The organism is Synechococcus sp. PCC 7335 (assembly GCF_000155595.1).
Classification (GTDB): domain Bacteria; phylum Cyanobacteriota; class Cyanobacteriia; order Phormidesmidales; family Phormidesmidaceae; genus Phormidesmis.
The window spans coordinates 2,101,243-2,158,913 of sequence record NZ_DS989904.1 but is presented as its reverse complement, the minus strand read 5'-3'; the positions used below and the strand labels follow the sequence as shown (position 1 = coordinate 2,158,913).

Here is a 57,671-nt window from a genome sequence, read left to right as displayed (position 1 = left end):
TATCACTATGTATGTCAGTGAGACGCCATTAATAAGCTGACAAAAGCAAATAGCTAAGGCCGTGAAGTCAGCTCTGATGACGTAGATTTTCAGTGCAAGATTACAGCCTCAGTGTTAATAGTTTTTGACTGTATTGCACAGCCAGAAACACTAACGCCTTGTCTCGAGCGAGAACATAACGATGGTACCTCTATTCAACTGAAAGTGAAGGGAGTATGAATATTGAAATCTTTAAGCCTGTGAAGATTAAAGATTAGTATAAGTTATCAGGAACAATATTTACCGAATATTTCACCAATTCACTCTGTTTCTGATCACAAAAGATGCACTTTTATGGTAAAGGAAGAAATATGAGAATTCAAGGCTATTTATCCTCGACAGAGCACATATCTAGCGATGAAATAGCGATGAAGTCCTGTCAATCAACGCTCACAAGCCTTATCTTCCAAACTTAACTTTCTTTGCGGGGCTTTAATATCGCAAAGAAAATCAATCTGACTATAACTTAACTTGATTCTGTTCTAAGTAATAAAGAGAAGATTTTAGCTTCATATAAAATTTATACTTTTCTATACGCGTGGTGACAATCTGTTGTTGTGGGTATTATATGAGGCTTTAAAAGTATGATAGCTTTATATTCTCGCATCCGAATATTAAACATACGAGAAGCTGGGTTATCTGAAGCTGAGTAATTTAGCGTGCGTCAGACTAATTTAGTAGGTATTCATTCTTACTAAGGAAAAGTATTAAGCAGCAAGCAAGCGGTACTTGTTCGGTTCAGTATCTGGCAAGAGTCGATACCTGGTGGAAGGTGGAATATTTTATAAAACACCTTTGTAAGTATAATTACTCTGTCGAACGCGCTGCCTGCGTTCGTTCGCTAGCTTTAGAACGACATTAAATGAAAAGGCTAGTAAGTTTGAGCTGAGCAAGAAACATAGAAATAGCAAGAAACATAGAAATACTGTTGGCCATGGTCAAGAATACTTCTACTAGTGCTCCTAGTTTTGAGGAGGTTACAGTTTTTTTTAGTCACCTACCACCAGCGACTAATTGAGGTGATCTCCTAAGCCCTCACTAAGAGCGCAGGTGGTATATCAGGTGCCTAGGTATGGCAGTCAGTTATCAAATCGCTACGTACAGGATGAATGAATAACTATCTAACCTGAGTTCGGGATAAGGAATTGCTTCAGTTGATTGACTTCAGGGGCTTCTAGCAAAAGGCTACAACCAGTGAGGTATCAATAAACCCAAATAATTGAGAATTCTCTCGTTTTCTGAAGCTTATTGAGAACTCGCAACACTGAAGATTGAAAGCAATCACCTGAAACTCCTGTCAAATAGTAGTTTCAGGTGATTGCTTATCCCGAACTGACGTTATCTAGGAGTCTTGGCAAAATCAACCGCAAATACCTAGGGTTCAAAGATAGTTGGTGTCGGTACCATTAGCTAAGTAGCGATCACATAGTCTAGCTCGAAGACTCGAAAAATCGTTGTCGGCGCTTATAGTACGGCGCTAGTTTAGATTGCTCTGGAAAGGCAATCGACAATTCGGTTGGGTTAACCGTTCTGATATGAAACGCCGCTATAATAAACCCGTGAGCAAGCGGTGATGTATACCAACGAACACTCCCTCAATAGCTCCTGGGCTCCTATCTAGGAAAAACATTATTAATCTGTTCAACATTCAATGCTTCTCTATATCAAACACATCCTAGGCATCACCTGGCTTGCTAAGACTACTGACCTAGTACTGATAGTCTAGAACAATCTGAGCTGAAAAGAGGAAAGTGTAAAAAGTGGTCGAAGCCGTAATACTGACCCTTGAGTAAGTTGTAGGAATCGGCTAACTAAAAGAATTGATACCTAACGGCGCTCATCAGTTCTGAAGGTTTACCGAAACTGATGACTACGGCAGAAAATAGGGTTGCTTCTAGCTGACTAGCTTCAGCGTAAGAACCTTAATGTAGCTTAAAGCATGAGGCTCACTACCTTTGCTCAGAGAGATACAATTTTCTTCCATGCTTTTGTTGTAACTTAGAATGATTTCTTGTTACTAAATTCAGTGCTGATAACGTAGCTAGCGACTAGAAGCCTCCTTGAGTTCCAGGGAACATATCAAACTCAATGGCGGTGATATTAAAATCAGAGTTGTTCTCTCCATAATACTGTTGGGTAGGAGCGCCCTTACCATGACCAAAGCCTGTTGCTTCGATCACAATCTCGGCAAAAGGTGAAGGTGCATTGATTTCGATAGGGTATTGGCCGTAAGTGTCAGGAACTTTTATGCCTGCTCCCAAACTACTTTTATCGGGTCCGATTAAGCCTGTTTTAACCTTTTTGCCGTCCGCATCTAGCGCGGTCCATCTACCTGTCTCATCAAATCCACTATTGTCTTCATTGACGCCTACCATCCCAACGGTCAGCACTACGTTACCAATAAGGGTGTCAAAGGCTAGATTCAGCTTTTCGCTACCTTTTTCTTGGTAGAAATCTATCTGTTTACCACGGTCCTTAGGGCTAACCACTCCAAATCCTTTGTCTCTTTTTAGATCGTAGTAGGAGACTTTAGCTCTGCGACCATCGAAGCCACTAGCTGATAGTCGTACCTCACTGCCCCACTTTTGGGTTGAGGTTGTTCCATCTAGGTAGGTCTCTAGCGCTTTTAAGTGAACTCTCCTAGGCTCTGTTTGGAAAGTGGTTGACTTTCGCGGATTGACCTTAACCTCAACTTCTGCTGTACTAGTGTCTCCATCAGCGTCTGTAACTGTATAACGGAAGCGATCAGTCCCAGTAAATTTTGGGTTTGGAAGATAGGTGAGAAGGTCATCAGTAGGATTCTTGGGTGTGCCGTTGTTGTCTACCTTGGCTGTACCATGAGCGGCCTTACCGACTAGAATCGCACCAAGAGAAGGACCGTCTCCTCCGAAATCTGGCGATATCTCAATATCTACACCCTTTCCGACATAAGTCTGAGCGAAAGTGCCTAAAGCTTTTGGCAGATCATTGGTAGGCTTTACTTTCACACTGACGCTAGCGCTACTGGTCTTGCCATTCGCATCGGTAATGCTGTACCTAAAACGATCCTGACCAAAGAAATCTGCCGCAGGTTTATAGCGATACTTACCGTTTTTTTGTTGAACAATCGAGCCGCCTTTAGCGCTCCGTGAATTGATTTTGGTGAGGGTTGTGGGGACATCACCTAAATAATCGTTATTCAAAAGCGAGTCAGCTGTGAACACCAAAGAAGTATCTTCGTGAACAGTTATGTTGTCACCTTTCGCCACTGGTTTATTATTCGTAGTTACACCTTCTTCGCTAGTCTTGACCCGGGAATAGGTCATACTCTCTAGTCTAAAGTCGGAGTTATTACCCTTGTACTGTGTGCCACTACCATTGCCGTAGGCAGTAGCTTCTATAGTCAATCTTGCAATGTTTTTCTGGGTAGCAATTGCAAATTGATAACGTCCATCACCTAGACGTTTAGCGGCAGTAGGATCAAGCTTTCCTACAGCGATTCGCCTGCCATCAATGCCATAGGCCCGCCATAAGCCAGTTTCTGGCAAACCTTTTCCATCATCTATCTCCATGCTAGTAAGCACAACGCTGAGTTGGCGAACAGCCCCACCAAAATCAAGATTCAATCCTTCGCTTTTGCCTAATTGTGCGTCGAAGTCAATTTGATTGCTGGTACGCCCCCCTCGAACAGATAGCCCACCCGATTTCTTTTTGAGAAGGCTATCGGTGCCGTCAGCGTTGTAGCCTGTAATCTCTACATTGTCGGTCCAGGCTAAACGGCTTCCCTTATCTTTGATCACAGCATGCTTGACCAGTAGAGTTTCAGCAACGGCTGGGTTACAAATCGCTTTATTCATAGTCTGAACCACTCGGTTATAAACAACATTTTCTAGGCTGAAGTTGGCGGTGCTGATAGGGTGGGAATTGGTCCGATCGATAGTGGCGGCAAGTGTGAGGCGCTCGAAGGGTCTATCTGTTGCAACCTGAAACTGATAGCTATGAGATCCTTTTGATTTCGCCTTCGAAACGTCGAGCTTTCCACTGGCAACTAAGCTGCCCTCTGTACAGAAAGCTTTCCAAATGCCGATCGAGTGAGCTGCTAACTGCTCTATACGACCTAATGTCAGGTAAACTTGTTGAACATTGCTATTGAAATCAATCTCGAACTGCTCGCTGGCTCCTTGCGCAGGATCGTAGTCCACTTGATTGTTGTACTTAGAACCAACAATACCCAATCCTCCTTCTCGGCGATAGCTGATTGCTGCATTAGAACCATCAGCCGAAGAGGCTTTGATGGTGACATCGTCATCCCACTGTTGAATGCCATTGCTCCTGTTTGCAACATTAGGAGAAGCTTTCAACATTGTTGGAATTTGAGTAGGCATAAAGTCCTTACGAAAGGTTGTCAATCAGGAGAAAAAGTGTTTTGATGTATGTAACAGCACTTGATAGAGCTGATTCTAGTTTTGTAATTAGTGAGTACAACTGACAGATTCTAAAAGTGCTAAAGAAGTGCTAGATTCACTATCTCTGCGTGTATCTTGCATAGCACCATTATGGAGATTGAATTTCCATTAGGAAAGTAGGGGCATTGAGAAATGGATCAAAGCCGCTGCTACAAAAGTGATTTAGTTAGAATTTAAGAGAGATAGGATTAACGAAGTTCTTTCGCTAATAAAGATAGTTCGACCTAAACACATTCATTAAGAACAAAGATAGTGACCTTGGATTTAGCAATTATCAGTTTCTTTATAGTGCTTTCTACTAAGGTACGAGCTGACTTGTTCTTTGGCATATGGGATTCTTCTAAGTGTATTTATTGAAAAACTTAGAGGAACCTTTTGATGGCAAATAGAATGTAGATATCTACAAAGCTACATCTACTAAGTTAAGTGAGTCGTCTTGGGTTGGCTGTTACAGTTAGGTGATTACAGATGTAAAGCAGCTAATGAATGCAGATTTCAGTGCAAGACTACAGCCTTGAGATAAATAGACTTTAGCCGCATAACGCAGCTATCGACTCCGAGCGCTTATCTCTAAACTCGAATATAACGATATTACTCTGTTCGATTGAAAATGCAATAAGTGTAAGTATCGAAATTTTCAAACTAAAAAAGCTCAAATCTTTAACGAACCTTTCAGGAATAACTCGCAAAAATGTTCTGCTAGATTCGCTGGCATATAAGAACAATCGGTTTTCTAGCAAGATTGATTGTTGAAGGAAGAAAGCACTTAAGGGTGAGTGCTCGAAAGCTTTTACTGAAGCCTTGACTCTAGGAGCTACAGCTTTCGTAAAGTTGCTTAGGGTATGTCATCGGGTAGAACCCTTACAGCTCAATAGCTAACTCTACCAGCAAAGTAAGGATACATCCCTACTTTGCTGTACCAACTGCGTCAGCATTTATAGCAAGCGTCGGTTTGCCTGCTGCACGTAAAGGTTCTAGCGGTTGCTAATGTCGTAAGTGAAGTGAGCAAGGCTATAGTATTGAGAGAACGTCTTTGACGAGGGGAAAACACCAGTACATAGCATTCATTGTTGAGTCAAACGAATATTCAGCCACTGATATTCACTTAGTATTTGATAGAAAATCGAGATCAACTGTAGTTGTTGACCAAAGGAAATTACCTACAGAACTGAATAGATAGAAAGTTCGACTACTCCATATGCTGAAGCTTAAGAAGGATGCTGAAGCCTAAGAAGGCGATTGAACAACTCTGTTTATTTCATTAATAAATTGGCGAGCGATCGCGGTTGTGTTGTATTGAGCCAAAACAGTTTGTCTTCCTGTTGCAGCTGTTTGCTCCCGCAAGGAGTCATCGAGAATAAGTAGGCTTAATTGTTCTGCTAGGGCTTCTGAATTTCCTTCTTCGAACACCAGTCCACCTCCAGTTGCCCTAATTAGATTGGGAATTTCGCCTGAGTTAGAGCCAACCACTGGCGTCAGGCAGGCCATGGCTTCAATAATTACCCTGCCGAACTGCTCTTTCCAGTTCGCGCGCGTTTCTGAAGGGATAACGAGTAAATCAAAGATACTTAAGTAGATGGGCGCTTCAGGATGAGGAACATAGCCAAGGTAGTTGACGCGATCGCCTAGTCCAAGGCTATTCATTTGACTAGAAAACTCATCTTGATAGTCTCCAGTCCCTACTACGATCAGTCGCCAAGGCAACGCCCTTATTATATTCAGGGCACATGCGAGCGTTGCAAATCCTTTTTCCTCAACGATTCGCCCCATGTAGCCAATGAGGATTTCATCCTCACTATCTTTTAATTTGACCTTAAGATCAGCAGACTCGGGGCGAGGAAAGTATATTTCTGGATCAATTGCTCCTGGCAGCAGCGTGCAGGGCCCATCATAGCCCTTTTCTCTTAATATTTCCTTAGCACTTTGAGATCCTGGAAAGGCAAAGTGACTGCGTTCAAACACGAATTGCTGTAGCTGCTGAAATGGAAAAGGATACTGCTTGAAGATATTCTGCCAAGTGAAAAAACCAATTGGTCTATTAATACTTAAAATATTGGCCAGATAGATCTGAGCGGTGGCAAGACCATATGGCTCATGATTGACATAGATAGCGTCTGGGCTGATTTCTTTCAGCAGTTGGGTAAAAGTAGAGCGATAGAGATGGAGTGGAATATTACCAGACATCCATGTCGGGATCGTCAACAGCTCTCCTGTATACTCTGGCCATCGTTCTAGTGCGATCGCCTTGCCGCCATACTCACTCTTCCAGTTAGACGGAACAACAATCGTTATCTCCCAGTCCGTCTGCTTTTCAATCTCAGCATAGAACTGCTGGTTAATAGGCGTAACGCAAGGATGACTAATTACGAGGATTTTCACTAGGAGCCATCCCTCCGTAAAGATGATTAAGTTAACTGAGTAAGATTAATTTGGAAGCGAGCGGAACGGTTATCCTCTTAAATAGTTGGTGAGGGGGGGATTGTACAGCCGTTGTTCGCGATAGTACTTCTTAGCAGCGATCCCCATCCCTAGCATTAACCAAAGCATAAAGCCAGAGCTATCTATCATCAGACTTCCAAACGGCAACTGAATCAGCGTGCTGATTACAACTGCCCTTGCTGCAGCTACGAATTTATCATGCTTGCTATCGTGTCCCTCGAATAATCTAACAATAAGTACAATTAGACCACCAACGTAGAAGATTGTTCCAATCCAACCTAGATTGAACAAAAAGGTAAATATACCCCACTCATAGTGGCGATCACCGATCCCGTATCCGACCAAGTTTGTTAGTGCAGGACCGACTAACAGACCAAAGGTTGCAAGGCGAGTATTGGCACTGCCGTCGTTTTCCAAGTTAGAGAACGATCCGAGGCGATCCCCAATGGCTGAGAACGAGTCTATACTTGCTAGCGAAAAGAGAGCAATCCCAAAGACCAAGATTGTGATAATTAGCTGCATTTGATGCTTAGATTTCAACGACGTCATTAGCACCATTACTCCAACAAGCCAGCCCCCCCAAGCAGAGCGAACCATCGACAGCAAAAATGCTAAGTAACCAGAAATCAAGCTAGGAATAAGTAGCTTGCTACGAACACTAAACATGACTAGCAGACAGGCTCTCATGATATTACCGAAAGGACCAGGAGAGTTTAGCGTGCTCCAAACTCTAAATCCTCTAGGTGCAGCTCTGCCCGCGCTGGTAAATCCAGATTTGGTCAGCCAAAACATATCCCACTCTGGCGCGATCAAATACTGATATATTCCATAGCAACCCATGAGCAGAACAGCCCAAACGAAGGTTTTCTGAATGACGTTGCGGTAGGCAGGATAGTCTCGCCAGTGAGCAAATAGGTGAAATGCCATTAGAGGTGGTGCAGCCCATCCTAGAAAGGAGGTAACAATAGAAACCAGCCCAAAGCCCTGCGCCATCCCAATGAGTAGCGCATAGAATAATCCAACGAAGACAGTTGCAAAGGGAAGCCCACCTCTTCGAAGCATCTTGGGCAAATATTTTCCGAGTGCTAAGCTGCTGATGAAAGTGACTAGAAAAGGGGCTAATAGGAAAGGACTCGGCTCAGTATAGCCCCCTCGAAAGTCAGAAACTCGACGAATGAACGGCACGATAAACCACAGCCAACAGGTGAAGCTAACGTACATTATCGGACAACGTAGATAGAGAAGTAACCCAACACCAAAGGCGCCCGCCGAGAATGCTATCGACAGAATTCGACCCAGTCCAAGTGCGATTCCAAGCAGCGTTAGTGCAGAAAACACACCGATGGCAAGCCAGCCCAATGCTGAATCCGGATCAGTCTTGAGCACCTCGATATACGAATTTGTTGACGATACTTGCTGTCCTTGATTCACGCCTTCCCTCTTATTTCGCTAATAGGCAGCAGCACTACGCAATAGTCTCCTGCGCGCACATGCGCTTCTCTCATTCCACGTTCATGCCAATCCGCTAGTAGCCGTAGACTGAGCGATTCATGGCAGTCAAAACCTCGGAGGTTACCCGCAGATAGCCAGGTAGCTTGGTTTTCCACTTTTCATCTAGCACAATGCCTTTCCCTTCATAGCGCATTGGATTACCCGCAATAGTATGCTGGCTACCCTGACGAAAATTATTAACGGCTTCCGCTTCAAACTCGCAACCAATCATCGAACAGATTTTTTCGAAAGTGCCCGTTGGATCAGAAGCGAGTTCTTCATAGTTGACTAGCTTGTAGTCACCTGAATCAAGGTGACTCTGAGCGATTTTTGTAATTAGATAATTCTCAATAGACCACTTCAACGATTGTCTAGCGGTTTCATATAGGCGTCTATGGACAACGTTGGCATACTCTTTAGGCAGTCTCTTCACCATAGAATAGGCAAACGATGGCGGTTTCTTAACCACATGCAGAACTTTGATGTTGAAACGCTGCGATCGCACTAACCACAGCAATCGATAAGGATCTTTAGACGCATCAATCACCCAGTTCAGCTCAGGGCTGTACTTTTCTCGCATAATATCTAGAAAAGTACTAAACACCCGGTAGTTGTTTTGTCCATAGACTTCAACCTGTTTTGCGATTTCTGGAGACAGTGGCCCCTTCCCAAAGTCACCTAAGCGATCTAGGCGCACGGTATGACCAGCATCCCACTGTTCTCGGAATAGATGCATTTGCGGCTCAGGCTGACTCAGCGGATCAACACGCCTACGCATCTCGCTCCAGACAGGACAGTCCAGTACTGATTCTCCACAGATACAAGGTTTGACACCCCCTTGTAAAATTTCATGAGGCCACATGTGGATCTCACCGCTGGTTGTCATTTTAGAATGAGCACCCAGCATGGACTCTAGTAGCGTAGAACCGCTATGTCCAATACTGCCAATATAAATTAAGTTGATTTTAGGCTGTTCCATAGTCTTTTGTTTAGATTCCTGTATTGAACGGTCTAGAAAGGGAAGCCGGTCTAAAAAGACTAAGCTGGCACGAGCTGAGCAGACTTACCTAGCGCTTCTAATAGATCAATGTACTTTTGCGCTTTACTCACCCAACTATGGTCTTCTACAATTGCTCGGCCCGCTTTACCCATCTGATGACGCTGCTCAGGATTGTCTGCTAGAGTAGCTAGTGCCTTCGATAGCGCTTCTACATCCTCTGACTCTGGCAATACAATACCTGCTGCTGGCGTGATCACCTCAGATGCACCAGTAGTCGCACAAGTAATTACCGGTAGACCCGTCGCCATTGCCTCAGTCACAACCATTCCGAAGGGTTCATACCGAGATGGAAACACGAAGAAGTCAACTGCTTTCATAATCTCAGCAACATCAAGCCGATAGCCTAAGAAGTGAACGCGATCGCCAATCCCAAGGGTTTTAGCACGTTCAATATAAGGACTTCCCTCGGTTGATCCCACGACTGTCAAGTGCAAGTTAGGTACAGTGACCATCGCGTTGAGTACCGTTTCTAAGTTCTTTCGATTCGATCGAATATCGCCGACGAACAGCGCCATCGGTACCCCTTCTGGTAAACCCCAATCAGACCGCTCCCGCTCACCGGGAACAAATTCTTGCACATCAACACCATTGAAGATAACGCGAACCCTATCTTCATCTACTCCGACACTTAGTAATTCCTGCTCTACCCGCTTAGAAACTGCAATCACCACTTTAGCTTGGCTCAAAGCGCGCTTCTCCCAATGTGCATTCAAAGAGGTGTAAAGCCATTGATACTTACCTAGAATGTCCTTACGCTGACGAGCGGTGTGAACAGGCGATCGCAGCCAGCCGTTATGCAGAAACTGCACCGTATTAACATCCCCAGGAAAAGCCGTTACGCAACCATAGACTTGAACGGCGTCCAATGTTTTCCTGTTTTGCTTCAGCCATTGTGTACTTTGCCAAGAAAAAACCAGATCTCGTAGCAGAATCGATGGCAAATGTTTAACCGAAATATTTACCCAGCTCACCTGGTCACTCTCTAGTAGATCGTCTGCAACTTTGCTAGCAATCAGCGTAAAATGATGACCCCGGCGGATAGCCTCTTTCACAATCTCGTAGTTGGCTCTGCCTTGTCCATCACCTTTTACAACATTCTGTGAGACGATACAAAATCTCATTGATAAATCCTTTCTAAGCGTTTCGCTAACAATCCGGAAATCAACAGCTCTTCCACTACTCTCTACGCTCCTAAAGCAAGTCAACACCCCTTATCCTATGGCCTTGCGTGAACCCTTCCGCCAAGTTTGCACACCTTCCCACTGACCTCTCAGGGAAGCTTGAGTTTTGCGAATAGACAGTAACCCTTCTTTAGGCAAAAATCTCAGACACTGCACCAGTCCACGATTCCCTCTAGTGCCAATTAGCGCACCCCAGGTAAGAAAAACAACTCTTCGCAGTGGCGAAAAGTGTTCTAGCAAGTTCAGCGTTCCGTTGTGAACCTGATTGATGTGAGCTGCTGAGGCAAACTGTCTTCGCTGATCTTCGTCGTGGCGCTGCGCTGGATAGTGGTCGACTAAAATTCGAGGATCATAGATGATCTTCCATCCCTGGCGCTTTAGTGATAAGCAACAGGCATCTTCAAAAAAGACTTGTGCTCCAGTTCCTCTCATACGCTCATCAAAACGAACCTTTTCTAGTGCTACCCGTCGGAAGCCCATGTTGACACCCTTGAGCAAATCAACTTCTCTAGCCTCTCCTATCCCGAAGCTATGATTGCCGATAATTCGACCGCACCACTGGACCTGACCAACTGTCTCAGTTTCGATAAACTTGATATGGGTAATACCATGCAAGATATCTCGTCCACCTACCGCCCCAATCTTTTCATCAGATGCAAAGTGGGCTTCCATTTGTTTAATCCAATCTGGCAGAGGTGCAGCATCGTCGTCAGTATAAACAACAATATCGCTGCTAGCAGCATCTAGACCGGCGTTCATAGCCGCTACCACCCCAGGAATTGAGACACTAACTGTTTTTAATGGCAACGCTTCGGGGTCAAACAATTCTAGAAATGTCCACGTTTCAGTATCTGTATCTCTAGCTACAACAATAACTTCATCAGCGGGATGGTTTTGCCGCTTGAAGGCAGTAAGGCAACGCTCTAGATCCTTTGGGCGGCGGTAGGTAGGGATAACAGCAGTAACCGTCAACATGATTTAAGTTTTAAACACTAAAGATATAAGAACAATGCTCCCGTCATTTTAACCAGATAGAAAGATCGCGATTGAGTAGATCTTGAAGCTTCAAAACGTCTTCACGATAGGTCTCTACCAATTGCTGACGAACTTCTACAGGAAATGTCGGCTTATCGCCCGTGTTTTTACGATGAACATCACGAGAAATGCGTTTGCGCATCTGTTTGGGCAGCAGCGGCTTAACTGCTGTCTTTAAGGGGTTATCCTTCATAAAAAGATTTTGCAGCCAGCGACGTTTTGGAATACCCGATACGTTGGAGCGCGTTAGATCAGGCACAAAACTATCATCGACACCCAAGAAACGATAAATATCTTGTGCGACCGTCTGAGCACTTTTTACCAAATCTTCGTACAGATATACCTGTATCTGCTCACTATCAAACCGATCGAAATACCGCTTTAGCTGTTCATAGTAAAATCCCCTATGCTGATAGAACCATAGAGGCTGCCAGTTTTCTTCTCGGCGACGCGGTTCTGCTTGAAGTCCCTCGGCGAAGCTCAGCGTCTCAAACCCGTCACGGACCAAATGAACATAGCTTGAGAAGGCACGGTCAGCCGGATTTCGCAAAACGGCAATCAGCCTAACGTTAGGAATGTGATGTTGAATACGTTCACTTGCTTTTTCGCTGTAAAGGTAGATGGTTGATGCTTCGCCGATAGCCGCTTCGTCACTGACTCCCTTAAATAGCTTCTGATAGTCCTCTAGCGTACTAATAGAACCTCGGTTGATACCCTGAGTGATGCCGCCATAGTTAGGCTCTTCACCTTCTAGTGCAAAGAATCGAGGCTCTTTTTGCGCACTCATATAGACTTGTGGATGCTGAGCTAGGTATGAGTAGAGCGAAGTAGTTCCGGCCTTTGCCGCACCAATTATCAAAAAGTTAGGCATATGCATGGTAGGACTAGCCTAGGCACTAGCCTAGGCAATAAAAATTCAGCAAAAGCGGCTGTCCGATCAATACGTCTAGCATAGGTTCTCTGGGCTAGGAGCCTACGAGGCTGGTGCCGTTAGAGAAATGGCATCAATGTTCACCTTATCTAGTCCAAAACTAGATCCGTCGAAGAGTAACCCCGTATCAAAGCTACCAGTAGTAGTTGATCCAACTGAGGATGCAGTGAAACCGAATACATCATCATCAGCTCCTGACAGTCCTGGTACATCGAAATTGCCAGCCGCAGAGAAAAGCAGCTTGTCAGCAGCATCCGTTGCTATTCCGTCTATAAATTCTTGGCTATCGTCTCCTAGCCCAACATCGCTACCATCAAAGTATACAGACCAACTGCCACTGGTGTTCTCGCCTAAAGACGTCGGTCTAAATAGTAGAAGGTCTTCGTTATTCGCACTAGCACCGGGGACATTAGATGGCCCTTGAGTAGAGATCAACAAACTACCATCAGACAGCCCAGTTAAGCCATCGATATCTTCTTCCCCCTTTGTAAGGCCGACATCGCTTCCATCTAGATATAGCTCAAAGGTTCCAGCTGTCACTTCACCTAGTGAAGTCGCAGTGAATTTGACTACGTCGGAATCATCTATCTCTCCGGCCCCCTCTAGGGTCATGGCCTTATCAAAGGATATTAAGAGTTCGCTATCACTAATAACCGTGAAGGCATCGACGTTCATACCTTTGCCACCAAGACCAACATCCGAACCATCGAAGAAAAGACTAAAGCTGGTGCCATCGTACCGAACGATATCTTCAGACCGGGTGGCAATTCCATCCAAGTAAATTCCATTTCTGAGACTGAAGAGTAAATCAGCATCATCAGTTGGATTACCGGTATTCCCATCCGATCCACCACCACCTTGATCGTTCTGGTCGTTGGAGAAATACTTTTCCTGTAAGTAAGTCTCTACCTGCTGTCGTTCATTAGTAGAAAGCGACCGGTCATATATTAATAGAGTGGCAACATCCATATTGACATTAGGGGTGCTGTCGATCTCAGCTCCAATAACTAAGCCTTCACCATTAACAACATCTGTATTGTAGGTATGGTTTCTACTATCGATTAAGTTACCGTCTCGGTACTGGCTGACTGTAGTTCCGTCATGAACAATTCCTTGCAAAAGCCATCCTGTGCCAGTGCCAAGCTCTCCGCTACTGAAGTCATTTCTTCCTCCCCAGCCTTGAGCCATCAGGTTTCCGTTAGGATCGACAACAGCGCCAAAAGTCTGGTTCTTGGAACTGTCGCCGTAGGCAGCACCGCCATAACCTGTTCCATCATATTTAGCGACTAGGAATACCGTACGCTCTGCATTCCCCCCAGGTAGACCGTTCAACTCCAAGGTCCGACTTAGTTTATCTCCAACCCCATCGAATTCGATAACGTTGCGACCGTTGAGCGCATCAACTAATAGGCTAGGATCTCCAGCGCTGATTAGATCATTTCCAAATTCAGACTGATCCGCCCAGCCACTGACAACCCCATTAGTATCGACAGATACCCCTGCATCTGCGTTTAAATTCAAGACCAATCCATCAGTAAGCAGTCCATCGCTGCTTGGCTGTGGTGTAACTGTGACCGTGACGGTAGCGCTGCTAGTTTCCCCATCATCATCAGTAATGGTGTAGCTAAAGCTATCTGTTCCAACAAAATCTGTGGCTGGTGTGTAAGTGTAAGTGCTATCTGAATTACCTGTAATAGCACCCCCCTTAGCGCTAACAGTATCTACTGCAGTGATAGTTGTCGGAATATCACCTAGATTGTCATTACTAAGCAGCGTTGTCTCACCGAAAATGACTGCGGTGTCCTCGACAGTTGTGACGGTGTCATCAGCAGCAACTGGAGTGCTACCGCCCCCACCGCCCGTAATTTGTTCAGTAATCGTGATGACTTGGTTGACGTTGACGTTCTCTAGTACCTGCACCACACCGCTCGGCCAGCGTACCTCTATCCGCTCTACCTGCTCGTTCTGCGCTAGTCCAAAGTGCAGCCGCTGGAAGTCTTGCGAATGCTTATGCACCCCGCCGTTCTGGTCGCGCCGCTGCGTCACTCCCCCCGCCGTTACATACACCTGCGCACCAATCCCATCCCGGTTCGTCCCGACCCGAACGTTCCCCTCACTATCGGTCAGACTCACTGCCCCAGCCAGGTCTATCTGTAGCCAGTTGTTCTCGTTCCCCCGGTTGCGGAACAGCTGCTGCGGTCCGCGAAGCGCCGTCTTCGCACCGTTGGTCACGAACAGGTCCATGAAGCCATCGCCGTCGTAGTCCGCTACCGTCGCGTTGTCACCGACTCCTGTCGTTGCCGATACCGCACCGCCCTGGTTGGCAACAGCAACAAACGTACCATCGCCCTGGTTGTCGAACAGGATGTTCGGGAGGTTACTACCGTTCGCACTTTCTCGTACTACGTAGATATCGACATCCATATCGTTGTCGAAGTCAGCAGCGACTACACCCGCCGCTTTGCTGGTATCGACTGCATCGATGCCGGCACTATCGCTAACGCCAACTAAACCACCGTCAGCGGTGTTGTAGAACAATCGGTCTGCCTGCGCTCTCGCTAGGTAGGCATCTATCAGTCCATCGTTGTTGAAGTCGGCGAAGGCGAAATCCCTAGCACCTTTGAGCCGCTTTGAACCGCCGATAGTCTCATCGACGATGTTCGTGAACGGTGTCGTCGTGACATCGAACAGGTCGGCGATCGCACCCGGTAGGACTAGGTCGTAGAGGTCCTGGTCCGATAGGTAGCCCAAACCACCGAAGCGAACGGTCTTGTTGACCAGTTCGGTGGGCAGAACCGTATCACCAACATCGTCGAAGCGGCCGTTGGCGTTCTGACGAAAGACAGTTGTGGGGTTGAGGCCATCGGCGCGTTGGGTAGAGCCGTGGAACAGGTCGAGTCTGCCGTCGTTGTCGTAGTCTAGCCAGGTAGGGGTCTGGGCTTTGGCGCTGTTATAAGACAGTCCTAACTCAGGTGCTCGGTCTCGTAGCACGCCGTTCTCGTTGACGTACAAACGGTTGGGTTCGCTGCGATCACCCGTGTTCTCTTGGCCAAGTGTGCTAGTGTTACCTTCGCCACCAACCAGCTGCAGTAAGTCCTGGTCGCCATCGTTGTCGAAGTCAGCCCAGGCAACGCCATGGAAGTCACCGCGAATTTCGCTCTCGAGAAAGACATCAGAGTTGCCAGCTTCGACTTGGTTGACGATGTCGGTAAACGTCCCATCGCCATTGTTGACGAACAGGTTGCGGCCACTACCGAAGTGGTTGTTCACCCATAGGTCAGGTAGGCCGTCGCCGTTGAAGTCGCCCCAAGCGCCCGCACCATAGCTACGGCCGGAGATGAAGTCGCCGGCGCTTTCGGTCACATCCTCGAAGCTAATCTGACTCGTCTGGTTTTGCTCAACCTCGATAGTGCGAGTCCCTTGAGCATCACTACTTTCATCACTACCTCCATCACTTATGACGATAGTGACCTGGTCATCCTCTTGCTGCAGACTCTGCAACTGCTCTGCCGATAGCGCTTCCCCCTGAACTAGCGCGGAGAAGATTGCCCCTTCGTCCCCCTGACTATCGACGGCGCCGTTCAAAACCGTATCGATATGGTGGCCTAGTTCTTCGGCGACGATAGCGCTCAGCCTAGCAATATCGTTCTGGTAGAGCTCGAACGCTTCGGCCGATAGATAGATGGTCTCTGTTTGTGCTGCGTAGGCACCGTTCGCACTGCCGAGCTCGGCGGCGGAAAGGAACTCGATGGTAGGTAGTACCTCGAAGTCTCCCGCTTGCCATGCTTCCAATAGAGTGGTTGCGGCTTCAGCGCTGAAGCTATCCCCGAAGGCGAGTCTCATGTTCTCTAGCGTCTCGACTTCGCTATTGGCAAAACTAGTAAGCCGGGTCTGCAGTTCCTCGACGACGAGCGACAGCGTTTGGGTGAGTGCTGCTTCGTTTGCTTGTGCCGTCTCAGCGGCGGGTGCGATCGCCTGACTGTCGGCGCCGAGCATCATCTCCAAAGCCGGCTGTAGTAGCTGGGCAGCCTCAGTTTGTAGGCTTGTTTGGGAGGGGTCTGCGCTAACAAGAGCTGAGTAGGCATCGCAGTAATTGCACATATCTTATCTATGTCTGATTTTAAGAAACTAATAGCTGACGGAGAACCCTAAAACAGCCCGACTGGAGCGTTGCAGCACTTCCCTAGTAACTACTATTACTATCCGGTAAGAGTGCCAACTGCTATAGAAGGATTGATTCCAAAGAACTCAGTGTTCGATCATTAAGCAACATATCACTCCACTTCTATTGAACGGGGAACTTACCGATATAGTTCACGGAGCCTACAAAGACCAACGCAGCTATGTAAAAGTGAGATAAATGGAGATGACAAAGTAGCTCTAGCGCAAAACGATGCTAGAGAGGGTGTTTTAGAGGCTTTGTTGTGATTAGAGTTCGTTAGCTTGACTAATAGTCAGTCGCTGGTCGGCATCGACATCTTGAACTTCTTGGGATGATCCATCTGGCCAATACACTCGCACTAGATCAATAGACTGCTGCTTGCCTACTCCGAAGTACAAGCGATAGTGTCCCTGCGAAAACTGAGATCCTTCAAATTGTCCGACAGTTTGAAGCTGAGTACCTTCAGCAGTGATCAATTCAACGAGCGCCCCAATTGCCTGTCTGTTTTTAGCTGATCCTGTCAAATCAAGCTGCAACCAATGGTTTTGAGTATCTGCACTTGTTCCTCCGACGCCTGAATACAGTGTCACAGCCGAGCTTTCAGTTGTGAACTCGCCTCCAAGTATCTTCTGACTTATCCGTTGATAAAGTGATTGCAGCTTGGATGGTCGGTAGGATGAGGCCCATAGTAGATCTAATCGGCCATCGTTGTTTGCATCAAACCAAGTGGCGAAAGCTTTTTGGAGCAAAGTTGCTTCTTCCCCTAGCAGCTGAACCGGTTCAAACGTTTTAGCGGTCGTTTGCCGATACAGACCGTCAGGCGCTACGTGCAAATCAGCTCGCCCGTCGTTGTCATAGTCGACCCAATTAGCAGTGTAGGATCGAGTAGGAAGCTGTAAAGATTCCAAATCCAACACAACGTAGTTTCCTTGATCGTTCGACAGTAGTGCATTTCCCCCTGGAGAGGCGAAGAACACGTCTAGATCACCGTCGTTATCGTAGTCTGCGACTGTTAACTTACTACTGTCACTAAAGGTCTCAACTACTGTCCCTGGATTGTCACCAATTCTTCGCGGTTCAAATTTCCCATCTTGATTGAGATATAGCCAGAAAGCCTCTTCGCCCACCCATATCAGGTCAACTGCTCGATCTCGATTTGCATCTAGCCATACAAACGAGCCGTCATCGGTGATATCTAAACCAACATCCGATGCTACATCTCTAAAGCGTCCATGGGGAAGCTGCTGGTAGAGCTGATTAGCATAAGAACGTGTTGCAGTCGGTGGGGTGAAACAGACAGTATAGATATCTAATAGTCCATCCGCATTAAAATCTACCCAGGCTGTCTGCAAGGCAGGGCAGGCCTTTTTTTCAATACCGACATCATCGACGATATTGGTGTATGTAGTTTCTTCTGAATTGGCTACCCTTGAGTCTACTAGTAATTCATCTGTATATCGCTCAGGCAGCGTTTCCATTCTGGCCCTTAGCCCACCACGAACAATAAAGACATCTAGAAACCCCTGTCCGTCGTAGTCAGCCCATGCCATTCCATGACGATCTCGTAGGTACATAGTAAAGTCGTAGGCAGCAGGATTAACCTTGTCAACGCCCACGTATATCTGGTTGAGACTAAGTTCGGTGTTTAGCTCAAGAGAGACGGGTAGACTTTGGTTGTATGAGCCTAAAACAGTCTTAGCCTCTTCGGTATCAATACTAAATTGAGTGGTAGAGATAATGGCTCCCGAAGCGAGTTCTTCTTCTTGAATGTCAATGTCAAAGCCGTTGCTGTCGATGACATTCATCGGCGAAGATACTTGAATGGTGCCAGAACCAAAATTTTCACTCCCAGCTGATGGGCCTAGTAAAGACGCTAGATCTTTGCACTCGATTACAATCCGTCGCCTGTCCCAGTAAATATAGACCCCGGGTTCATCCATTACTGGCGCAGCTGCAGGCTCTAGTCCAGGAAAGTCTGGGTCTTGGTTTAACGACAGCGAGGAAATAGGACGTTCATCAAACGTACCATCGGTCTGTCCAAATAGTAGAAATTGCTTCTCACTGTGATTAGAAGTGTATACATCTAGATCACCATCTTGGTTGATATCTGTAACACCAATATCAAATAGCGCAGGCACATCAGATAGCAGCTCTTGAGACTCAAACCACTGCTGACCTCGAGTTGATAAAGCAAGTCTTTCAGCGCCCTGTTGACTATAAATAGCGTGAGCCATCAAGGCGATCGCAAACGCTATGAGCGTCAGAACAACCCCTTTTAAAATCGAATGCTTTTTAAGAGACTTAATCATTGTTCAAGACCTTAGAATGCCCCTTATCAACTGAGTAGTGACCTTTTAGTAGCCTGCTAGAGATAGCCATATTGTGTGAGTTCTTCGTAGGCGACTTCCTCAGCTAGCTTCAGTTCTTCGGGATCTCGACGTTTGTGAATATTAACCGAACTTTGCCTGGCTGTCTTAAACTTCGCTCGCAGCTGATCTGTCATATCACATCTAAAGTGATTGACTATCTGCTCACCGTGTTCCAAAGGCGATCGCACGAGATCCTCATACTTAACAGTCATGATTCGTCCGCTAGCTACAACATCTGGACGCGATATAAACTCGTGACAGCGGCGGACCATCTCCTTCCACATCCAAATCGATCGTATGTAAGGGGTGTAGCTCATGAACGCTTCTTCCTTACCTACTTCAACCCACCACGGAACATATCGATGGTCGTATTGTCGACCTAATGGCATCTCCGCCGTTTTAAACGTCATTAGCTTTTCATCTGTCAGCACTTTGTACTTACGTGCTAGCGAGTCAGCACAGTCCCGGCCATCTCGATAGATATGAATGATTCGACACTCTGGCAAGGCGTTGTATACAAGCTCTGGAGAGAATGCTAGAAACGGCTCTTTGTACACGAACCGTTCAATAGTTCTTTGGGCTTTGAGCGACTGGAGTAGCTCTTGCGTACTCATCGACTTCAGTAGCCATTTATGTATAGAGGTCACACGATTGCCATAAACAGCTTCAAGGTAATCTTGAATAGAAAATTCAAAGCTATTTGCAATACACTGGTAGATCTCAGGCGATAGGTTTTGATTAACTAAGTGTGCTAGCGCTAGCGGGAATAGATGCCCAGAAGAACATTCAGAATTGGGTAGGGCATTTAGCGCTTCAAACAGGAAAGTTGTTCCTGAACGAGGACATCCAAAGATAACGTTGTACTCGAGTGGTATGGGATATTCAAACGCTTTTGAACCAGCTTGATTTGAGTCAACCTGCGTATGGATACTCTCTTTACTTTGCATGATACTAAGACTAAATGACACAACCTTACTCTCTTTGGACAAGCTAGAAAGGCATATAGTTGGCGGTGATATCTATTCGGTTCAATAATTAGTCAGCGTAGTCAAGATAGCCAATGAGAAAGGTCTTTTTGAATAAGATCTTGTAGCTTTAGAATATCTTCTCGGTAGTTGGCAACCAGCTTTTGCCGAATCTCTGAGGACAAAGCTGGTTTCTTCTTCAGGTTCTGGCTTCTAATTGACTTACGTAAGCTACTAGGAATAAGTGGCTTTACAACCGTCTTTAGCGGATTGTCTTTGATTAGTAAGTTTTGTAGTGCCATATTCTTAGGAATTGCTGAAACATTACGGCGAGTCAAATCAGGCGTAAAAGTATCCTCAACTCCTAAAAAGCGACAGGCATCTTGAACAACAGCTTTACTGTCAGCTTGCAGGTCTTTGTAAAGGTATATCTTCATCTGCTCTCTATCGAAGAGATCGAAGTAGCGTTTTACCTGTTCGTAGTAAAATCCAACTCGCTGGTAGTGCCAACCGGGCCAACGTTTTTTTTCGAGCCTACGACTCTCTTCTTGGGTAAGTGCTTCCTCAAAACTTAGGTGCTCGCAGCCATCACGGACCTGATAGCAAAATGCTGAGTAGGCTCTCTCAGCTGGATCTCGCAAGACTGAGATCAGTTTGACATCTGGAAGTTGTTCTTTAATCCGCTTAGGTGTCTTAGGTACATACAAATACTCTGTTGATGCTTCTCCAATAGCAACTTCGTTTGATACACCTTCAAATAGGGCAAGATACTCTTCTAGACTCATAGGAGTGCTTCGATGCTCTTTCGCTCCGCTCCTATAGGGGTCTTTCAGATAGTCTGTGTAGAGCTCTGGTGCAAAGAATCTAGGTTCTTTGACCGGGCTCATATAAATTTGAGGATGCTCATTTAGGTAATGATATAGAGAACTTGTACCCGCTTTGGCAGCTCCTATAATCAGAAAGTTAGGTTGTACCATAAGTCATCGTCGAACCAAGTTTATTCTTTATAAAGCAGTCATCGAGAGGCCTTGGCCATTGGGTAATCTTTACGCTTGCTAACAAAACCTTTTTCCTTACGGCTAAAAAAGTGCTGATAGGCTGAGATAGTCGCTTTAATACCCTTGTGTATAGCCTTTGGGTCCTTCTGCTTAATTAAGCCAGCCGTCATTTTCAAAGGGGCAACCAATGTATAGGTCAGCGCTTTGGGAATTGACTTTTCGTAGAAAAAGTAGGCTTTTGCGGTTGTATATAGTTGGGATGCGAGCACTCGATCCCAATTGCTAGCTCTATCAACTAAAGACTGATAGTGGTTAACCCACAGATTATCCCTATGGACAATCTCGTAACCAAGTGCAACTGCATGACGAGCAATATCTAGCTCTTCATAACCATAGCGTAGGCACTCGTCAAACAACGCTTCTTTAAACAAACTAGTTGGGAAAATAGTCGAGTTCATCACCACTGAACAACAGTCTGAATCACTCACAGGGATTTTCATCGTTCCCCAGAAATCTGCATTATGCGGCAGAATCTTCTTGACGGTGCCTTCTCCTTCCCAGCTTCTATGCTTCATTTCATAGCCAGTAATGACTGCCTCTGGCGTTTGTGCAATGAGCTCGTACGCAATCTCAAAGCAATCTGGTGGTACGCACACATCGTCGTCGATAAACATGAGATGGGTACTCTGCGCTCGTCGAATACAAGCATTGCGATTCGGCCCTAAACCCAACCTAGGGCCAGTTTGGTAAATCACAGCAGGATATTTGGCGATGACTGCTAGGGTAGGTTCTGGATTGGGGCTATCGTCGCTGACAATTACCTCATCTGGCTTGATTTTGCTTTGAAAGACACTTTCTAGACATTTTTCAAGATCTTCTGGTCTGTTCATTGTGCAAATACACAAGCTAATCGAGCGATCGCTCTGTTTTGTCTTTTCTTTGGTTGCGCACATAGTTCGTACGAATAGATGGACAGGATTTAACCGAGGCTTGTGTATGGCTTGATTGGCTTTAACAGCTAGCTATCAAGGTTGTTTGAACCTGTGATTTGACTATCAGCTTTCGCTAGGTATGTTTACTAAAGTTCTAGACCCTTCAGTGCTCTCTCCGTTGGAGTATTAGATCCAAATTGCATGTTGTGATACTCCCAAAGCTGACCTTTCCGATTAAGGAGTTCTTGGTAAGTGCCCTGTTCAACAATTTTGCCTTTTTCTAGAACAACAACTTTATCGGCCTTAACAATAGTGGATAGCCGGTGCGCTATAACTACCACGGTCCTGCCGACAGAAAGCTTTTCAATAGAGTCTTGAATGAGTTGTTCTGAGACAGAATCTAGGGCGCTAGTGGCTTCATCTAAGATAAGAATTTCTGGATGCCGCAAAAGTGATCGCGCGATCGCAATCCTTTGACGCTGCCCCCCTGAGAGCCTTACTCCTCTATCTCCAAGTACCGTATTAAAGCCTTCAGGTAGCTTTTGAATGAATTCTAAAGAATTTGAAAGCCTTGTTGCTTGCAGGAGATCTTCCTCCTTAACATCATCCAACGCATAGGCAATATTGTTTCGAATTGTATCATTAAAGATGAACGTATCTTGACTAACTACTGAAAGTTTTCGACGGTAGGAATTGATATTAAACTTGCGTAAATCAGTTCCATCAATTAATACTTGGCCATTAGTTGGATCATAAAATCGAGGAATCAAATCTGCTAGCGTAGACTTGCCTGCTCCAGAAGAGCCAACTAACGCGGTTGTTTTACCTTTCTCTATTGTCAAGTTGATGTTGCGTAGCACCAGTGAGGAGGGTTCGTAGCCAAAGTCAACCGAGTTGAACACAATAGCTTGCTCAAGCCCCGGAAACTCCAGATAGCCGTTTTGTATATAAGGTTTATCGTCTACCCTCAAAACCTGAGATATCTTTTCGAATGACCCATGGAAGTTTCGGATGCCCGCAGCTGAAGCATTCAGAATTTTTACTAGAGGCATCACACGAAAGAGAACAAACAGGAACGTTAACAAAGAGGCTAGCTGTAACTGACCAGCTGGTACCAGTACTAGCACCGCTAAGACTATCATTACGATAATGACTGTACTAGCAACTCCCTCAACTAGAGGACCCGCTAAAGACATCAAAGAGACTGTCTTAGTTGAAGCCTCAAACAGGTCCTGATTGCTTTTGTCGAATCTCTTTCGTTCAAATCGATGAGCAGCGAATGCATGAACTGTTCGAACACCGTTGATGAACTCCAAGGAGATAGAAACATATCGACTACTCGCTGTAGAACGCTCTGAACTTGCCTGTCTTACATTTCTTAGCAGGTAGGCGACTCCATAAGATAGCAGTCCAAACAGCACTATCGAGAGGAGAGATAGTTGCCAAGACATCAGAAACATTGAACAGAGGTAAACCAGTAGAAGAGAACCCTGAATCAACATTACGTTGAACAAGTTGAACGCCTGCATGATCTGCTGGATCTCGTTCGTCATGCTATTGAGCAATCCGCCCGAACGAACCTTTGAGAAGTAGCCTAGAGGCAGTCGCTGAAGCTGTTCGAAAATTCGCAGGCGCAGCTGGTAGCCTAGCTTTAGCTTACCAATACCAACATACACAAAGGCAAAGTAAGTAAAGACAGCCCTGATAGCCGTCATCAAAATCAGCAGTGCCGAGACCCTAAATAGTCGAGTCTGAGCCGATGAATTTGCTGCTAATACCCAAATGTCAAACCACTTAACTCCCGTTCTCAAAGGAGGGGCGTCGGCATCGATTAGGCTAGTCAAAATGGTGAGAATAGCACCAATTCCAGCGCCTTCAAAAACAGCTGCAAGCAGGGTAAATAATACTGCTAGAAAGATTATTTTAGGAAAATACTTGAATTCACGCAGGATCAGAGCGTTGCTTTTCCAAAAACCAGTTGCTTTAATCAGCTGTCGTAGAAACAAAGGAATCTTTTTCTTTCTTACTTGATTTTTCATAGGTTTTTGGAGAAGTATGTTGGCTGAACTAGCCTTCTACGTTTATCCTCAGTTAATTTAGTCTTAAACCCACTGAATCTCATAGGAATAGGAATCTGAAAAGTAGCACTGACCGACGGTTATCTAGCTGAGTGATAGCTCGGTCGCTTGCGAGTTTAGCTTGCCCGGATAGGTAGTATCAGTGTTAACACTGTTTGCAGCTGGGTAAGGCACATCACTAGCTACTATTCCCGCTAGGTTGTTTAGTTGACTCAACGCGGCCAGTGAGGCTTGCAGTTCCTCTTCAGTGGTTTGGTTTAATGGAGCTACCAATACCAGATCACCACAGCAGGCCGCAATCTCTAAAACATCTGCAGATCCTAAAACAGGTGGAGAGTCAAGAATAACCAGGTCGTACCGGTTTTCCAAAGCTTCAATCAGGACGCGGAAGCGCGGCGAAGACAATATCTTTATAGAATCATGCGCTTCAAGCGTTGCTGGTAATACATCGATTGAAGTTCCAAGTAACGTAGTGGAAACAGGAATTAGCCTGGTAGCGGGCTGATCTAATAGTGCGTTAAGCCCTCGTCCCTCCGGGAAGTTGAATCTTTCTTGAAGCGTAGAAGAGCGTAAGTTTGCATCCACAATAATCACGCGCTGACCAATACGAGCCGCGCTTAATGCCAAGCCTACTGCTAGTGTGGACGAACTCTCAGCAGAGCGTGTCGAAGTAATAGCCAAGGACTTTGCAACGTCGGTTTGATAGAGTTGGACACTCTTGTAGATGAGATCTAGAGAATCTCGTAGAGAAAGCCAGTAACCAGCTTCTAAGCGTTCACCGTTGTGTTGATAAACCGGAACCGAGTGTGGTGTTCTCACAGCGTCTGATGGCTTTTTGTCAGATAGAACGCCCAGCAACGGAACCGGAGCTAATCGCTGTATATCTTTTGGAGTTCGAATCACATCGTCTAGGGCTTCGCGAATAAAGGCGACTGTTCCTCCTAAGACCAATCCAGCTACAGCGCCTAACAGCATATTCTTCCGATGGTCTGGCCCTATCTTCACGCCTAAAGAGGGGTTAGCTACAACCTGCCAGTTAAACCCACCTCTTGCCAACTGTGAACTGAGTAATTCTCGCTGTCTTAGCAGCTGTTCTAAGACAGTTTGCTGAGTCTGAACCTCGGGCTCTAGGCGGTTGTAGCTATCAATTAGCTCCGGGAATTGGTCTAGTTCTGCTCTAGCTTCCTGCTCCGCTTGCACTAAGCTCTGTCGGCGAGCGGTTAAACCTTCAAGCGTACTTTCTACTTCAGCGAGATTTTGAACTAGGTTCAAGTCCAAGGCACTGAGTTGCCCAAAGTCCTGAAGGCTTTCAGCTGAGGTAATTCCAGCAGCATCGCTGCCAAGAACCCTCTGTGCTTCTTGTCTTAGAAGCTCTAGCTGGTTTTGGCGCTGGGCGACTAGACCTTGTACACCTGGATCGGCATCTGAATAAATAACCCGGCGCTCTGCTAGCGCCAGTTCTGTTTCCTGCAGTGCATTCAGTAATGATTGAAATCGAGCAGACTGACTGAGTCTTGCTGCTGCGATCGCGCTATCCTCTGACAGCGAAATCTGTTCACGTAAGGTGTTATACCTAGCGAGAGCTTCTTGATATTCGGTTTCTAAAGAGCGCTGCTCAGATAGGATCCTATTGAGGGAGTCAGTAACTACTGTTGCCTGCCGCTCTGGATCGATGATGTCTTGATTTTGTCGAAATTCTTTAAGTCTCGACTGTGACGAAGATAGACTCCGCCTAGCCTCGTCAAACTGATTATCAATAGCACCTAATCCTTGATTGAGACGCTGCTCTTGACGCTCAAGCGCATAGCTTAAGTAGACAGCCTGGAGAGCTTCTAGAATACGCTCGGCTCTAACGGGATCAGTATCGGTATAAACAATACCGACAATACGTGTTTCATCGCCCCCTTCTTGAACGCGCGACAAGCTTAGAGAACTTCTTACTGTTTGAGCCGTCAGTTCAGGATAAGCATCTTGTAGTGAGTCGACTGCCCTTTGGAGCAGCTCCCGACTACGCATTAGATTGAGCTGAGTAGCGAGGTTTTCTTCCCTTTGACGTTGTGAGGGGGTTCTATCTAACTCTGCTGGATCTAGCTCCTCTTCAAAATTAGGCTCGATGATCATCTGCATTGAGCTTTGGTAGATTGGATCTCGAGTAAGTGTGAATAGAAGAGCCGTGACCAAAGCAAGACTAATCGTACCAACTACCCACCAGCCTCTTCGTAATAAGACATTAAGAAGCTGGACGTATCCGAACTCCTGCTCTACAGGCTGAACCATATTTCCCCTTTGATAAACCTGACCCACTTCCATCTGCAAGATGCCTAACTTCTGGTCCATTGATAAAATGCCTGACTAATAGCCCATCGATGCATAAGACTCCGCAGACGTATTGATCTGCCCTGTTTCTGCTTCTGCTAGAAACGTGTCCAAGTTGGTGATCATTCGATCTACTTTTCTAAAAAAAGCTTCTCGCGTGAATTTTTCTTTAGCATGACGTTGAATAGCAGCGTAGTCCCATTTCACAGACTGAGCTTCTATCAACGCTGAACATAAAGATGCCGCAGTTTGCTCTTGAAAAAGGATACCCGTTTTACCCGATACCTGAGTGTCTAAAGCGCCACCTGCGCCAAAAGCGATAACAGGAGTCCCACTGAAGTTCGCTTCGACAGGAACTAAACCATAGTCTTCTAAGGCTGCAACAATGACCGATTTAGCCGTTGAAAACAGCTGCCTTCGGGTATCATCGCTGACATGACCTAGAAACTGTATGTTACTTGCAGCCTTAGCTTCTAATCTTTGCTGCTCCGGACCGATACCAATAATTCGTAAAGGCCAGCCTAGCTGATTAAAAGCTTCTACAATAACGTCTACACGCTTGTAGCTTAGCAATCTCGAAGAAACAAGATAGAAGTCCTCTTTTTGATCACTAAACGTAAAGCAGTCGTCGTTAATTGGATAGTTGATTGTCAGCACCTTCTTTCTATATATGCTACGAATGCGTTTTGCGACTGTCGTCGAATTTGCAACATAGATATCTGGCTCTCCGGCATAGGTGATATCTTGCCTTTTCATGTAGCTAAAAACAAGCTTCAAGAAGGGTTCAAACGCTTCAAACTCCTGATACCCACCTAAATATGTCTTGGTATCCCAAAGGAACCTAGAGACGTTATGACAAAAACAAATGTGGCGGGCATCAGGGCGCTTCTTGACAGCTTTGGCAAAGCTAGAGGAGCTACTGATAATGAGATCATAAGCCTCAAGATCGAGCGCTCGAAAGGCCGGGAAATACAGTGGAGCAAACAGACGAAAATAGCGCTTTGCACCTGGAACGTTCTGTAAGAAAGTTGTTTTGACTAGGCGATTTCGCAGCTCAATAGTACTTTTAGGATCATACACAGAGGTGTAAACATCAGCATCAGGGAAATGATTGCAGAACATTTCAAAGACCCTTTCTGCCCCTCCTCGCTGATTAAGATAATCATGTACTAAAGCGATTTTCATACTTTCTTGTCCAATTCCTGTTTATGCACCTGAATCAAATGTATACGCCGTAACTTGATAGAAATTAACACGTAACCTCGCACACATAGGTTATGACATGCCACGAGTCAATGGTACTAGCATCGTTGAAATCTATGTATGGCTTTGCTCGGCAATATGAAGACACAGTAATTTACCGGATGCCTCCACCACGAATGCAAGGCTAAGCACTACTCGCGTGGCAGCTAAGATGACTGTCATGTAGAAATCCTTCGCATTTAGACTAAAGGAACAAGCGCTTACATCCGTCAGGTGCTATGAAAGACATCTAAACGCCTTGCACGCTAGACTTGTGAAACAAGAAGGTATTGACAGAACTGGTTGAGTCTTGACAGTTTACAACAAGCAGCAACATGAAGCTGCCTCTGTACCTACAACATTGATCTCCTGACAGCGATCTTCTGGCAGTGGTATCTCTATGTTTGGGTGACCTAAAAAAAGCACCTTTGACAACCAGACCCAATATCTCTATTGACTATTAGGATAGTAATTGCAGGAATGGCATCTACTAACGTATAGAAAGATAGCTTATGTACAACTTTTAGCATGCATCCGCACACTTGCTATATCTGGCTTAGAGGCGTTGTATATTAACCTCCACGGCTTGTGTTCATAACAAAAGCCCTAGTCAATAATGAGAGGATGCGGGGCCATGTTCAGCGCACAAGCAGTAAGCTTTGAACAATGCTTACTATCTCTTCGCAGCTATAGTCGCCTTAACAGGTGTGGTATTTGATACTGCACAAAACCACTGAATAATTCGACAGATTGTCGATTATTTAGCTGAAGATATCACAGTGCTAGGACAGTTCCCGTTTTACAGGTGCCAGTCAAGTCTGCACCAACAATAATTGCACCTTCTAGGTATGCACACAGAAGATTCGCTCTTGCTAATGATGCGCCTTTGAAGTTGGTTTCTTGGAGATTGGCTTCTTCTAAATTGGCTTCAGTAAGCACAGCCCCTTGCAAGTCTGCTCTAGAAAGGTCTGCGCCTTTCATATTACTGTCGCTGATATTAGCTCCACGGAGATCGGCCCCTCGCATATCAGCGCTTTTAAGATTGCAGCCTGTTAGCGTCGCTCCACTTAAAAAGGCACCGGTCAAGCTTGCGCCGGTTAGATTTGCTCCCATCAGGTTTGCACCTCGTAGGTTAGCACCACGCAGATCAGCGCCAGTCAAGTTGCACTGCATCAAGTTTGCACCCCACAGGTTTGCACGCAAATCCGCACCTGAGAGATCGGCGCCGACTAGGTTACTACCTTCTAAATAGGCCCGATTCAGATTAGCTCGGCTCAAGTTGCTACCAGATAAGGTAGCTCCAGAAAGTCGCACGCCCGAAAGATCACAACCAGAAAGTTCGGTGTCGTCTATCCTAGCACCGTTCAAATGCTTTAACTTACCTATACGAATAGCGTCGATGTCGATGGCTTGACTCATGAGGGTTGATTCTAGACTTTAACGCTGCATTTGATTATTTGGAAGTGGGAGTTTCTACGGGTTGGTAGGTAGGCCAAGAGTCGACAACGTCCGGATCGATAATACCTGCGCCCAATGTCATCTTGAGCGGAATCGACGGCAGGCTTAGGCCTTGTTGCAATCCACTGACAAGAAAGCTTAGAATCTCTAGCAACTTAGGATCCCAGCGTTCACCTGATTGAGCTTTACAGTCTGCAAAGGCATCTGCGACGTACTGCCATTCATCCTGCGCTAAGGGTGAAGATTGCTGAGTATCCTTATGACGGCGGTAGGCAACAGCATGCTGAAAGGCAGCAACAAGTCCTAGAATCCTCGCTTCGACAGGGATACTATCGCCTGAAAGCCCAGCTGGCTGCCCGGTTCCATCCCACCACTCATGCTGATGAGCGATAATTTGCGCGATCGCCCGCAGTCTCGGTAGCACTCTCAACGTCTGGGCACCAGGATTAAGCGGGCAACTATCTCCTTCTGTCTCCATCGCTCCAGACTCTAGCTGAGCAGGTGCGATGCGGTGTAATAGGCTAGCTAGACGTAACCTCTGCATCTGCCAGACAGGTAAGTCCAAAAACTGGCCCATCATCTCACATAAGGAGGCAACCTCTGCGGCTGCCAATGGGTTCGTGATATCCGCGAGATCGGCTAGTTGTGCCATTCGCAAATAAGCTTGAAGCTCGTTGGATACTAAATTTTGGCTAAGCGCCCCTGCGAACTTAAAGGTTTCTGTTTCCTCAACTTGGCGATCGCCCCCTTTCAGGTAGTCGACAACTCGCATGACAACGTTACCTACTTCGCCTGTCTTAGAGGCTGCCTGCGCATCTATACTAGCCAACCGTTCCTCTAGTTCCGCCTTCAGCTGAGGGTTGTAGCGATCAATATGAGCAGCGGTGATTGCAATCGTTTCTTTTACCAGAGCTGGGTCAAATGTCCAAAAACCATAGAATTTTCGCTCTAAGTCGTTCTCAGGTTTACCCTCTGGCCCATACTCATCTTCTGTCAGCTCCTGACACAGTACCATTGCACTATATCTAGAACTCATAATCATCAGGTGCCACTCTTCAGAGACCGGATCATCTGGGCTTAGATCTACTAGCTCCACATTATCGCGATCGCCCGTCGGATGCTCTCTAAAACCTCCACCAGGCGCAGCTAGAATTACAATCCTATCAGCGGTATCAGCTAGATCTGCATATCGATCTGCTTCCTGCAAGTACCACTTTCCTTTCTGGAATGCAGTCACTATCAGAGGAGATGTTTTGGTTGCTAAGACTGCGTCTTCTAGGGCGTGGCACAGGGCTACTAGTGTGTTTTTGTAGTACACGCCAAAATTGAGCGGCGTACGACCAGAAGTCTGTGCTTGTTGGGCCTCTGCTACTTTCGAAATGTTTTCACCTGCTTTTGCTGGCGCATGATGAGCTGAATCCTCAGCCTCACGTCGCTCACGCATCAACTTTTGAAGAATAGAACCCGCCAACATGCCTTTACACAGACCTTACTAAAACCTTGTATTAAACTCACCCAATTAAATCCAGCTAGAAACTGATTAGCCTAGCCGTTCATCCCCTAGCTATCTAGCGACAGGTCCCTACTAAGATGATACCTTAGCTAAGGCACGGCTTTCTGTCTTCATAGGGGCACTCAGCGCTTCTGCTAGCGGCGCTCGCCCTAGCTGCCTTTCTAGGATATTCATCACACCTCGACCAAAATCATTGGGGGTTTCCCTCATTGCAGCTAGGCAGACATCGCCAAAGTAGGCACCTAGCTTACCAGGATTCCACAGCAGCTTCAGTGCAACCCAGGGTAGGTAAATTGCCAACGGATTATAGCCTCGTTTCAAAATATTGTTCCTGAAGGCGTATTCTTCTAGGTGCGTATGAGGCTGCAAGCCAATGAAAAAGATTGCAGGCTCTACTTTATCCGCTCCAAAGATCTCTTCTAACTCACGGTGGTAAGCGATTGTCTGTCTAATCGTCTCGTTTCGCTCATCAATTACATTGAACGAGTAGTTGACTGAAACAAAATCATTGAATCCAGCAGCCTTTAGGTCTCGGCAGTTTTGCAAGACAGTTTTTAAGTTGTAGCCCATTCGCATCTTCCGAACTAGCTCTTGAGACCCGCTAGTAATCCCAATTTCAAAGTAGTTCATTCCAGTTGCTACCATCAGCTCACAGAGCCGAGGCGTCAGGTTATCTGCTCTGATATAGGCGGCCCAATTAATATCGGTCATACCTGAGGCCTGGATCTTTTCTAGCAGCTCAATGGCATCTTCCATATAGCGCCTAGCAGGAATAAACTGAGCGTCTGTGAACCAGAACTTGCGAATGCCTCGATCGTAAAGCTGACGCATTTCCTTAACGACTTCATCAGCTGGATTGATGCGCACCTGCTTACCTTCAACAACGGTATAGACGCAATAGCAGCAGTTGTGAGGGCAACCTCGCTTAGTCTGTACGCCAATATAGAAGTCCTGCTCTTGCAAATAGTATTCAAACTCCGGCCACATCGCTTCGATGTAGTCATAATCGCAAGCCGTTTTTTCGATGGGTATAGGTTGCTCGTGAATGAGTCGTTCTCGCGGTTCTTCCCCAACGATGTAGCAACGCTCTTGCGAAAAGTCTTCACCCCGCAAGATCTTCTCTAGTAAGGTTTCGCCCTCTCCAACCGAGACGATTGTCCCCTGTGGCAGCATCTGTGGCATCTGCTCATAGAACACACTAACTGCCCCACCGCCGACGACTACTTTGGCGTTAGGTTGATGCTTTTGGGCTCGCTTTAGACCCCGTTTAACTAATTTCTCGTTTCGCCGCAGTTCAGCTAGATAAGTGGCAGTCATACGGGCACCACCAATAGCCCCACGTAGTCTGACTAACGGATTGGTAGCATAGGCAAATTCAAAAGCGTTTTGTAGTGGGTTGCCACCTCTACCACCGACAGGAGCATATATCTGGATGTCTCGCCATGAGAAGACAAGAAGCGTAGGTTGAAAGCTATCAATGCGTCTGTCTAGAGTCCGAGTAAAGTCAAGTGGCGGAACTGTACCCATATCAAAGATCTGCTGCTCTACTTCTGGAAAGCACTTGTGTACATGATCTGCTAGGTAGACGACGCCAATAGGAAAGATAGGGTTACAAGGAAGTCGAACGTAAAGAATACGGTCTTTCATAGTAGGCAAAGGAAGATGATTAGCGATCAACGCTAGGTAATTCAGTTCTCAGACTTTTCACATATCTTTACGATAACACTGACTTCAAGCTACGATCACCCTTCCAAAGTCCAATTTTGCATGGATCTTATTGACTAAACCGTATGAATACTAGGTCTCATATACGCGTCTCGAGGACGAAGAGAGGGTCAGGGCCACATTGGAGGATTACCCTTTGTGGTGCTATGTAGTAATTAGCCTTTATTGAGGGGAAATTATAGATAATCGTGGTTTGTACAGTAGAGATATCTGTAACAAGAGGTTAAGCCTTTGTAGTCAAAAATATTGTTATGAAGCTTTTGTGATTTTTCTTATAAAAAGTTTGTCAACTATTTTTGATAGCCATTTTTCAAGTAAGACAGCAAGATAGCTTTAATAGGGTGTGCAGACATTAGGAAATATCCGTCTTTATGCAGTTGCTTCTAGCTGCTTTTCAATATAGTTTAGGGCGTTAGAAAGCAGGTCAATAATTTATGTAGTTCTTGCTACCTGCTAGATGTGGAAAACCCTAATATCAGGCGATCCCAACAAATACCTCCGCTTGGTAGTCGTTATTACAGTCATCTTATTTTTCAGGTGTTAGCCTCGCTATAGTGTGAAGTGTTTCAGACAGTTTCTTCTCGTTCTAAACCATGGCTCAAATTATCGATCCTCTTCCGTCTGACGACGCTGCTGTTATTCTTTGCTGTTACGTAAATGTCACCAGCAAAATTCAGGTTGCACGTATTACAAATGTGCCTAATTGGTACTTTGAACGCGTTGTGTTCCCTGGACAGCGACTTTTATTCGAGGCGGTTCCGGTTGCAAAGCTAGAGATTCATACTGGCATGATGGCGAGTGCTATCTTATCCGACACAATTGACTGCCAGAGCTTAGCCATTCAGGCCGATAGCGATGAGGCGGCACCTTCTCCTCTATACACTTCTGAGAGCAAATCAGAAACTAAAGATCTAGAAACCTCTTTAAGTACATAGAAAGTACATAGATTTTGAGAGCACGGTTTTAGGTATATAGATTAAGTATGTAGATTCTTTGAAATAAGTTTTGTAGACTAAGCCTTCGAGCTGGACTGCAGTGGTTGCTTTTGGAATCGAGATATACACTCAAGAGCCATGACAGAGCAGCGCAATTTTCAGTAAAGTTTTGCTTGAAAAGGTGCTATGCCTTTCAAGTGAGTTACTAGAAAAAGGATAGGGCTATGGATCTTCCTTCGTTTATCTGGCTTTGGAGAATAGCCGCTTGGTCAATGGGGTTTTCGATAGCAGCCTACCTGCTGCTAGCAGTTAGCGGAGCTGGCTTGTTTTATACTCGCCCAGACCAGCGGCGCCTAGACCAACAGTCACGTCGTCCTAGCTGGCTGCGCTTAGCACATCTTACAACGGGAATCACGATGGTGATGCTAGTGCTGCTACTGCTGTCAATCGGTGTGATTGGTACGCTAGGAGAATTCGGTAGTCTAGGACATTCCCTACACTTGCCAGCTGGATTGTTTGTGGTGATAGTGACGTTAGTATCGGCATGGAGTGCGACCCAAATTACCCCTGAGCGGCCCTGGGCTAGAACGTTGCATCTCAGCTTAAATACTGTTTTGCTACTTGCCTTTATTGCGGTTACTGCTTCTGGCTGGAGCGTTGTCCAGAAGTATCTTTAGTGGGTTGATGTCTTGCTTGAGTATGGTTAAGAGTCAACCGAAAACTTTTGATGTCCTTCAGACATAGTCATCTTTATGACCCATCTATAGATAATGGCAGCATCGGTTCGGCTCGCTTTAGTTTTTTAATCCTGGTTTATGGTCCCTAATTCTCTGCCCAGTCAGGACAGATTCAAAATCTCTCCTTTAATTCAGCTCACTTTGACCGCTTTCTATATCGCATTGGTCATTCCTTTGCCATTTCTAGCAATAGCGACAAATGCACCGATTTCCCCTAGCTTGCTTTGGACCGCTTTTGCGATTGGTGCGATCGCCCTATGGAGTGGTTTGAGTGAACAAGTACTTGTTGATGAAGAAGGAATCGCTGTAACCTACCCAACTTGGATCAAAGCGTTAGGTCGAAAGGGTTGGGCACTCAAATGGGATGAGATTGTAGCCCTAAAGCCGCGTTCGACTGGGCAAGGTGGCATTGTGTACTACTTTCTTAATCAAGCGCAGGACCAAGCCTATCTACTGCCAATGCGAGTAGTTGGATTTGCTCGCCTAGTACGGCATGTGGAGGCAAAAACCGGTATTGACACCCGCGATGTCAAACCGCTTTCTCAGCCCTGGATGTACGCTATCTTGTTAGGCCTAACCGTAGGCTTGCTGCTAGTTGATATATGGACAATTACAGCGGCTAGCAGTTTTACACCCACGGTTTAAGCGGAAAGGATCAATAGTCGTGAGTGTTTTGACGTTTGATCGCGTGACGATGAGAGCCACAGCCGGCATTGTCGAGATTCTCAAAGAGGTCACTTTCGCGCTGGAAACAGGCGATTTTGTCGCCTTAGTAGGTCCGTCTGGGTCGGGGAAAACTAGTTTGCTGCGGTTGATGAATCGCCTAGCTGAGGCGAGTAGTGGGCAAATTCGGTTTGAGGATAAAGATATCCAACAGATCCCGGTGGTTTCCTTGCGACGTCAGGTTGCTTTAGTCACTCAGGAAAGTCGTTTGCTAGGGATGAGCGTGGAAGCCGCGCTGAGCTATCCACTGCAGCTGAGAAATCAGTCCGCTGCAAAAATTAAACAAAGCGTGAGTTTGTGGTCGGAGCGACTCAAAATTCCAGTAGATTGGCTAGATCGAACGGCGGTACACTTGTCACTAGGTCAGCGGCAGCGGGTGGCGATCGCGCGTGCCTTGATTACTCAGCCCAAAGTCCTTTTACTAGACGAGCCTACTTCAGCCCAAGATGTTGGCTACAGCGAATTTCTACTCACTCGCCTAGCTGAACTCACCCATCAGAATAAACTGGCTATTGTGATGGCTAACCATCAAATAGAGCTAGTGGCTAGATATGCCAATCGCCTGTGGCAAATAGACAATGGCCGATTGACTAGAGATGTGCCTGCTATTGATGTTGACTGGCTCAAACTACATCAACAGCTAGTCAGAAAAGAACAAGAGGAACAAGCCAACTGGACCTGAACGTCAACCTACGCTGGCTTTCCGTGCGCGATCGCTATCATCTCTAAGGGTGATGGACTAATCTGCCCTACGCAGATTTGATAGCCTACATTACGAACCGTTTGGATCAAATCAGGATGGCGTGGATCGACCTCGATCTTCTTACGAAGAGACAGCACATGCGTATCTACCGTACGCGGATTGTCAATGGCATCCGGCCAAGCACGACGCAATAGATCGATTCGGCTCAGCGGTTCTCCTTCTGCCTGAGTTAGCACATACAGCAGGCTAAACTCCTGTGGCGTAAGATCAATAAAATCACCTTTGTATCGCACCCGTCTTTGCACCAAATCGATATGCAAATCTCCGTAGTCTACGGCCAAAGGTGTAGTCGTGTGACGACTGCGCCGCGTCAGCGACTCTACTCGAGCTAAGAACTCCTTCATCCCAAAAGGCTTCTTTAGATAGTCGTCTGCGCCAGCCCCAAGTCCAGTGACCACATCAGCCTCAGTAATACGAGCCGACAGCATGAGAATCAACGGATAGCTTTGATTCCTTAGCCAATGGCAGAGCTGGATTCCTTGCCCACCGCTAAATTCAGCTTCTAGTACAACTAGGTTAGGCTGCTGGGCCTGAAAGTTGTCTCTAGCAGAGACCATATCGGTGCATTGCTGCACGTGATATCCTGCTTGCTGTAGATTCCAACTGAGCAAAGAACGCAAATTAGGATTGCTTTCGATAACTTGAATACTCGTTTTAACAGGGTGCTTAACGATATCGTTCACAGCAAGGATAGCGAACTCAATGCCGCTGGCTACGGGTTTCTTATACTAAGAACACTATCAGAGCCATTTTTTGAGTTCTGTAATCGAAGTTACGAGAACAAGATCCCTCCCTAGGAGTAACATATCTGTTGTTTCTGCTCGATTCAAGCTAATTTGACCTGATAAAATATAAAAAATAGTCCCCCTTAAGCGTAATCAAGATCTTTTGTAACGGTTAAGCATCTTTTGTTTTAGCACTTCTATCAAGTACTTAAGGATGGTAAAAACTAATGCTTCAGGACGCTCGAACAATTCGTTACTACCAACGGATTACTGACACATTCGTTGACTATTGGCATAAAGGATATCGCTCTGATGAACTCAGACTTTATCTAGAAGGCTATATTACGTCTTTGCGTCACTCTGGTGCGATTGAATCATACCTGATTAATCAGCTAGAACAAGAAAGCCTTCGCTTTTTATATGACAGCTCAAACTTCGCTATTGCCCAGCCAGAGGTTGAGACAGACTACTATTAATGGATATCAGTTTAGACGAATAGTTGATATAAACCGCCACTAAAAACGATTACTAAAAGGCTTTGCAAAGTAGCGTCCCCTCAAAGAATGAAGCGAGACTCTCCTGTACTTTAGACTTCACTCTACGCTATCTCTATTAAGGCTTTGTCTCAGCTAGATAGCCTTCTATTGCATCTGCCTTTTATTGCATCTGATAGGTTCTATTGCATCTCGCAAGTTAGCTGGGTCAAATTAGCTGCCCATAGAATCCCTTTAAGTTCGTGATGGACAATAACTAACCCAACGGGCAAAGGAAAAATACATATCCTTACCTTGCTATAGTTTCATCGCATAAAAAAAAGCGCATCCGCTAGGACTTTCGTCTCATAGCGGATACGCTTTAATTAAGGAAGTGACTAGGAGCAATCACTTTTTTATGAACCCAATCTACACTCAGGCTTTGAATTACTCTTGATCTAAGAAGCTAAAGCGACTTCTACCGTTTCTTGGAGGTTGCCTTCTTCATACATTTTGATCAAGATATCTGAACCGCCGATAAACTCTCCGTTGATGTAAACCTGGGGAATAGTCGGCCAGTTTGAATATTCTTTGATGCCCTGACGAATTTCTGGATCGGCTAGGACATCTATGGTCTCGTAGGGCGCCCCAAGCATGTTGAGAAGCTGAACAACATTATTGGAAAAGCCGCACTGAGGCATCAGCTTGGTGCCTTTCATAAACACCATAATTTTGTTTTCTTCGACTAGGGTGTCGATTCTAGCTTTAGTTTCTGGAGACATCGCTACCTTTATTTTTTGAGTTTACTGTGCTTTTAGACCAATCCTTCGATCCTTAGTATTCAAGCATTGTAGTAGCTGGCTTGACTAATCGCCGCAATTCTATACCAGCACTTCATACAGCTACTTTACAAGGCTACATCATGCCGCTACTTCACTAGGCGTCTTGGTATCTAGAGAGAGCGCATGTATCGCTTCTGATGTCATCGCCGTATTCACCGCCTGGTAAACAAGCTGGTGCCGTTTGACAAGACTAAGCCCTTCAAACGCATCAGATACGACAGCAACCTGATAGTGGTCACCACCACCAGTTAGATCTTGTACAGCAACGTTAGCATCTGGCAGACCGGCCTTAATCATCGCTTCTACTTGGTCAGGGCTGATCATCTGCGTCTCCTATAGGTCTTGAAGGTCAACCCACCTATTATGCCGCAATCTTTATATCTCTAAAATCTGGATCCTGGAGCTATGCTTAAATTTAAGCAAGTCTTTCACGTATCTAGGTTCGCACGATTGGGTTCGCACGATCGGATGCTCTAAGCAGGTTAATCGAACTTTAAATTAAGTATCAACCTTGTGAAGGTCCCTTAGCTAGGCGTGTTGTAAGCAACGCCTACAAACCCTAGTTCATAGAGCTGCTGATAGGCCTGTTGACCAAGGTCACGGGTAGGCTGCTGGCTTTTGACGACTTCTACTAGTAAAGGAACAGCAAGATCAGGTCGATCTTGGGCGCGGTAGACAACTGCGAGCTGGTAGCTAGCCTGGTCGCGAACCTGGGCTGACTCAAGGGCAAGTGCTCGCAGGTCTTGATTCACACGACTATCTAGTCCGACAAAGACGCTAGAGAGACTTTGATAATGAGCAGAAACGTCATTAAGAGCCTGGCGCGCTTCAACTAGTTTGGTAGCTGCTAACGTATAGTCCTGAGCACTGATAGCGACTTCAGCCTCGCTCATGAGCGCCTGACCAGCGGCAATCCCAATCGGGCTAGTAGCTTGCTCTACAGCGCGAGTTACGGTAGGCATAGCAGTAGTAGGCTGTGTGTCGGCATCCGGATTGACTGCATCCGACATCTGCGCCCAAGCTGACAAGGGAAGTGCTGCAGGAAGCGCGATCGCACTGATAGCTGATAGGGCAGCAATCGAAGTAGTCGCTTTGGAAGAAACGCCAGAAAGAAAAGCTTTAGAGTTGAAAACCATGGTGTTAAGGAAGCGGCATAAGCATCCAGCTTACTGTGATTGATTTAACCTAGATTAAGTCATCCTGTTCTCTGTTGTCGTCTTTTGATGTGACTCTTGCCTAAGTGGATTGCCCACCTAGGTAGATTAACTAAGCTATTGAATAAGACGTAGATGTAGTTTCTCATCACCGGTTACCTACTGCAGCTTACTTTAAGCTGTCGAAACGAAAAGCTGTCGAAACGAATCAGTCAGGTAATTGTGAAAGCAATGGCTCGGTGCTACCAGAGAAAGGATATGCTCTACTTTCTTAGCAGGTAATGCTAACGAACAGCTTGCATCTATGGACTAATAATACTTTCCAAGGTTGTCTTAGCAGTTGATCTAGCTTTGATCTGGCGTCGTTTTTGTTTGAACCAATCTTGTAACTGCTGTTTACAAACGGTCTCTAGAACCCCGCCGATAACTACCAGTTTATGATTAGAGCTAGGCCCATCTGGAAGATTTAAAACAGATCTAATAGCGCCTGTTTTTGGATCGCTAGTGCCATAGACCAGCAGACCCAAACGTGCATGAATAATCGCACCAGCGCACATCGGACAAGGCTCTAAAGTCACATATAAGGTGCATTGATTCAGATGCCAGTCACCCAGATGCTTAGCTGCTGCGCGGATAGCTAATACTTCTGCGTGGGCAGTCGGATCTTGGTCGCGCTCTTTTCGATTGGCAGCAGAGGCAACTAGCTGATTGTCTGGGCCGACGATGATAGCTGCTACAGGGACTTCTCCAGCGGTGCCTGCCTCTTGGGCTAGGTGGTGCGATCGCCACATCCATGCCTCATGCCGCCTGAGCATCTCCTCAGATTCTCGACTATTTACGGATTTCAATCCGTTGGGATTTATATCAAGTGCCATACTATGTAGAGCGAATTGCCTCTTTCCACCCGCCTCCTCTCAATAGTATGGTCACCACCGTAGATTTTCTCAATCAGCTCAACCCAGCTCAGCGTCAGTCTGTAGAGCACTTTTGTGGGCCGTTACTCGTCGTTGCCGGAGCAGGATCAGGCAAAACCCGCGCCCTGACCTATCGCATCGCGAACCTCATCCTCAACCACCGGGTCGATCCTGAGAATATCCTAGCGGTCACCTTTACTAATAAAGCCGCTCGCGAGATGAAAGAGCGCATTGAAAAGCTGTTTGCCGAACAAGAATCCCTCGCTCGCCATGGTAAACCTTTTCACATGCTGCCAGAGCGTGAGCAAATTCAGCTTCGCTCCTATATCTACAAAACTTTTATCAAAGGTCTTTGGGTAGGGACTTTCCATGCTCTCTGTGCTCGTATTCTTCGCTACGACATTGAAAAATACCAAAGCGCTGACGGTCAACGCTGGACTAAAAGCTTCTCTATCTTCGACGAGTCCGATGCCCAGAGCCTAGTTAAAAGCATTGTCATTAGCGGATTAAACCTAGACGATCGTAAGTTCAACCCGCGCTCTGTTCGCTTTGCTATCAGTAATGCCAAAAACCAAGGGTTTACCCCCGATCAATACGAACAAGAGAATCCTCATTTCAAAGGCCGCACAATTGCCGAGGTCTACCGTCTCTATCAAAAAGGGCTATCTGCAAACAATGCATTAGACTTCGATGATCTAATCCGAATGCCAGTTCAGCTCTTTCGTCAAAATGAGCAGGTTCTAGACTACTGGCACCGTCGCTTTCGCCACATCTTAGTAGATGAATACCAAGATACCAATCGAACCCAGTACGACTTGATTCAGCTCCTGGCTACTAACGGCAAAGGCAAGGGGTTCGACGACTGGAACAACCGCTCCGTTTTTGTGGTTGGCGATGCCGATCAGAGCATTTATTCCTTCCGCGCAGCTGACTTTACCATTCTGATGGGTTTTCAGACAGAATTTGGTGACGGCCTAACCGACGATGAAACCCAAACCCTCGTCAAGCTAGAAGAAAACTACCGCTCCACTTCTAATATTCTTGATGTTGCCAATCACCTGATTGAAAACAACACAGAGCGAATTGACAAAATCCTTCGTGCCACCAGAGGAGAAGGTGACTCTATCCTCTGCCACCGAGCTGATAATGAAGCGATGGAAGCTGAATATGTTGTCGGTCAGATTCGCAATCTAGAGCTGAAGAATCCTGAGCTCCAGTGGCAAGACTTCGCTATCCTCTATCGCACTAACGCTCAATCGCGGGCTATGGAAGAAGTCCTCACTCGCTTTGGCATTCCCTACCGGGTTGTGGGAGGCTTGCGATTCTACGACCGCCGCGAAATTAAAGATATGCTTGCCTACATGCGTCTAGCTGTAAACCCAGCGGACAGCGTCAGTCTAAAGCGCATCATCAATACCCCCAGACGCGGTATCGGCAAGACAACACTCGATAACCTAGATAAGGCAGCTAGTGAACTTGGCGTTTCCCTATGGGAGATCATTCAAGATGAAACGTCTGTTAAAACGTTAGCAGGCAGAGCCGGAAAGAAAGTCACAGGCTTTGCTGAAATGATTAAAGGTTGGCAGGAGCGAGTTGATTCTGTGGGACCTGCTGAGCTAGTTCAAGATGTGCTAGAGCAAACTGGCTATATTGACTCTTTGAAGTCAAAAGGTACCGAAGAAGATGAAACTCGAATTGAGAACATCCAGGAACTCTATAATGCGGTCGTTCAATTTGAAGAAGAGAACGAAGATGCAACGCTCTTAACTTTTCTAGCAAATGCCTCGCTTAGCACCGACAGAGACGACAGCGATGAAGGCAATCAGGTGACTCTGATGACGCTTCACGCCTCCAAAGGCTTAGAGTTTCCAGTTGTCTTTTTAGTAGGACTAGAACAAGGACTTTTCCCCAGCTTCCGCTCCCTAGAAGATGCCGCGGCCATCGAAGAAGAACGTCGCCTGTGTTATGTCGGTATCACTCGCGCTCAAGACCGTCTCTTCATCTCCCACGCCCGCGAACGACGCACCTATGGCCACATGCGCGAAGTCTCCACTCCGTCCATCTTCTTGAGTGAACTTCCCCGCGACTATATTCTCACCACTGTCCCTAGTGCCCTTCCTGAGCGTTGGACAACCACCACTCGCCAGGCCAAGCTTAAGAATCCTCAGCCCAACCTCAACAAACCTGGCACTCACGAGAATGACTGGAACGTTGGTGCATCCGTCAATCACAAAGCTTTTGGTAAAGGTAAAGTCACCCACATCTTTGGTGCAGGCAATAAAATCTGTTTAGCCATTCATTTTCCGGGTATCGGTAAAAAGATCATCGATCCTAGAACGACGACGATAGAACGACTTGGATAGTTGGCGTAGCTGACGTAAATACTTCCTATAGCTTTCGAAGAGTTGCGCGGGCAGCTCTTCTCACAAAGTAAGAATGCACCATTACTTTGCTATATGGAGAATTAAGCAGAGAGCGATGCCTACTGTGCTATCAAAGAGCGCCTAGCTCGCTCTATCATCTGGCGGCTATGATATCAGCGAGTCGTCTGATCACAATTAGCGTTAGCTCTAAGTCATTGTCTCGATCAATGATGAACTCTTTCGACTGCTCATAGACAGGTTCATTACTTGCCGAGCGATCTAGCTTGAGAAAGATAAAGTTTCTGCCGTTAGTGACCATACCGTAGAGGATCTTCTGAGCTGTTGGTGCTGCTAGCATGTACGCCAGAACTTGGGGAATCCCGACAATGAGCGAAAATCCAGCTCTTTTTGACTCAATGGTAAGTACCCAGAGCGAGTCTTTGATGATGACAATGTCTAATCGGCCTCTAAGAGTGAGTTCGTCGTCTTCTGCAATGATCTCAACCGATCTCTCCGTTTCTACATAGAAAGGGGGTAAGAAAAGCGCCGCCGTATCTAACAAAGGAGAAACCACCGTCAGACTGACCGTATTCTCTAGGGCTGAGCGCTCTTCAAAGTTCTCGTAGATAGCCTTGATATGTGCTACGCGAGTCTTTTCAAAATCGGTTAGCTCCGGCAGTGAGGTTTGCCATTCAAAGAAGAATTGGTGGTTGCCTGAGCGCTTCAAACCAAGCTGCTGCTTCAGAGTAAGCATTGTCAATTTTTCGATGGCAACGGCTCGACTCATCTGCTTTCCTCAGGAACGGTTAAATATTTTTAAAGTTGCATGACGAAGATTCGCACCACCCATGACTGAAGAAATTTACTTAGGCAGTCTGTGTTGCTGCCTGGGGGGCTACTGTAACAGCTTTCTCTTTGAAAGTTTCCTGATCAAATAGATCATCAGGTTCGTAGAGGTACTCGAACCAGTTACCGAAGGGGTCGCGACCATAGAAGGAAGCAGTACCGTCTCGGTGGTCGTGGATTTTGCTAACCTTAACGCCATCGGCTTTGAGCTTTTCGTAAGCAGTGTCGATATCAGCTCTGTCATCAAACACAAACCCAAAGTGAGGCCCTGCTTGATCGTAATCAGGACTCATCAAGGCAAGACCGTCGTTTCCAGCTTTGAGGTAGGCCCAATCGCTATCTTGCCAGACGACCTTCATTCCTAAGTTTTGATAGAACTCTACGGCCTTGGGGACATCTTCTACACAGACAGCAACGTGGCCTAAGCGCTTCATTTGCATAAATTTGGGTTCCTGTAGTTCTATACCGCATGGGGCAACTTTCATTTTAAAGCAGCTACACGCTATCTGCGGCTGTTCGGACGGTATTTACGAAATTCCAACTGCAGTCTTCGCCAGTCGATAGCCGCTAGAATAAAGGAGTCGAGTACGGGACTCATCTCAAACTTGAGCTTGGCTGTTCGTCTCGAAAGTAGAGAGAAAGGATTTGTAGAAAGAAAGGATTTATGGATATGGATAGCACTTTTGATTCTGACAAGCGGAAACTTTTTTCTATTGCTTCCCATGGGTCTATCTTCTTGAGTCAGCTGGTACTCTCAGCAGGGATTCCTTTCGGCCTACTGTTCTTGTCTGAAGATCCTGTAGTAAAGGAAAATGCCAAAGAAGCGCTGAATTTTCACTTTAATATGTGGCTTTACAGCGTTTTGCTCATCATTCCAGCGGCATTGATTATCGGGCTACCTTTTGTGGCGCTGTTGGGACTAGTTCAGGTGGTGATGCCTGTACTCGCTATTCTTAGCAGCGTGAGCGATCCAGATAAAGCCTATCGCTATCCCTTTATCTTCCGTCCGCTTTAATTTTGGCGCTAATCCTAGTCGTTCAAGATAAATCCCTCCAGACGACATTCAAGATAAAGGTCTCTTAGACTAGAAACCTTTCTATACCATTGGTGGAATCGTCAGTCCTTTTAGGGGGCTGGCGATTTCTTTGGCCGTTAGTCCCTTAGCTTGAATCAGCACGCCAAAGTTACCGAAGCCCATTGGATTGATCAGCTGCTGCAGGACTTCGCGGCGCTGCATGATGGCCTGAATATCAGTTGGGTCGGCGGTTCTATTTGAGTTGATCTCATAGAGGGCTTGAAGGCGATCGCCCAACCCCAACGCCATCAAAAACAATCCCTGCTGAATGAATCCAAGGCTTTGTAACCCAACTTCATTTCCCTGCGTTTCTATGGCGGTAAAGTCTACGTGCGCCGTGATGTCTTGCTCCCCAATGTGAATAAACGGATCGCTGTGATGATTGTGCTGGTAATAGCACTGTAGGGTTCCTTCTGTGCGAGCAGGGCTGTAATAGCGCTGAGCACTGTATCCGTAGTCAATCGTGAGTAAATAACCTCTGTCTATCTTGTCGGCAATTTGAGCAAGCCATTCGAGTGCTGACAGGTTAACTTCTGTTCGATAGCCTTCTGGGTAGTTGCTAAGGTCAATGCCAATTCGTCTGAAGTAGCTTGCTAAGCTAGGCGTAGAAAGGTCTCCTAGCTGGGCTAAAAAGCCTTCTTCAGTATGAATGACATAGATCTCCTGCAACTTTTGGTCGCGTAGTTCTACCCAGTGAACGGGGAAGGCATCGACTAGCTCATTAGAAAAGGCGCATCCGGTAATGGAGCTAGGCGCGATCGCATCAAAGTTCTGCCAGCGAATAGAAATTCCCTGCTCATTCCAATGCCTTAGGCGCTGCTGCTGTTCTGCCTTGAGTGAATCCGATTTTTCAACGATGGTGTAGCTGAGGGTGGCAAAACAGTCAGGATGATGAGATTGAAGATAGGCGATCGCATCTTCGGCCACCAATCCTTGACCTGCTCCCATCTCTACTAGATCAAACGGATCGGGCCGACCCAGCTTTTCCCACATGTCGACAAATTGCTCTGCCACCACTTCACCAAAGTCACGACTCATATGAGGAGAGGTAACAAAATCACCTTGCGAGCCAAGAGAACTACTCGGCGTAGCGTAATAGCCAATTTGGGGATGATACAGCGCTAGATCCATGAATTGAGCAAACGTGATCCGGTGATCTGGGCTTTGTTCAATCTTCTGTGTGATCACCTGCTGTAAATACTCGGAAGGCTGCACTCTCTCTTGTCCTCATGCACTTTGATTAAGCTTCTACAAGGATAGAGCGTTAGAGCCGTGGTCGTCTTAGCTTCTGCTTATCTCTAGAGCGAGTGTTCCTACACTGCCCTAGATCGCTACTATAAAGAGCAGTTGAATGATTCAAGGGATACGATACTCGCTATGAAAATCGCCATTACGGGTGCTACAGGCTTTGTAGGCTCTCGCTTAGTCGAGCGTTTGCTCGATGAAGGCCACGATGTGAAAGTATTTACCCGCAGTGTCACTAAAGCTAAAAAGATTTTCACTGGCAGTAAGTTCAAGCCGGTTGAATATGTAGCCTATACACCGCTTCAATCTGGCGATTGGCAGCTAGAAATTTCTGGTTGTGATGGGGTTGTCAACTTAGCAGGTGAGTCTATTTCCGAACGGTGGTCGGACGAGCGCAAAAACCGAATTTTAGATAGCCGCAAGCTTGGTACCCAAAAGCTGGTAGAGGCGATCGCTAACGCTGAGCAAAAGCCTTCTGTCCTAGTCAGTGGATCAGCAATTGGCTATTACGGAACCAGTGAGACAGCCGAGTTCTTTGAGACGAGCACTCCAGCTGAGAATGATTTCCTATCACAGGTTTGTCAGGCGTGGGAAGCTGAGGCAAACAAGGCTAAAAGTGCTGGTGTGCGGGTAGCAATTATTCGGACCGGAATTGTGTTGGGAGATGGCGGGGCGATCGCCAAAATGATCATGCCTTTTAAACTCTATGCCGGTGGACCGATTGGCAGTGGGCAGCAGTGGTTTTCATGGATTCATATCGATGATTTGGTCAGCCTTTTTTTAAAGGCCTTGCTCGATTCGTCTATGCACGGTGTGTACAACGGCACCGCTCCAGAACCCGTTCGGATGAAAGATCTTTGTCAGACGTTGGGCGAAGTGATGGATCGACCTTCCTGGTTGCCGGTGCCTGACTTTGCAATCGAGGCCCTATTAGGCGATGGCGCGGTTGTAGTGCTCAAAGGACAAAAAGTGCTCCCAGAGCGAACCCAAGCAGCGGGCTTTTCTTTTGACTATTCTGCGCCGAAAGAGGCTTTGGCAGATGTCGTGAAAAGAATTGGCTAATGTTCAAACTCGATCAATCTCGATTCGGTGAGCTGTTGGCGATATTGCAGACAGTTTTGAACAAATCGTTCTGCTAGCTGCCGCTGGCTTCCCCAGTGCAGATGTACATACGAGGCATGTAGGTGAGACAACTGATAGCCCTCATGCTTCGGATCTTCTACCTCTCCCCAATATCGCCGCGTTTCGTAAGCTGGGAGAGTCAATGTCTCTATAATCTTAGATCTGTGAAACTCATGACCGATAGCAGCTTGTCCATTGACTAGTAGGGGGCCATCTCCCAGCGCTAGAGCACTTCGATAGCCTAAAGTTAGTCGCTTGCCCATTTCGACAGTTTGTTGAATCACTCCGACCATCGGCCACATATTTCCAGCAAAGTCGATCAAAGTTTCGCTGAGATACATTAATCCGCCGCACTCGGCGTAGGTCGGGATTTTGCTTTCTACAAGATGGCGGATAGAAAGTCGCATAGATTTGTTTTTACTTAGCTCGGCCGCAAAGATTTCTGGGAACCCACCGCCGAAATAGAGTCCGTCTACTACTGGCAACGTTTGATCTTGTAGTGGACTCCAGAAGATCAGCTCCGCACCGTGAGCTGAGAGAATTTCAAAGTTATCAGGATAGTAGAAATTAAAGGCATCATCACGGGCGATCGCAATTCTCACGCTACGGGCACCGCTCATCCTGACAGGTCTATCAGTCGGTACACTACTGCGCTTCTGCGCCTTTAACCTTCTACCCTCGCTCTCTTCTCTATGCAAGATCGGCTCCAGCTTTTCCCAGTCAAAACACCGTTCTCCGATGGTCGCTAGCCGCGTTGCAATCTTCCCAAACGTGCTGACTTCGGCAGCTGGGACTAAACCTAAATGGCGGCTGGGCAGCTCAATATCCTTCTCTCGTCGAAATACACCCAGGATCGGCATTTCGATTTGTGTTAGCGCCTCACGAAGCAACTGGAGATGGCGATCGCTGCCTACGCGATTTAAAATCACACCAGCGATGTTCACTCGGCGATCAAACATTCTATAGCCCTGCACCAAAGCGGCTATAGAACGTGCCATACACCCACAATCAACCGCTAACACCACTGGCAATTCCAACAGCCGAGCGACATGAGCTGTACTAGCCGTATCGTCTACCCCCGTAGCCCCATCGAATAAGCCCATAACGCCTTCGACTACAGCAAAGTCAGCGCCTAACTGATGCTGATAAAAACTCTGTTTGACATACCCTTCACTAGTGAGAACCGGATCGAGGTTGTAGCAAGGTCGCTCGGTGATAGCGCTATGGAACATAGGATCGATATAGTCCGGGCCTACTTTAAAAGATTGAACGCAGCGGCCTTTGTTTTTCAGCGCAGCGAGTAAGGCCAGCGTCAGAGTCGTTTTCCCAGTACCGCTGCGATCGCCTGCCAAAACAATGCTCAAACTGTTTCCTCTACTTGTCTTTTTGTATATATGCTGTATCTATGTGCTTGAGAATGTATCAAGTAAACCTTTACAACTAGCAAAATCTCGTCAGAATTACATAGGTATACTCTATCTAGAGAACTCCGCTTCATTTCTGCTGACGATAAATATGACGGCCTTTCCAAACGCTCGGTCAGCATCGCGACTACTTGGCTTTATTTTAGGGGCAGCCACCTTCGGAATCGCTCCTCTCACATTAGCCGCCGATCCTTTTAGGCCTACTGAAGGCCACGACATTGGCGAGCATACAGAAGCGGCTTTCAAAGTTATTTTTGAAGAGGGTAACTATGTCGCGGCCGACGCCGCACTGACCAGAGCCGAAATTTACGAAGCTGATGAACCCTTAGTTCATGCGCTGATAGCTGCTATGGCCTACTTCAAGGGGAGTGCTGGTCTAGAAGAAGTTGGCCGCCGAGCAGCCTTAACTCAAGCAACGGCCGCCGCTCTAAAAGAAACTGATCGATTGCGCGGTCATCTCTACACAGCAGTGGGACTTTTCTTAGAAGGAGCCCATATGCTAAAGACAGAAGGCATGGCCAAGGGCGTACCTAGAGCGCTTGGTATGCTTCCAAGCATTTTTGATGAGCTAGAAGCTGCCGAAAGAATTAATGCCGAAGATTCTGAGCTTAACTTGCTCAAAGGCTCAATGGATCTCATGCTGGCAGTTAATCTTCCTTTCACTAATCCGGAGCAGGCTATTACCAGAATGGCTCAGCACAGTCATCCGGTCTATGCGACTCAGCGCACAATTGCCATTGGCTACCGAGACCTTGACCAGTACGATAATGCTTTGATTGCAGTAAATAAAGCTCTCGCGGCAGCCCCAAGTAACCCTGAGCTGTTCTATCTAAAGGCGCAGATTCTAGCAGGACAAAACGATACCGATAAGAGTTTGGTATGGTTCGCAAAAGCGCTCGCGAAGAAAGAACAACTTCCAGAGGCAATTGGGCGTCGGATCGTTTGGGAGAACTGTGTCGCCGAAGGCGCAGAGCTAACGTCATGCTCTGAGTTAGTGGGCTATTGAATCTAATCGAAACTCTCAGGTAGCCATAAACCCCCTTGAGCGCCACCTTGGAGCATAGACCAATCCTAAAAAAAGCTCCGTTCGGTCACCTTTAAGAAGAGTGAAGTCAAACGAAGCAAGAGACGCAGTTAGGAGGTATCTTCCCTACACCATATCGACTCAGGCAGAGAAAGGAAGGGTGCTTTAATAAGTTCTTAATATATTCTCTCTCCACATTAAAATAAAGCACTTATCTCCTCTACATAGCTTTTACCTGGATAGTTCTAAGTCTGTTAATCGCTGCGGCTAGCTCAAATCGTCGAATCATCGCTAGATTTCCCAGCCGGTAATGCCTGGTGGATGAACGATCTGCTAAGGCATCTAGCCCGCCTCGTTCAATATCAGCCATGATCAGATCGAGTACTTCGCCTAGGGATCTTTTAGGATCGAAGTACCAGCGGTCTGCATAGATAATTGCCTGAGCGATCGCGTTTACCTGATGCGCCTCAACAATTTGTTCAATCGCTCGCAAATCAATTATCTCCCCGCCCAACATCAAACTGTCTCGGCGTGCCTTCACTTTTGGCGAACCATCCTTCCTCGTTGAGCCTTTAGGCAGACTGCCTGGCAAAACAGCTCGTGAGGTGATACGTCCAAAGTCTCGATTGCCCTCTTTCTGTCTAGGACTCGGATCCGTGCGGGCGATCACCTTTGCCTGCGCTGTCACAACGCTGGGCTGATAGTCTTCCATGGCAATGACCGTATCTGCTACGTCAAAATAGTCGCCACTGCCGCCCATGACTAGGATGGTCGAGATCCCATAGTCGTCATACAGCTGACGCACCTTGTCGACGAATGGTGTAATCGGTTCTTTGTCTTTCGAGATCAGCGCTTGCATCTTGCGATCGCGAATCATGAAATTTGTCGCTGCTGTGTCCTCATCAATGAGTAGCACCTTCGCCCCAGCTTCCACCGCCTCTGATAGTCCCGCTGCTTGAGACGTACTGCCGCTAGCGTTCTTCGTTGAAAAACTCCGTGAATCCCTGCCGCGCGGTAGATGGTTAATCACCGGAGAAATATCCACGCCCACTACGCTTCGTCCATCTTCTGCCCGTAGCTTTACCGTTCTGGCATCGGATAAGACTTGCTCACGCCCATCTCCCGGCACATGGTTGTAGATTCCCTGCTCAATAGCTCGTAGTAGCGTAGACTTCCCGTGATAGCCACCTCCAACAATCACGGTCACACCAGCTCGAATCCCTAGCCCGTGGACTAGTCCGCTGTGAGGCGTTTTTAGAGCGATGCAGCTGTCCGTAGGTGGAACAAAGCGGTCGGCGGCTTCGTCAAGTGGTCTTTCATCAACTCCACTACAGCGAGGCAAACAAGCACCTGCAGCTACAAATGCAACGAGTCCTTTTTCTGCGAGCTGATGGCGTAGCGATTCAGCATCTTTTAGGACATGAATATGACGTTCCATCGCAGCTGACTCTAGTGCTTCGTATTTTAGACACTGCGAAACCAGCAGCGGTATATCCTCACATAGCAAAGCCGCTGCTGCCATACCTGCTATCCGTCTACCAAAAGCCGGTAGTCCAACTGTTAGCCTGACTTCAATCACATCGGCCTCTATCCAAACTGCTGTTCGCCGTAATATTGCTTGGCTTGGCGCAGCAACCTCAATCGTGCCACTCTTCCCAGGCCCTCTCTTCTGTTGCAAAGACTGGGCCACTTGAGCTACTCGCCTAGTTAGATAGTCGGCGATCGCAACTTGGCTCACATGGTCGGTCATCCACCTAGATGGGAAGCCTGCGAATACTTGAGATAGCTGAATACAAATGCGACTAGGCGCAGCAAAAGGATCGCGCTGCACATAGTCCACGCTCAGCTTGAACTCAGGAAATTCGTAATCGCCCTTGATCCACTTGTATTCCCTATAGCCCTGTCCATCCAAGTCTCTTAGCTGATATTGGAGATCTCTCCAAGTCTCAGCTTGCTTTGTGTGATCGCTTTGTCTGGTCACGCTCTATGTCTACTATCTATTGGCCTAGAAAGTCTTACTTATAACAGAGGTGTTTGCCGCTTAGAAGCGCTTAGGCTCTAGCAGTCAGGGTCTTTTAACAGCCACTTCCAACAACTGTCCTATTACTAGCTCAGCCCTATTGCGGTTTTAGCAAACAGTTTTTAGATAATTCGACTTAGACAATTCTACCTAGTTAGCAAAAGGCCAACCTAAAACTTAAAACCTTCAAAAGATAGTTACCCAAAGCCAACGAAGTTTATAGCACGAAGCATTTAACTTTCTATTGATCAAGCACCCACAGATGACTTCCTTAAATCGCTCTTTAAAGGCCACTCGCCATGACAAAATCAGCTCATCAGTATAGGAAAACGCTACTATCTTTGACGGTATTTGGAGCAATACTCGGATCTTCCTTTACTGTTAGCGTGGCACAGACCTCAGCTAATTCTATTAACGCTCAGGTGTTTAGCCAGGTCATTTCTCATGTTAAAGATACTGCTGTTTTAGAAGATGGTATCTATCTATTTGGTCAAAGTCCCCAGCGCGACCAACTTGGCACCTCCTATGCCATTTTCACCGTTGCTGACAATCAGACCATCGGTGCTTTCTACCAGCCAAGTTCTTCGTTTGACTGCTTCTATGGCCAAGTGCATCCTGATCGAATAGCGCTTAATGTGGTTGATAGCTACGAACAGATTGTCCATCCCTATGCGATCGCTTTGACTACGGACGGTTCTCTAACAGCTGGTAGCGCCGCACCTGCCTATACTCTTCAAGGCTTTCACCGTATCGAAGCTATAACGGATCAAGATCTTCATATTCTTGCTGTCTGCGTAGCTGACTTTGATAGCTAGTCGACATACCACCTATAGCAAGTCATATACAGTGGGTATAATTTCACGCCCAACTCAATATCCAAATCCATCTTTTATTGTGGTTGTTTTGGGTATATTTCAACCAAGCTTCCTAAAAGCAATTTTTCTGATCTTCTAAACAGAACATTTGGGTAGACAAGCAACCTAATAAAGTTTTGTATACTAAGGTATATACGCTTGTAATAACCATCTGGATATTTAGCTAGTCTTTTGTGTATTACGGAAAACACACTACCGATTACGGCTTTCCTTTGTACCAGAACAACTGAAATACAAGTATCATATTGACATAAGTAGACAAATAACTTAACTAAAGCCAGCGAAAATAAATGGGACGCCTTGCCTATTGTCGTCATGTAGCCTAGACACACAGCCTAGACCTATGCGCTTCTACAACAAGCAACAGGCGAACCACAAAAACTGGGTTCGAGGTTTCTCAAGATATGTTTGAGCATTTTACAAACACAGCAATCGCGGTCATCATGCAGGCGCAAGAGGAGGCCCGTCGCCTGGGTCACAACTTTGTCGGCAGCGAACAGTTGCTGCTCGGCATCATTAAGGAGAACACTAGCATTGCCGCCAAAGTTTTAGACGAATTTGGCATCAACTTAGCGAATGCTCGTACCGAGGTCGAGTCAATCATTGGTCGAGGCTCTGGTAATGGTCCGGTCGAGATTCCCTTTACGCCTAAGGTCAAACAAGTATTCGAGCAGGCTTTTCAAGAAGCTCGTAAGCTTGACCATCCTTACATAGAGCCTGAGCACCTATTGCTCAGCCTTACTCAAAATTCTGAGAGCGTTGCTTACCGGGTGATTGCGAACTTAGATGTGGATCCAGAAAAAATACGGGTTCAGCTTGTTCGAGTGATTGGTGAAAGTACCCCTGTTGCTTCAGGCCGTGTTGGTGGTAGTCAAAAGAAAGAGCGTAAGTCGGATAGTAGCGTCTTAACAGAGTACGGCACCGATCTAACTGAGGTGGCTGCTGAAGGAAAGCTCGACCCAGTGATTGGTCGTCGCCAAGAGATTGAGCGTGTTGTTCAGGTTTTGGGACGTCGCACCAAGAACAATCCAGTGCTGGTTGGTGAACCTGGCGTAGGTAAAACTGCGATCGCCGAAGGTCTCGCCCAGCGTATCGTCAACCAAGATGTTCCCGAAGCTCTGATCGATAAACGAGTCATTAGCTTGGATATGGGTTTGCTGGTGTCGGGAACCCGGTTTAGAGGTGATTTTGAAGAACGCATCACTCAGGTGATTGATGAAGTACGTAAATCACAAGACGTCATTTTAGTGATTGACGAAATTCATACGCTAGTAGGCGCAGGTTCTTTAGAAGGCGGTATGGACGCTGCTAATCTGCTTAAGCCAGCCTTGGCTAGGGGAGAAATGCAGTGCATTGGTGCAACGACTTTAGACGAGTATCGTAAGCACATTGAGAAGGACGCTGCCTTAGAGCGTCGCTTCCAGCCAGTGACGATTGCACCGCCTTCTGTAGAAGACACGGTCGAAATTCTATATGGCTTGCGCAGTCGCTACGAGCAGTTCCATCGCCTAAATATCACTGACGAAGCGGTGGAAGCAGCAGCGACGTTGAGTGATCGCTACATCACAGATCGGCATTTGCCCGATAAAGCAATCGATCTGATTGATGAAGCGGGTTCTAGAGTTCGATTGCGCTATTCTCGCAATATTCCAGCTAGCGAGCTGCGCAGTGAGTTGCGTCAGGTTCAAAAGAATATCCTCGAAGCGGTCCAGCAGCAGGATTACGACCAAGCTGTTACTTTACGCCAGAAAGAATCTGCACTGACCCAGAAAATTCAGGACACTTTAGAGGGTGATGTTTCAATCATCAACCAGCCCGAAGTAAGCGATGAAGATATTGCAGATATTGTTTCTTCTTGGACAGGCGTGCCTGTAAATGCCATCACAGAGACTGAATCAGCAATGATGATGCATCTCGAACAGACGTTGCACGAGCGAGTAGTAGGTCAAGATGAAGCTGTAGAAGCTGTTTCTAGAGCGGTACGCCGGGCTCGCGTTGGTTTGCGCGGACTTGATCGCCCAATTGCCAGCCTAGTTTTTTCTGGTCCGACTGGTGTGGGTAAGACCGAGCTAGCTAAAGCGCTGGCAAGCGCAGTCTTTGGCTCCGAAGAAGCGATGATTCGACTGGATATGTCTGAGTTTATGGAGTCGCATACCGTTTCTAAACTTATTGGCTCCCCTCCGGGATTTGTTGGCTATGACGAAGGAGGTCAGCTGACTGAAGCCGTTCGTCGCAGACCTTACAGCGTTATCCTGATGGATGAGATTGAAAAGGCTCATCCAGATGTATTTAACATCCTTTTGCAGGTATTAGATGATGGTCATCTTTCTGATTCCAAGGGCCGTGAGGTTAGCTTCAAGAACACACTAATTATCATGACCTCGAATATTGGTTCTAAGGTCATTGAGAAAGGGGGTGGGGGCTTAGGCTTCGAACTAACTGAAGAAGATAGTATGACTAGTCGCTACAACAACATTCGCAACCTCGTGAATGAAGAAATGAAGCAGTTCTTCCGGCCAGAGATGATTAATCGCATCGACGAAATTATCGTCTTCCGCCAGCTTACGAAGGCAGAGGTTAAGGAAATTGCTGAAATTCTGTTGAAGCAGGTTGGCGAAAGATTAGGCGATCGCAATCTTTCTTTCGACATGACGGAAGCCTTTAAAGATCGTCTAGTTGAAGAGGGCTACGATCAGCGCTATGGTGCAAGACCGATGCGCCGAGCGATCTCTCGTCTGGTTGAAGATCGCCTTGCTGAAGCTATTCTTGCAGGCACACTTCAAGACGGTGATACTGTTGTCTTCGATATTGACAAAGATGGTGAGATTACAGCCCTCCCTGCCAAAGAGCCTGCTCTGATTGGTGTTAGCTGAGCTTGAACTTTCTAAGCAGTAAACAAAAAGCCACGGATTAACCCGTGGCTTTTTTCTATACTTCTATCAATACTATGTCTAATGCTTTGGATCAAAAGAAAGTCGTTGTCGTTGGCGCAGGCTGGGCTGGGCTGGGAGCTACCTACCATCTAGCAAAGCAGGGCTATGCAGTTACCCTCCTCGAAGCAGGTGCATTCCCCGGTGGTCTGGTTGCCGGCTGGAAAACGCCGAAGGGACGCTCTGTAGAAGCGGGTATTCACGGTTTCTGGTATCCCTACAGCAATATCTTTGCGCTAACCGACGAATTAGGCATTCAGCCATTCACGCCCTACACACGTTCCTCCCAGTATTCGCCCGCTGGCCTGGAGGTTGAATCACCCATCTTTCAACGCGAACCCTATTTGCCGACACCGCTAGGCACCTTCCTTTACACCCGTTTTAAACGCCTGCCGCTGATAGATCGGATGTCTGCGCTGCCATTGCTCTATGCCCTAGTCGATTTTGATAATTCTGACGAAGCTTGGAAACGCTATGACAATATGACTGCTCGCGAACTATTCAAGCAGTATGGCGTATCCGAACGTCTTTACAAGGAATCGTTTGAGCCGATGTTGCTAGTCGGTTTGTTCGCACCTGGTGAACAGTGCTCAGCAGCGGCGGCACTTGGAATGCTGTACTACTTTATCCTGGCACATCAGCCCGATTTCGATGTTCGCTGGTGTCGTGGCACGGTTGGCGAGATGATTTTTCGGCCCTGGGTGGACCAGATTGAGAAGGCTGGTGGAAAGATACTAGCTCATCGTCGAGTGACTGATGTTCGAGTGAGTGTCGATAACGAAATTGATGCTGTTATCTGCGATGACGAAGTTTTTGAAGCAGATGCGGTAGTTTTCTCAGTCGGGATTACAGGGATGAAGAAGATTGTGGCGCAGAGTGATGTTCTGCGCGATCGCCCTGAATTTCGCGACATCCTTAACCTTAATGGTATAGACGTACTCGCTGCCCGGCTCTGGTTCGACCGCAAGATTGATATCCCCCTGCCTTCGAACGCATGCTTTGGCTTTCATCAGACCACTGGCTGGACTTTTTTCGATCTCAATGCCCTACACGACGAATACAATAGCGAACCTGGCACTGTCGTTGAAGTCGACTATTACCATGCCAACCAGCTTCTAGGTCTTAGCGATGAGCAAGTTCTTCCCCTAGTTCAGAAGGACCTTGCTGGCTGTATTATGGCCTTCGGCAATGCGAAAGTTGTAGACTACAGCGTTGTTCGTATTCGTCAGGGCGTTACCCATTTTGCGCCCGGCAGTTACCGCTACCTGTTACCCTGTACCACTAGCTTCTCAAACGTATTTATGAGTGGCGATTGGATCGTCACCCGCCATGGTTCTTGGTCTCAAGAAAAAGCCTACGTTACAGGATTAGAAGCTGCTAACAAAGTCATCGCGAAGTTTGATACAGGCCTGCCAGCTAATATCATTCCTATCGTTCCAGACGAACCTCATATTCAAATGGCTCGTCTGCTTAATCGTACTGCTCGCAACGTTAGTCAGCAGCTCCTCCCTAGTTTCTGGTTGCCTTAAGTTTCTAATCAAGCAGGTATACGTTGACGTTAATCTGTAGGTAGGACTTTATTCATACCATAACCACGAAGCGTACCGAGAAGCTATGAAGCCTAGAAAGAACTCACTCGCTTCGTGTACCGAACGAGTGAGTATAGCAAACCACTAAAGAAATTCCCCTACGCATTCAGGCTACACAAATCGAAACCTATCAGATAGCAACCTATCACCCAAAGTGAAAGGCCTAGCCAACGGTTAGCTAAGCCCTATCAAAACTAAAACCTAGTTCATACAGCTAAGAGACAGCAGCCACCTCACCGTTCAGGGAAGCATCATCGACCACCGACGTCTCAGCGAGTTCATCTGTACTACGAATGATATCGAGGTCAATATCGAGTACAGTCATGTTCAGGCCGGCCTTAGGACAGTTATCTACCTTCGAGATAAAAGGACTCGGCTCAACGTTACCAGTACAGATAATCAAAGACCCCTTCTTCAAGTAGGGCAATGTTCGCCAAGCGACTGACTTTTCCCAAATGCTCAAAGCAACGGTGAATGACTCCTCACGATGTCGCACACCTCGCACATAGATAGTCGCCTTCGCAACATTTGCCTTACTACCACTCTTCAAATCAACTGTTTTAACCTCAGCATCTGCTGCTAGATTGCCACTAACAATCCACTTATTCAATCCAACACTAGCCATCTTCAGAGCGAGCCTCGTTTACGGTTGCATTTCATAAGCATACCCATAATAACAACCCAGATAAAAAGCCAGCTTCTCTAACTGTGAGCGTCAGAGAAGCTGGCTAAGAATGGACCTGGCATCGAGCTATTTTAACAAGGGCCTACGCCCTAACTATCTTCGCCGCTGCAGTGTTTCACAATCGAGTTCGGGATGGAGTCGAAGTGGGTCCACTGCGCCATAGACACCAGGAATGTTGTCAGGCTAGAGCCTTGAGAGACTGCATAGAAACGGTCGTTAGACCTAAGAAAGCTGTTGGGTTGTCCATTGCGTCTAGTGATAGACAAGAAGGACAAGCCCTCGGTCTGTTAGTATTCCTCGGCTACATACATTACTGTACTTCCACCTAGAACCTATCAACGGGTCTTCTTCCCGTGACCTTACTGGATTAACTCCATGAGAACACTCATCTTGAGGTGGGCTTCCCACTTAGATGCTTTCAGCGGTTATCCACTCCGCACTTGGCTACCCAGCGTCTACCGTTGGCACGATAACTGGTACACCAGCGGTGCGTCCTTCCCGGTCCTCTCGTACTAAGGAAGGCTCCTCTCAATGTTCTTACGCCTGCACCGGATATGGACCGAACTGTCTCACGACGTTCTGAACCCAGCTCACGTACCGCTTTAATGGGCGAACAGCCCAACCCTTGGGACGTACTACCGCCCCAGGTTGCGATGAGCCGACATCGAGGTGCCAAACCTCCCCGTCGATGTGAACTCTTGGGGGAGATCAGCCTGTTATCCCTAGAGTAACTTTTATCCGTTGAGCGACGGCCCTTCCACGCGGAACCGTCGGATCACTAAGGCCTACTTTCGTACCTGCTCGAGTTGTAGCTCTCGCAGTCAAGCT

The 57,671-nt window shown here is 46.7% G+C and carries 41 protein-coding genes, 1 rRNA gene and 3 other annotated features; of the genes, 12 read left to right on the top strand and 30 right to left on the bottom strand.

Annotation, left to right across the window (positions count from 1 at the left end):
- Positions 1-2,087: 2,087 nt before the first annotated feature.
- From S7335_RS09430 to S7335_RS09345, 18 genes are all read right to left on the bottom strand, one after another.
- Positions 2,088-4,403, bottom strand: a complete 2,316-nt coding sequence (locus tag S7335_RS09430) for a cadherin-like domain-containing protein (RefSeq protein WP_006454252.1) — start codon at positions 4,401-4,403, stop codon at positions 2,088-2,090.
- 1,308 nt (positions 4,404-5,711) lie between these two features.
- Positions 5,712-6,863, bottom strand: a complete 1,152-nt coding sequence (locus S7335_RS09425; protein WP_006455235.1) for a glycosyltransferase — start codon at positions 6,861-6,863, stop codon at positions 5,712-5,714.
- Between the two features lie 69 nt (positions 6,864-6,932).
- Positions 6,933-8,354: a hypothetical protein gene (locus S7335_RS09420; RefSeq protein WP_006455958.1), complete on the bottom strand. Its 1,422-nt coding sequence runs from the start codon at positions 8,352-8,354 to the stop codon at positions 6,933-6,935.
- Between the two features lie 94 nt (positions 8,355-8,448).
- Positions 8,449-9,393 (bottom strand): sulfotransferase, encoded by a 945-nt coding sequence (locus S7335_RS09415; protein WP_006456020.1) that lies wholly within the window; start codon positions 9,391-9,393, stop codon positions 8,449-8,451.
- 59 nt (positions 9,394-9,452) lie between these two features.
- Complete coding sequence (locus S7335_RS09410) at positions 9,453-10,595, bottom strand: glycosyltransferase family 4 protein (protein ID WP_038015981.1); 1,143 nt, start codon at positions 10,593-10,595, stop codon at positions 9,453-9,455.
- A gap of 90 nt (positions 10,596-10,685) precedes the next feature.
- Positions 10,686-11,630 carry a glycosyltransferase family 2 protein gene (locus tag S7335_RS09405; RefSeq protein ID WP_006455503.1) on the bottom strand — a complete coding sequence of 315 codons (945 nt, stop codon included), beginning with the start codon at positions 11,628-11,630 and terminating at the stop codon, positions 10,686-10,688.
- 43 nt (positions 11,631-11,673) lie between these two features.
- Entirely contained in the window at positions 11,674-12,567 is an 894-nt protein-coding gene (locus tag S7335_RS09400) for a sulfotransferase (RefSeq protein ID WP_006454235.1), read from the bottom strand.
- A 96-nt stretch (positions 12,568-12,663) separates the two neighbouring features.
- Positions 12,664-16,722 (bottom strand): FG-GAP-like repeat-containing protein, encoded by a 4,059-nt coding sequence (locus S7335_RS09395; RefSeq protein WP_006454724.1) that lies wholly within the window; start codon positions 16,720-16,722, stop codon positions 12,664-12,666.
- 327 nt (positions 16,723-17,049) lie between these two features.
- Positions 17,050-19,092, bottom strand: a complete 2,043-nt coding sequence (locus S7335_RS09390; protein ID WP_006454808.1) for a CRTAC1 family protein — start codon at positions 19,090-19,092, stop codon at positions 17,050-17,052.
- A gap of 56 nt (positions 19,093-19,148) precedes the next feature.
- Positions 19,149-20,120 (bottom strand): sulfotransferase, encoded by a 972-nt coding sequence (locus tag S7335_RS09385; RefSeq protein ID WP_006457648.1) that lies wholly within the window; start codon positions 20,118-20,120, stop codon positions 19,149-19,151.
- Between the two features lie 80 nt (positions 20,121-20,200).
- On the bottom strand, positions 20,201-21,094 hold the full coding sequence (locus S7335_RS09380; protein ID WP_038015978.1) for a sulfotransferase domain-containing protein: 894 nt from the start codon (positions 21,092-21,094) through the stop codon (positions 20,201-20,203).
- A gap of 38 nt (positions 21,095-21,132) precedes the next feature.
- On the bottom strand, positions 21,133-22,068 hold the full coding sequence (locus S7335_RS09375) for a glycosyltransferase family 2 protein (protein ID WP_006454514.1): 936 nt from the start codon (positions 22,066-22,068) through the stop codon (positions 21,133-21,135).
- Positions 22,069-22,193: 125 nt separating this feature from the next.
- Positions 22,194-24,086: a heterocyst formation ABC transporter subunit HepA gene (gene hepA, locus S7335_RS09370; RefSeq protein ID WP_006454755.1), complete on the bottom strand. Its 1,893-nt coding sequence runs from the start codon at positions 24,084-24,086 to the stop codon at positions 22,194-22,196.
- Between the two features lie 123 nt (positions 24,087-24,209).
- Positions 24,210-26,462 carry a polysaccharide biosynthesis tyrosine autokinase gene (locus S7335_RS09365; RefSeq protein ID WP_006457513.1) on the bottom strand — a complete coding sequence of 751 codons (2,253 nt, stop codon included), beginning with the start codon at positions 26,460-26,462 and terminating at the stop codon, positions 24,210-24,212.
- Between the two features lie 15 nt (positions 26,463-26,477).
- Positions 26,478-27,626, bottom strand: coding sequence for a glycosyltransferase (locus S7335_RS09360; protein WP_006456028.1), 1,149 nt, complete (start codon positions 27,624-27,626; stop codon positions 26,478-26,480).
- 831 nt (positions 27,627-28,457) lie between these two features.
- The gene (locus S7335_RS09355) at positions 28,458-29,102 is read right to left on the bottom strand and encodes a pentapeptide repeat-containing protein (protein ID WP_006455938.1); all 645 of its coding nucleotides are present in this window, start codon (positions 29,100-29,102) and stop codon (positions 28,458-28,460) included.
- 34 nt (positions 29,103-29,136) lie between these two features.
- Positions 29,137-30,585: a DICT sensory domain-containing protein gene (locus S7335_RS09350; RefSeq protein ID WP_157620153.1), complete on the bottom strand. Its 1,449-nt coding sequence runs from the start codon at positions 30,583-30,585 to the stop codon at positions 29,137-29,139.
- A 141-nt stretch (positions 30,586-30,726) separates the two neighbouring features.
- On the bottom strand, positions 30,727-32,301 hold the full coding sequence (locus S7335_RS09345) for a photosystem II high light acclimation radical SAM protein (protein ID WP_006455108.1): 1,575 nt from the start codon (positions 32,299-32,301) through the stop codon (positions 30,727-30,729).
- Between the two features lie 671 nt (positions 32,302-32,972).
- On the opposite strand from S7335_RS09345, the gene S7335_RS09340 reads away from it, so the two are divergent.
- The 4 genes from S7335_RS09340 (at position 32,973) to S7335_RS09325 (ending at position 35,456) form a co-directional block, all read left to right on the top strand.
- The gene (locus S7335_RS09340; RefSeq protein ID WP_038015973.1) at positions 32,973-33,314 is read left to right on the top strand and encodes a DUF1830 domain-containing protein; all 342 of its coding nucleotides are present in this window, start codon (positions 32,973-32,975) and stop codon (positions 33,312-33,314) included.
- A gap of 224 nt (positions 33,315-33,538) precedes the next feature.
- Positions 33,539-33,991, top strand: a complete 453-nt coding sequence (locus S7335_RS09335) for a DUF4079 domain-containing protein (protein ID WP_006454607.1) — start codon at positions 33,539-33,541, stop codon at positions 33,989-33,991.
- A gap of 138 nt (positions 33,992-34,129) precedes the next feature.
- Entirely contained in the window at positions 34,130-34,696 is a 567-nt protein-coding gene (locus S7335_RS09330) for a hypothetical protein (RefSeq protein ID WP_038015968.1), read from the top strand.
- A 19-nt stretch (positions 34,697-34,715) separates the two neighbouring features.
- Positions 34,716-35,456 (top strand): ATP-binding cassette domain-containing protein, encoded by a 741-nt coding sequence (locus S7335_RS09325; protein ID WP_006455421.1) that lies wholly within the window; start codon positions 34,716-34,718, stop codon positions 35,454-35,456.
- Positions 35,457-35,464: 8 nt separating this feature from the next.
- Here S7335_RS09325 and S7335_RS09320 read toward each other — a convergent pair whose 3' ends face one another.
- Complete coding sequence (locus S7335_RS09320; protein ID WP_006456001.1) at positions 35,465-36,220, bottom strand: response regulator transcription factor; 756 nt, start codon at positions 36,218-36,220, stop codon at positions 35,465-35,467.
- 269 nt (positions 36,221-36,489) lie between these two features.
- Here S7335_RS09320 and S7335_RS09315 point away from each other — a divergent pair, with 269 nt between their 5' ends.
- Positions 36,490-36,738 carry a DUF6761 family protein gene (locus tag S7335_RS09315; protein ID WP_006456883.1) on the top strand — a complete coding sequence of 83 codons (249 nt, stop codon included), beginning with the start codon at positions 36,490-36,492 and terminating at the stop codon, positions 36,736-36,738.
- A gap of 455 nt (positions 36,739-37,193) precedes the next feature.
- Here the strand turns inward: S7335_RS09315 and grxD are convergent, their stop codons facing one another.
- The 4 genes from grxD to tadA all read right to left on the bottom strand — a co-directional run bounded on the left by grxD (position 37,194) and on the right by tadA (position 39,546).
- Positions 37,194-37,517 (bottom strand): Grx4 family monothiol glutaredoxin, encoded by a 324-nt coding sequence (gene grxD / locus S7335_RS09310; protein ID WP_006454602.1) that lies wholly within the window; start codon positions 37,515-37,517, stop codon positions 37,194-37,196.
- Positions 37,518-37,655: 138 nt separating this feature from the next.
- Positions 37,656-37,901, bottom strand: coding sequence for a BolA family protein (locus S7335_RS09305; protein WP_006453632.1), 246 nt, complete (start codon positions 37,899-37,901; stop codon positions 37,656-37,658).
- A gap of 200 nt (positions 37,902-38,101) precedes the next feature.
- On the bottom strand, positions 38,102-38,713 hold the full coding sequence (locus S7335_RS09300) for a hypothetical protein (protein WP_006455303.1): 612 nt from the start codon (positions 38,711-38,713) through the stop codon (positions 38,102-38,104).
- A gap of 320 nt (positions 38,714-39,033) precedes the next feature.
- On the bottom strand, positions 39,034-39,546 hold the full coding sequence (tadA, locus tag S7335_RS09295; RefSeq protein ID WP_071776972.1) for a tRNA adenosine(34) deaminase TadA: 513 nt from the start codon (positions 39,544-39,546) through the stop codon (positions 39,034-39,036).
- A 107-nt stretch (positions 39,547-39,653) separates the two neighbouring features.
- On the opposite strand from tadA, the gene pcrA reads away from it, so the two are divergent.
- Complete coding sequence (pcrA, locus tag S7335_RS09290; RefSeq protein WP_006455328.1) at positions 39,654-42,008, top strand: DNA helicase PcrA; 2,355 nt, start codon at positions 39,654-39,656, stop codon at positions 42,006-42,008.
- 154 nt (positions 42,009-42,162) lie between these two features.
- On the opposite strand, the gene S7335_RS09285 is transcribed toward pcrA, so the two are convergent.
- Both S7335_RS09285 and S7335_RS09280 read right to left on the bottom strand, forming a co-directional pair.
- Complete coding sequence (locus S7335_RS09285) at positions 42,163-42,795, bottom strand: hypothetical protein (RefSeq protein WP_006454807.1); 633 nt, start codon at positions 42,793-42,795, stop codon at positions 42,163-42,165.
- A 79-nt stretch (positions 42,796-42,874) separates the two neighbouring features.
- The gene (locus S7335_RS09280; protein WP_006456995.1) at positions 42,875-43,294 is read right to left on the bottom strand and encodes a VOC family protein; all 420 of its coding nucleotides are present in this window, start codon (positions 43,292-43,294) and stop codon (positions 42,875-42,877) included.
- A gap of 230 nt (positions 43,295-43,524) precedes the next feature.
- On the opposite strand from S7335_RS09280, the gene S7335_RS09275 reads away from it, so the two are divergent.
- Positions 43,525-43,869 carry a DUF4870 domain-containing protein gene (locus tag S7335_RS09275; protein ID WP_038017753.1) on the top strand — a complete coding sequence of 115 codons (345 nt, stop codon included), beginning with the start codon at positions 43,525-43,527 and terminating at the stop codon, positions 43,867-43,869.
- 81 nt (positions 43,870-43,950) lie between these two features.
- Here S7335_RS09275 and S7335_RS09270 read toward each other — a convergent pair whose 3' ends face one another.
- Positions 43,951-45,144: a class I SAM-dependent methyltransferase gene (locus tag S7335_RS09270; protein WP_006455962.1), complete on the bottom strand. Its 1,194-nt coding sequence runs from the start codon at positions 45,142-45,144 to the stop codon at positions 43,951-43,953.
- A 162-nt stretch (positions 45,145-45,306) separates the two neighbouring features.
- Between S7335_RS09270 and S7335_RS09265 the strand changes: the two genes are divergently transcribed.
- Positions 45,307-46,236 carry a TIGR01777 family oxidoreductase gene (locus S7335_RS09265; protein WP_006453783.1) on the top strand — a complete coding sequence of 310 codons (930 nt, stop codon included), beginning with the start codon at positions 45,307-45,309 and terminating at the stop codon, positions 46,234-46,236.
- On the opposite strand, the gene S7335_RS09260 is transcribed toward S7335_RS09265, so the two are convergent.
- A complete protein-coding gene (locus S7335_RS09260) occupies positions 46,233-47,660 on the bottom strand; it encodes a cobyrinate a,c-diamide synthase (protein WP_006456521.1) in 1,428 nt (475 codons plus the stop codon). The genes S7335_RS09265 and S7335_RS09260 overlap by 4 nt on opposite strands.
- A gap of 151 nt (positions 47,661-47,811) precedes the next feature.
- Between S7335_RS09260 and S7335_RS09255 the strand changes: the two genes are divergently transcribed.
- Entirely contained in the window at positions 47,812-48,726 is a 915-nt protein-coding gene (locus tag S7335_RS09255) for a Sll0314/Alr1548 family TPR repeat-containing protein (protein ID WP_006456402.1), read from the top strand.
- Between the two features lie 238 nt (positions 48,727-48,964).
- Here the strand turns inward: S7335_RS09255 and S7335_RS09250 are convergent, their stop codons facing one another.
- Positions 48,965-50,725, bottom strand: a complete 1,761-nt coding sequence (locus S7335_RS09250; RefSeq protein ID WP_006455739.1) for an ABC-ATPase domain-containing protein — start codon at positions 50,723-50,725, stop codon at positions 48,965-48,967.
- 338 nt (positions 50,726-51,063) lie between these two features.
- Here S7335_RS09250 and S7335_RS09245 point away from each other — a divergent pair, with 338 nt between their 5' ends.
- The 3 genes from S7335_RS09245 to S7335_RS09235 all read left to right on the top strand — a co-directional run bounded on the left by S7335_RS09245 (position 51,064) and on the right by S7335_RS09235 (position 56,098).
- Positions 51,064-51,579 carry a hypothetical protein gene (locus S7335_RS09245; protein WP_006454133.1) on the top strand — a complete coding sequence of 172 codons (516 nt, stop codon included), beginning with the start codon at positions 51,064-51,066 and terminating at the stop codon, positions 51,577-51,579.
- Positions 51,580-52,043: 464 nt separating this feature from the next.
- The gene (locus S7335_RS09240; RefSeq protein ID WP_006457609.1) at positions 52,044-54,512 is read left to right on the top strand and encodes an ATP-dependent Clp protease ATP-binding subunit; all 2,469 of its coding nucleotides are present in this window, start codon (positions 52,044-52,046) and stop codon (positions 54,510-54,512) included.
- 44 nt (positions 54,513-54,556) lie between these two features.
- Positions 54,557-56,098, top strand: a complete 1,542-nt coding sequence (locus S7335_RS09235) for an FAD-dependent oxidoreductase (protein ID WP_006455313.1) — start codon at positions 54,557-54,559, stop codon at positions 56,096-56,098.
- 274 nt (positions 56,099-56,372) lie between these two features.
- Here S7335_RS09235 and S7335_RS09230 read toward each other — a convergent pair whose 3' ends face one another.
- Positions 56,373-56,783, bottom strand: coding sequence for a single-stranded DNA-binding protein (locus S7335_RS09230; RefSeq protein WP_006455128.1), 411 nt, complete (start codon positions 56,781-56,783; stop codon positions 56,373-56,375).
- 113 nt (positions 56,784-56,896) lie between these two features.
- Positions 56,897-57,014: ribosomal RNA gene (rrf, locus tag S7335_RS09225) — 5S ribosomal RNA — on the bottom strand.
- 108 nt (positions 57,015-57,122) lie between these two features.
- Positions 57,123-57,385, bottom strand: a sequence feature (23S ribosomal RNA rRNA prediction is too short).
- A gap of 19 nt (positions 57,386-57,404) precedes the next feature.
- Positions 57,405-57,564: a sequence feature (23S ribosomal RNA rRNA prediction is too short), on the bottom strand.
- 20 nt (positions 57,565-57,584) lie between these two features.
- Positions 57,585-57,671 (bottom strand) — a sequence feature (23S ribosomal RNA rRNA prediction is too short).

What these genes read in the sequence shown, in the direction of transcription:
- S7335_RS09430 (WP_006454252.1), bottom strand. Translation starts at nt 4,403, where the DNA reads ATGCCTACTCAAATTCCAACAATGTTGAAAGCTTCTCCTAATGTTGCA.
- S7335_RS09415 (WP_006456020.1), bottom strand. Translation starts at nt 9,393, where the DNA reads ATGGAACAGCCTAAAATCAACTTAATTTATATTGGCAGTATTGGACAT.
- S7335_RS09410 (WP_038015981.1), bottom strand. Translation starts at nt 10,595, where the DNA reads ATGAGATTTTGTATCGTCTCACAGAATGTTGTAAAAGGTGATGGACAA.
- S7335_RS09405 (WP_006455503.1), bottom strand. Translation starts at nt 11,630, where the DNA reads ATGTTGACGGTTACTGCTGTTATCCCTACCTACCGCCGCCCAAAGGAT.
- S7335_RS09400 (WP_006454235.1), bottom strand. Translation starts at nt 12,567, where the DNA reads ATGCATATGCCTAACTTTTTGATAATTGGTGCGGCAAAGGCCGGAACT.
- S7335_RS09395 (WP_006454724.1), bottom strand. Translation starts at nt 16,722, where the DNA reads ATGTGCAATTACTGCGATGCCTACTCAGCTCTTGTTAGCGCAGACCCC.
- S7335_RS09390 (WP_006454808.1), bottom strand. Translation starts at nt 19,092, where the DNA reads ATGATTAAGTCTCTTAAAAAGCATTCGATTTTAAAAGGGGTTGTTCTG.
- S7335_RS09380 (WP_038015978.1), bottom strand. Translation starts at nt 21,094, where the DNA reads ATGGTACAACCTAACTTTCTGATTATAGGAGCTGCCAAAGCGGGTACA.
- S7335_RS09375 (WP_006454514.1), bottom strand. Translation starts at nt 22,068, where the DNA reads ATGTGCGCAACCAAAGAAAAGACAAAACAGAGCGATCGCTCGATTAGC.
- hepA (WP_006454755.1), bottom strand. Translation starts at nt 24,086, where the DNA reads ATGAAAAATCAAGTAAGAAAGAAAAAGATTCCTTTGTTTCTACGACAG.
- S7335_RS09365 (WP_006457513.1), bottom strand. Translation starts at nt 26,462, where the DNA reads ATGGACCAGAAGTTAGGCATCTTGCAGATGGAAGTGGGTCAGGTTTAT.
- S7335_RS09360 (WP_006456028.1), bottom strand. Translation starts at nt 27,626, where the DNA reads ATGAAAATCGCTTTAGTACATGATTATCTTAATCAGCGAGGAGGGGCA.
- S7335_RS09355 (WP_006455938.1), bottom strand. Translation starts at nt 29,102, where the DNA reads ATGAGTCAAGCCATCGACATCGACGCTATTCGTATAGGTAAGTTAAAG.
- S7335_RS09350 (WP_157620153.1), bottom strand. Translation starts at nt 30,585, where the DNA reads ATGCGTGAGCGACGTGAGGCTGAGGATTCAGCTCATCATGCGCCAGCA.
- S7335_RS09345 (WP_006455108.1), bottom strand. Translation starts at nt 32,301, where the DNA reads ATGAAAGACCGTATTCTTTACGTTCGACTTCCTTGTAACCCTATCTTT.
- S7335_RS09340 (WP_038015973.1), top strand. Translation starts at nt 32,973, where the DNA reads ATGGCTCAAATTATCGATCCTCTTCCGTCTGACGACGCTGCTGTTATT.
- S7335_RS09335 (WP_006454607.1), top strand. Translation starts at nt 33,539, where the DNA reads ATGGATCTTCCTTCGTTTATCTGGCTTTGGAGAATAGCCGCTTGGTCA.
- S7335_RS09330 (WP_038015968.1), top strand. Translation starts at nt 34,130, where the DNA reads ATGGTCCCTAATTCTCTGCCCAGTCAGGACAGATTCAAAATCTCTCCT.
- S7335_RS09315 (WP_006456883.1), top strand. Translation starts at nt 36,490, where the DNA reads ATGCTTCAGGACGCTCGAACAATTCGTTACTACCAACGGATTACTGAC.
- grxD (WP_006454602.1), bottom strand. Translation starts at nt 37,517, where the DNA reads ATGTCTCCAGAAACTAAAGCTAGAATCGACACCCTAGTCGAAGAAAAC.
- S7335_RS09305 (WP_006453632.1), bottom strand. Translation starts at nt 37,901, where the DNA reads ATGATCAGCCCTGACCAAGTAGAAGCGATGATTAAGGCCGGTCTGCCA.
- S7335_RS09300 (WP_006455303.1), bottom strand. Translation starts at nt 38,713, where the DNA reads ATGGTTTTCAACTCTAAAGCTTTTCTTTCTGGCGTTTCTTCCAAAGCG.
- tadA (WP_071776972.1), bottom strand. Translation starts at nt 39,546, where the DNA reads ATGCTCAGGCGGCATGAGGCATGGATGTGGCGATCGCACCACCTAGCC.
- pcrA (WP_006455328.1), top strand. Translation starts at nt 39,654, where the DNA reads ATGGTCACCACCGTAGATTTTCTCAATCAGCTCAACCCAGCTCAGCGT.
- S7335_RS09285 (WP_006454807.1), bottom strand. Translation starts at nt 42,795, where the DNA reads ATGAGTCGAGCCGTTGCCATCGAAAAATTGACAATGCTTACTCTGAAG.
- S7335_RS09280 (WP_006456995.1), bottom strand. Translation starts at nt 43,294, where the DNA reads ATGCAAATGAAGCGCTTAGGCCACGTTGCTGTCTGTGTAGAAGATGTC.
- S7335_RS09275 (WP_038017753.1), top strand. Translation starts at nt 43,525, where the DNA reads ATGGATAGCACTTTTGATTCTGACAAGCGGAAACTTTTTTCTATTGCT.
- S7335_RS09265 (WP_006453783.1), top strand. Translation starts at nt 45,307, where the DNA reads ATGAAAATCGCCATTACGGGTGCTACAGGCTTTGTAGGCTCTCGCTTA.
- S7335_RS09255 (WP_006456402.1), top strand. Translation starts at nt 47,812, where the DNA reads ATGACGGCCTTTCCAAACGCTCGGTCAGCATCGCGACTACTTGGCTTT.
- S7335_RS09245 (WP_006454133.1), top strand. Translation starts at nt 51,064, where the DNA reads ATGACAAAATCAGCTCATCAGTATAGGAAAACGCTACTATCTTTGACG.
- S7335_RS09240 (WP_006457609.1), top strand. Translation starts at nt 52,044, where the DNA reads ATGTTTGAGCATTTTACAAACACAGCAATCGCGGTCATCATGCAGGCG.
- S7335_RS09230 (WP_006455128.1), bottom strand. Translation starts at nt 56,783, where the DNA reads ATGGCTAGTGTTGGATTGAATAAGTGGATTGTTAGTGGCAATCTAGCA.